The organism is Burkholderia sp. BC1, from assembly GCF_052683555.1.
The window spans coordinates 1-40757 of sequence record NZ_JBQYLP010000201.1 but is presented as its reverse complement, the minus strand read 5'-3'; the positions used below and the strand labels follow the sequence as shown (position 1 = coordinate 40757).

38 protein-coding genes and 1 pseudogene are annotated in these 40757 nt (G+C 68.2%); 22 read left to right on the top strand and 17 right to left on the bottom strand.

What is annotated here, in order from left to right:
- Window positions 1-92 precede the first annotated feature (92 nt).
- Complete coding sequence (locus ACSHSS_RS31065; RefSeq protein ID WP_006399953.1) at window positions 93-1274, top strand: cystathionine beta-lyase; 1182 nt, start codon at window positions 93-95, stop codon at window positions 1272-1274.
- A 96-nt stretch (window positions 1275-1370) separates the two neighbouring features.
- On the opposite strand, the gene serB is transcribed toward ACSHSS_RS31065, so the two are convergent.
- Both serB and ACSHSS_RS31055 read right to left on the bottom strand, forming a co-directional pair.
- Entirely contained in the window at window positions 1371-2216 is an 846-nt protein-coding gene (serB, locus tag ACSHSS_RS31060) for a phosphoserine phosphatase SerB (protein WP_445546048.1), read from the bottom strand.
- 133 nt (window positions 2217-2349) lie between these two features.
- Window positions 2350-3291 (bottom strand): LysR family transcriptional regulator, encoded by a 942-nt coding sequence (locus tag ACSHSS_RS31055; protein ID WP_445546047.1) that lies wholly within the window; start codon window positions 3289-3291, stop codon window positions 2350-2352.
- Between the two features lie 118 nt (window positions 3292-3409).
- Between ACSHSS_RS31055 and ACSHSS_RS31050 the strand changes: the two genes are divergently transcribed.
- From ACSHSS_RS31050 to ACSHSS_RS31040, 3 genes are all read left to right on the top strand, one after another.
- A complete protein-coding gene (locus ACSHSS_RS31050) occupies window positions 3410-4426 on the top strand; it encodes a zinc-binding alcohol dehydrogenase family protein (RefSeq protein WP_012213275.1) in 1017 nt (338 codons plus the stop codon).
- A 164-nt stretch (window positions 4427-4590) separates the two neighbouring features.
- Window positions 4591-5142 (top strand): DUF6013 family protein, encoded by a 552-nt coding sequence (locus tag ACSHSS_RS31045; RefSeq protein WP_445546046.1) that lies wholly within the window; start codon window positions 4591-4593, stop codon window positions 5140-5142.
- A 253-nt stretch (window positions 5143-5395) separates the two neighbouring features.
- A complete protein-coding gene (locus ACSHSS_RS31040) occupies window positions 5396-5872 on the top strand; it encodes a PliI family lysozyme inhibitor of I-type lysozyme (protein WP_217262728.1) in 477 nt (158 codons plus the stop codon).
- A gap of 27 nt (window positions 5873-5899) precedes the next feature.
- Here the strand turns inward: ACSHSS_RS31040 and ACSHSS_RS31035 are convergent, their stop codons facing one another.
- Together ACSHSS_RS31035 and ACSHSS_RS31030 are read right to left on the bottom strand one after the other, a co-directional pair.
- Window positions 5900-6703, bottom strand: coding sequence for an ABC transporter permease (locus ACSHSS_RS31035; RefSeq protein ID WP_006399960.1), 804 nt, complete (start codon window positions 6701-6703; stop codon window positions 5900-5902).
- Window positions 6700-7401: an ABC transporter ATP-binding protein gene (locus tag ACSHSS_RS31030; RefSeq protein ID WP_105842220.1), complete on the bottom strand. Its 702-nt coding sequence runs from the start codon at window positions 7399-7401 to the stop codon at window positions 6700-6702. The genes ACSHSS_RS31035 and ACSHSS_RS31030 overlap by 4 nt, the downstream gene beginning before the upstream one ends.
- A 144-nt stretch (window positions 7402-7545) precedes the next feature.
- On the opposite strand from ACSHSS_RS31030, the gene ACSHSS_RS31025 reads away from it, so the two are divergent.
- Together ACSHSS_RS31025 and ACSHSS_RS31020 are read left to right on the top strand one after the other, a co-directional pair.
- Window positions 7546-9825 (top strand): AsmA family protein, encoded by a 2280-nt coding sequence (locus ACSHSS_RS31025; RefSeq protein WP_445546045.1) that lies wholly within the window; start codon window positions 7546-7548, stop codon window positions 9823-9825.
- 132 nt (window positions 9826-9957) lie between these two features.
- Window positions 9958-11550, top strand: a complete 1593-nt coding sequence (locus tag ACSHSS_RS31020) for an ABC-F family ATPase (protein ID WP_006404738.1) — start codon at window positions 9958-9960, stop codon at window positions 11548-11550.
- Between the two features lie 211 nt (window positions 11551-11761).
- Here ACSHSS_RS31020 and ACSHSS_RS31015 read toward each other — a convergent pair whose 3' ends face one another.
- From ACSHSS_RS31015 to ACSHSS_RS31000, 4 genes are read right to left on the bottom strand one after another with little or no spacing between them, the layout of a single operon-like run.
- Entirely contained in the window at window positions 11762-12571 is an 810-nt protein-coding gene (locus tag ACSHSS_RS31015) for an ABC transporter ATP-binding protein (RefSeq protein ID WP_445546044.1), read from the bottom strand.
- Entirely contained in the window at window positions 12564-13625 is a 1062-nt protein-coding gene (locus ACSHSS_RS31010; protein WP_445546043.1) for a FecCD family ABC transporter permease, read from the bottom strand. The genes ACSHSS_RS31015 and ACSHSS_RS31010 overlap by 8 nt, the downstream gene beginning before the upstream one ends.
- Window positions 13622-14557, bottom strand: a complete 936-nt coding sequence (locus ACSHSS_RS31005; RefSeq protein ID WP_445546042.1) for an alpha/beta hydrolase — start codon at window positions 14555-14557, stop codon at window positions 13622-13624. The genes ACSHSS_RS31010 and ACSHSS_RS31005 overlap by 4 nt, the downstream gene beginning before the upstream one ends.
- Before the next feature lie 7 nt (window positions 14558-14564).
- Entirely contained in the window at window positions 14565-15683 is a 1119-nt protein-coding gene (locus ACSHSS_RS31000) for an ABC transporter substrate-binding protein (protein WP_445546041.1), read from the bottom strand.
- Between the two features lie 103 nt (window positions 15684-15786).
- On the opposite strand from ACSHSS_RS31000, the gene ACSHSS_RS30995 reads away from it, so the two are divergent.
- From ACSHSS_RS30995 to ACSHSS_RS30980, 4 genes and pseudogenes are all read left to right on the top strand, one after another.
- Entirely contained in the window at window positions 15787-16209 is a 423-nt protein-coding gene (locus ACSHSS_RS30995) for a hypothetical protein (protein WP_445546040.1), read from the top strand.
- The gene (locus ACSHSS_RS30990) at window positions 16128-16817 is read left to right on the top strand and encodes a helix-turn-helix transcriptional regulator (RefSeq protein WP_445546039.1); all 690 of its coding nucleotides are present in this window, start codon (window positions 16128-16130) and stop codon (window positions 16815-16817) included. Before ACSHSS_RS30995 ends, ACSHSS_RS30990 begins: the two co-directional genes overlap by 82 nt.
- A gap of 117 nt (window positions 16818-16934) precedes the next feature.
- A complete protein-coding gene (locus ACSHSS_RS30985; protein ID WP_445546038.1) occupies window positions 16935-19139 on the top strand; it encodes a TonB-dependent receptor domain-containing protein in 2205 nt (734 codons plus the stop codon).
- Between the two features lie 15 nt (window positions 19140-19154).
- Window positions 19155-19292 (top strand): annotated as a pseudogene (locus ACSHSS_RS30980) (DUF2501 domain-containing protein); the annotation flags it as partial.
- Window positions 19293-19403: 111 nt separating this feature from the next.
- Here ACSHSS_RS30980 and ACSHSS_RS30975 read toward each other — a convergent pair.
- Entirely contained in the window at window positions 19404-20450 is a 1047-nt protein-coding gene (locus tag ACSHSS_RS30975) for a zinc-dependent alcohol dehydrogenase family protein (protein WP_445546037.1), read from the bottom strand.
- A gap of 133 nt (window positions 20451-20583) precedes the next feature.
- Between ACSHSS_RS30975 and ACSHSS_RS30970 the strand changes: the two genes are divergently transcribed.
- Window positions 20584-21048, top strand: a complete 465-nt coding sequence (locus ACSHSS_RS30970) for an Lrp/AsnC family transcriptional regulator (RefSeq protein ID WP_217262716.1) — start codon at window positions 20584-20586, stop codon at window positions 21046-21048.
- 12 nt (window positions 21049-21060) lie between these two features.
- Here ACSHSS_RS30970 and ACSHSS_RS30965 read toward each other — a convergent pair whose 3' ends face one another.
- A complete protein-coding gene (locus ACSHSS_RS30965) occupies window positions 21061-21426 on the bottom strand; it encodes a hypothetical protein (RefSeq protein ID WP_006399981.1) in 366 nt (121 codons plus the stop codon).
- A 221-nt stretch (window positions 21427-21647) separates the two neighbouring features.
- On the opposite strand from ACSHSS_RS30965, the gene ACSHSS_RS30960 reads away from it, so the two are divergent.
- From ACSHSS_RS30960 to ACSHSS_RS30950, 3 genes are all read left to right on the top strand, one after another.
- Window positions 21648-23084 (top strand): aldehyde dehydrogenase family protein, encoded by a 1437-nt coding sequence (locus ACSHSS_RS30960; RefSeq protein WP_445546036.1) that lies wholly within the window; start codon window positions 21648-21650, stop codon window positions 23082-23084.
- Window positions 23085-23200: 116 nt separating this feature from the next.
- Entirely contained in the window at window positions 23201-24391 is a 1191-nt protein-coding gene (locus ACSHSS_RS30955) for an NAD(P)H-dependent flavin oxidoreductase (RefSeq protein WP_105855418.1), read from the top strand.
- A gap of 65 nt (window positions 24392-24456) precedes the next feature.
- Entirely contained in the window at window positions 24457-25107 is a 651-nt protein-coding gene (locus ACSHSS_RS30950) for an OmpW/AlkL family protein (protein ID WP_006399987.1), read from the top strand.
- A gap of 85 nt (window positions 25108-25192) precedes the next feature.
- On the opposite strand, the gene ACSHSS_RS30945 is transcribed toward ACSHSS_RS30950, so the two are convergent.
- Window positions 25193-25396, bottom strand: coding sequence for a DUF1289 domain-containing protein (locus tag ACSHSS_RS30945; protein WP_006404745.1), 204 nt, complete (start codon window positions 25394-25396; stop codon window positions 25193-25195).
- Window positions 25397-25738: 342 nt separating this feature from the next.
- Between ACSHSS_RS30945 and ACSHSS_RS30940 the strand changes: the two genes are divergently transcribed.
- From ACSHSS_RS30940 to ACSHSS_RS30925, 4 genes are all read left to right on the top strand, one after another.
- Window positions 25739-26833, top strand: coding sequence for a polyamine ABC transporter substrate-binding protein (locus ACSHSS_RS30940; protein ID WP_445546035.1), 1095 nt, complete (start codon window positions 25739-25741; stop codon window positions 26831-26833).
- A gap of 88 nt (window positions 26834-26921) precedes the next feature.
- Complete coding sequence (locus ACSHSS_RS30935) at window positions 26922-28094, top strand: ABC transporter ATP-binding protein (protein WP_445546034.1); 1173 nt, start codon at window positions 26922-26924, stop codon at window positions 28092-28094.
- The gene (locus ACSHSS_RS30930; protein WP_006399994.1) at window positions 28091-29020 is read left to right on the top strand and encodes an ABC transporter permease subunit; all 930 of its coding nucleotides are present in this window, start codon (window positions 28091-28093) and stop codon (window positions 29018-29020) included. Before ACSHSS_RS30935 ends, ACSHSS_RS30930 begins: the two co-directional genes overlap by 4 nt.
- The gene (locus ACSHSS_RS30925; protein ID WP_261540802.1) at window positions 29017-29841 is read left to right on the top strand and encodes an ABC transporter permease subunit; all 825 of its coding nucleotides are present in this window, start codon (window positions 29017-29019) and stop codon (window positions 29839-29841) included. The genes ACSHSS_RS30930 and ACSHSS_RS30925 overlap by 4 nt, the downstream gene beginning before the upstream one ends.
- A gap of 85 nt (window positions 29842-29926) precedes the next feature.
- Here the strand turns inward: ACSHSS_RS30925 and ACSHSS_RS30920 are convergent, their stop codons facing one another.
- From ACSHSS_RS30920 to ACSHSS_RS30910, 3 genes are read right to left on the bottom strand one after another with little or no spacing between them, the layout of a single operon-like run.
- Window positions 29927-30733: a sulfite exporter TauE/SafE family protein gene (locus ACSHSS_RS30920; RefSeq protein WP_445546033.1), complete on the bottom strand. Its 807-nt coding sequence runs from the start codon at window positions 30731-30733 to the stop codon at window positions 29927-29929.
- Window positions 30734-30760: 27 nt separating this feature from the next.
- On the bottom strand, window positions 30761-32428 hold the full coding sequence (locus ACSHSS_RS30915; RefSeq protein ID WP_445546032.1) for a TIGR01244 family sulfur transferase: 1668 nt from the start codon (window positions 32426-32428) through the stop codon (window positions 30761-30763).
- Between the two features lie 33 nt (window positions 32429-32461).
- Entirely contained in the window at window positions 32462-33346 is an 885-nt protein-coding gene (locus ACSHSS_RS30910) for an MBL fold metallo-hydrolase (protein WP_006399998.1), read from the bottom strand.
- Between the two features lie 279 nt (window positions 33347-33625).
- Between ACSHSS_RS30910 and ACSHSS_RS30905 the strand changes: the two genes are divergently transcribed.
- From ACSHSS_RS30905 to ACSHSS_RS30890, 4 genes are all read left to right on the top strand, one after another.
- On the top strand, window positions 33626-35038 hold the full coding sequence (locus tag ACSHSS_RS30905) for a sigma-54 interaction domain-containing protein (RefSeq protein WP_175794592.1): 1413 nt from the start codon (window positions 33626-33628) through the stop codon (window positions 35036-35038).
- Window positions 35039-35102: 64 nt separating this feature from the next.
- Window positions 35103-35666: a DUF2975 domain-containing protein gene (locus ACSHSS_RS30900; RefSeq protein ID WP_175794594.1), complete on the top strand. Its 564-nt coding sequence runs from the start codon at window positions 35103-35105 to the stop codon at window positions 35664-35666.
- Window positions 35667-35674: 8 nt separating this feature from the next.
- Window positions 35675-35896 (top strand): helix-turn-helix domain-containing protein, encoded by a 222-nt coding sequence (locus ACSHSS_RS30895; protein WP_035972324.1) that lies wholly within the window; start codon window positions 35675-35677, stop codon window positions 35894-35896.
- Window positions 35874-36575: a hypothetical protein gene (locus ACSHSS_RS30890; protein ID WP_105840476.1), complete on the top strand. Its 702-nt coding sequence runs from the start codon at window positions 35874-35876 to the stop codon at window positions 36573-36575. The genes ACSHSS_RS30895 and ACSHSS_RS30890 overlap by 23 nt, the downstream gene beginning before the upstream one ends.
- A 201-nt stretch (window positions 36576-36776) precedes the next feature.
- On the opposite strand, the gene ACSHSS_RS30885 is transcribed toward ACSHSS_RS30890, so the two are convergent.
- The 3 genes from ACSHSS_RS30885 to ACSHSS_RS30875 form a co-directional block, all read right to left on the bottom strand.
- The gene (locus tag ACSHSS_RS30885; protein ID WP_445546031.1) at window positions 36777-37805 is read right to left on the bottom strand and encodes a MerR family transcriptional regulator; all 1029 of its coding nucleotides are present in this window, start codon (window positions 37803-37805) and stop codon (window positions 36777-36779) included.
- 119 nt (window positions 37806-37924) lie between these two features.
- Window positions 37925-39460, bottom strand: coding sequence for an efflux transporter outer membrane subunit (locus tag ACSHSS_RS30880; protein ID WP_445546030.1), 1536 nt, complete (start codon window positions 39458-39460; stop codon window positions 37925-37927).
- Between the two features lie 2 nt (window positions 39461-39462).
- Window positions 39463-40757, bottom strand: a 1295-nt coding sequence (locus ACSHSS_RS30875) for an efflux RND transporter permease subunit (RefSeq protein WP_445546029.1), incomplete at its 5' end; no start/stop codon positions are given.

Sequence of the window (40757 nt, the reverse complement as noted above, 5' to 3'; positions counted from 1 at the left end):
GGCTACGTCTGCGATGACCGCCGAGCCGAATAAATCAGCGTTTCCCTAGCGACATATCCGCAACCGTAGGCCGCCTGTCCGGCTTCCTTGTCATGACTGAATCCACCTCGAAGCGCGCACTGCAGACCCGTATCGTTCAACCCGACGACGTCATTCCGGAGGGCTTCCGCTCGTTCGTGCCGCCGGTCGCACGCGCGTCGACGGTCGTGTTTCCCGATCTCGCGACGATGCGCCAGCTCGACTGGCGCAAGGACGGCCAGTGGCGCTACGGGCTGCATGCGACGCCGACGTCGCTCGCGCTCGCGCAGCGGCTCGCCGAGATCGAGGGCGGCACGCACGCGCTGCTGCAGCCGTCGGGGCTCGCGGCGATCATGAACGTGTATTTCGCCGTCGTGAAAGCGGGCGACGACGTGCTGATTCCGCACAACGTGTACGGCCCGAACGCCGATTTCGGCAACTGGCTCGCGAAGGATTTCGGCATTTCCGCGCGCTTCTACGACCCGCTGATCGGTGCCGGCATCGCCGAGCTGATCCAGCCGAACACGCGGCTGATCTGGCTCGAGGCGCCCGGCTCGGTGACGATGGAAGTGCCGGACGTGGGCGCGATCACGGCGGCCGCCCGTGCGCGCGGCGTCGTCACCGCAATCGACAACACGTATTCGGCGGGCCTCGCGTTCAAGCCGTTCGAGCACGGCGTCGACATCTCGGTGCAGGCGCTGACCAAATACCAGTCCGGCGGCAGCGATCTGCTGATGGGCGCGACGATCACCGCGAACGCGGAACTGCATGCGCAGCTGAAGCTCGCACGGATGCGCTGCGGCGTCGGCGTGTCGGTCGACGACTGCTCGCTCGTGTTGCGCAGCCTGCCGAGCATGCAGCTGCGCTTCGACGCGCACAGCAAGAGCGCGCTGTCGCTCGCGAAGTGGCTGAAGACGCGGTCCGAGATCGCTACCGTGCTGCATCCGCAACTGCCCGACTGTCCCGGCCATGAGTCGTTCGTTCGCGACTTCACGGGCGCGGGCGGGCTGTTCTCGGTGGTGTTCGACGAGCGGTACAGCGCCGCGCAGGTCGATCGTTTCGTCGAGTCGCTCCAGCTGTTCGCGATCGGCTGGAGCTGGGGCGGCGCATGCAGCCTCGCGGTGCCGTACGACGTCGCGTCGATGCGGCCCGAGTGGCCGCATCGCGGCACGCTGGTGCGTTTCTACATCGGTCTCGAAGACGAAGCCGATCTGCGCGCGGACATCGAACGCGCGCTGCACGCGGCGCTCGGCTGAGTCCCGCGTACGCGTAGCACGCTGCGGCAAAAAGAAACGCCGGCGCGAAGCGATTCGCGCCGGCGTTGTCGTCTCTACGGTGCGCGGCGTTGCGCGTCAGAACAGCCGCAGCAGCCCGTCGAGGCCGACGTGATCGAACGCGACCGTCGCCGCGTCGCGCACGACCGGCTTCGCGTGGAACGCGACCGACAGCCCGGCCTCCGCCATCATCTTCAGGTCGTTCGAGCCGTCGCCCATCGCGATCGCGCGGCTCGGCGCGATGCCGAGCGACGCACACGTGTCGCGCAGCAGGCGCGCCTTGACGTCGGCGTTGACGATTTCGCCGAGTACCTTGCCGGTCAGCTTGCCGTCGACGATCTCGAGCGTGTTCGCATGCGCGTAGTCGAGACCGAGCCGCGCCTTCAGCCGTTGGGTGAAGAACGTGAAGCCGCCCGATACGAGCAGCGTCTTCAGGCCGGCTGCCTTCACGCCGGCGAGCATCGTCTCGGCGCCCGGCGACAGCTGCAGCCGTTCTTCATAGACGCGTTCCAGCGCGTGCGCGTCGAGGCCCGCGAGCAGCGCGACGCGCCGCGTGAGGCTTTCGTTGAAGTCGCGGATCTCGCCGCGCATCGACGCTTCCGTGATGGCCGCGACCTGCTCCTTCAGCCCGCAGAAATCGGCGATCTCGTCGATGCATTCGATCGTGATCAGCGTCGAATCCATGTCCATCACGACGAGGCCGAAGTCGCGCAGCGTGCGGCCTGCGTCGACGAACGCGAAGTCGAGCGCATGCGTGCCGCAGTACACGGCAAGATCGCCGCGCTGCGCGGGATCGGCGCCTTCGACGCGCAGCGCGCAATCGTCGGTCTGCACGATGCGGGTGCCGCGCGACAGCGCGAGCAGCGGTTTGTGGTGCGCGTTCGACAGCGGCGCGACGCTCTGGATGACGAGGTTCTGGCTCATGACGGGATGGTTGGGAAGCGAATGAAACGCGTGCGCGGCCGGCATGCGGCCGCCTGCGGACGCGCGCTCCGGTCGGCTACCGGGCCGGCGCGTCGCGAACGCGACATTGTAGCCGGTCGGCCGCAGGCGGCGGCTAGCGGGCGTCGATGCGGTCCCAGTACGGCGGATCGCCGAAATGCTCGGCGAGGAACGCGATGAACGCGAGCGTCTTCAGCGGCACGTGCGCACGGCTCGGATAGACGGCCCAGACGGCGATGTCCTCGGCGAACGGATAGTCGTCGAGCACGGTGACGAGCGCGCCGCTCGTGAGCAGCGGGCCGACGTCCCAGGTCGACTTGATCGCGATCCCGAAGCCGTCGACCAGCGCTTCGCGGATCGCCTCGCCGTTGCTCGCGACGAGCCGGCCGCCGACGCGCACCGTGAACGGCCCCTGCGGCGTCGCGAACGACCAGTCGCGCTGGTCGCCGAGGATCACGCACTCGTGCTGCGCGAGATCGGCCGGATGGCGCGGCGTGCCGCGCTCGGCGAGATAGGCGGGCGAGCAGCACAGCACGCGGCGGTTGGTCGCGAGCTTGCGCGCGACGAGCGTCGAATCCTTCAGTGCGCCGAGACGGATCGCGACGTCGTAGCCTTCGTCGACCAGATCGACGATTTCGTCGGACAGCCGCAGGTCGAGCGATACCGACGGATAGCGGCGCAGGAACGCCGGAATCACCGGCGCCACATGCTGGCGGCCGAACGACGACGACATCGACACCTTCAGCCGCCCGTAAGGCTCGGTGCGGCCGCGGCCGACCGATGCGCGCGCGGCGTCGGCAGCCGAGAGCAGCGCTTCGGCGCGCGCCATGAAGATTTCGCCGTCCTGCGTCAGGCTGATCCGGCGCGTGGTGCGGTGCAGCAGCCGCGCGCCGAGCTGGCGTTCGAGCTGCGCGATGCGCGCGCTCGCGACCGCGGCCGACACGCCGAATTCGCGCCCGGCGGCCGTCACGTTTGCGAGCAGCGCGGCGCGCACGAACAGCCCGACGTCGAGCAGATCGAGCGGCTTGTCGGGCGCCGGAATCGGGTCGGCCTTCATTGTTCGGAAATTCCTGAAAATGTTTCAGGAAATATAGCGGTTTTTTCTAAGGATCGCGCGGCCTACGATGACGTTCATGGGGCCGCGTCGCGGCCCGCTGCTGACAAGGAGTGTCGACATGAAAGCCGTTGGACTGACCCGTTATTTGCCGATCGACGACCCGCAGGCGTTGCTCGACGTGGAACTGCCGCAGCCCGTGCCCGGTGCGCGCGACGTACTCGTGAAGGTCGAAGCGATTTCCGTGAACCCGGTCGATACGAAGGTGCGTGCACCGAAGCCGCAGGTCGAGGACACGCCGCGCGTGCTCGGCTGGGACGCGGCCGGGACGGTCGTCGCGGTCGGCGCCGACGTGACGCTGTTCAAGCCGGGCGACGAGGTGTTCTATGCAGGCAGCATCACGCGGCCCGGCGCGAACAGCGAGTTCCACGCAGTCGACGAGCGAATCGTCGCACTGAAGCCGCGCACGCTCGACTTCGCGGCGTCGGCCGCGCTGCCGCTGACGGCGCTGACCGCCTGGGAAGCGCTGTTCGACCGGCTCAACGTGTCGCCGCAGGGCGCGGACGCCGGCAAGACGGTGCTGATCATCGGCGGCGCGGGCGGTGTCGGTTCGATCGCGATCCAGCTCGCGAAGACGCTCGGCAAGCTGCACGTGATCGCGACCGCGTCGCGGCCTGCGTCGTCCGAATGGGTGCGCTCGCTCGGCGCCGACGAAGTCGTCGATCATTTCGGCGATCTGCCGGCACAGCTGCGCGACGCGGGGCACGCGAACGTCGACTACGTGTTGATCTTCAACGACACGGACCACCATTTCCCGGCGGCTGCCGAAGTCATTCGGCCGCAAGGCGGCATCTGCACGATCGTCGAGAACGCGAAGCCGGTGCCGGTCGAGCTGCTGAAGGCGAAGAGCGCGGCGTTTCACTGGGAGTTCATGTTCACGCGCGCGATGTTCGAGACGCCCGACATGATCGAGCAGCACCGCATTCTCAGCGAAGTCGCACGGCTCATCGACGACGGCACGCTGCGCACGACGGTCGGCGAGCATCTCGGCACGATCAATGCGGCCAACGTGCGGCGCGCGCATCAACTGCTCGAAGGCGGCCGCGCGATCGGCAAGCTGGTGCTGAGCGGCTTCTGAGCACGCAGCGTCCCTAAGCGGCGCGATGCGGCGAGCGCAAGCGGGGTAACACCCGATGCGTTCGCAACGCATCGCGCCGCGCTTGGCGGTAGACTGGCAGCGCATCATGCATGCATCGAAAACCGCACGGCACGCGCGTGCCGTCGCAAGACAAGGAGGTCAGCATGAGCCAACGCAGCTTGTCGGTCGCCGCAGCGTGGTCCGTCGCCATCGCGGCGGCGTGCGTGAGCGCGAGCGCAGTCGCGGCTCCGCCCGTCAAGGGCAGCCTGAAGGGCGGCGGCACGGGGCAGCTCGAATACACGGTGAAGGTCGACTCGAAGACCTTCGGCAGCATGCAGGAGACGCGCAAGATCCGCTCGGGCGAGACCGACGACTTCAACTGGAAATCGGTGCCGCCGAGCGGCGCGGTCGCGATGCCGGACGGCTGTCCGAACGCGCAGAACCTGCCGCGCGACGCGAACGGCGCGATGGTGCGCCAGACGCAGGTGCGGCTCGCGCCGTCGGTCGACGCGAAGGGCATCGCCAACGTCCAGATGAGCTTTCAGGCGGCCGCGCCGAAGGGCACGCGCAGCGTGAAGGCCGGCGGCAAGTCGCTGCAATGCCCGGACGTCGTCGCGGTGAGCCAGGTGAAGTGGGTGTCGCTGTCGACGAACGGCGGCTCGAAGTCCATCACGATGAACGACGGCACGAAAGTGACCGTGTCGATCAAGCGCTGAGCCGGCGCGCGGCCGGCATCGTCCGGTGCGCGCGCAACGAGCGGGCGGCCTGCGTTCGTACGCGTGGCGCCAGGCCGTATCCGCAGCCGGAGGCCATCGATACGAGCGCCACGCGCGCTCGCTGCGGCCTCGCTTCACGCCGTTTCGCGCTGCATCGATCCGCTGCGCCGCTCCATGGTTCGCGCGCCGCGTGACGCGATGCCGATGTCGCGCTATGCTCGCCGGCATCGTCCCTCTCTGCCAACGACCTCCGATGAAACATCGAATGCGCGTGCTGCTGTCGGCCGTCGCGTTCGTCGCGGCCCATCATGCGCAGGCCGCCGACGACTGCAGCTTCGTGAAGAAAGTCGCGCTGCCGGCGCGGCAGCAGACGATCGTCGTGTCGAGCGGCGCGCTCGAGCCGTGCTCGACCGGCAGCTATGCGGTGCGCGTCTATTCGACCGCGAACACGGCGCCCGGCTTCGATACCGACGACTACGTGAGCGGCGCGCTGCATGCGCGCGACGGCACCGTCACCGATGCGTTCGTCGCCGATCTCGGCGCGCGTGCGCCTCATGCGCTGATCGTGACGACGCGTTCGGCCGGCAGCGGCGGCTACGTCGGCGCCCAGGCCTATCTGACGACGTCGCGCGCTGTGACGCTCGTCGCGTCGGTCGACGGGCTCGCGCCCGGTGCCGATGTCGCGGCGGCGCTGCGTCGCGCGCTCGGCGCACGTCGCGGCACGCACTGAGCGCCCCGCGATGCGTTCACGACGCGCTCACGACGTGCGCTCTTCGAGCCGCGACGCGAGAAAGCGATGGTCGGCCGAGAACAGCCGGCGATACGTGAGCAGCACGGCCCCGACGGTACCGAGCGCGGACGCCGCCGCGATCAGGAACATGATCACGATCTGATAGCGCACCGCCTGCAGCGGCGACTGGCCGGCAAGCACCTGGCCCGTCATCATGCCGGGCAGGCTGACGACGCCGACCACGGCCATCTGGTTCAGCGTCGGCAGCATCCCCGCACGCACGGCCTGACGCGCGGCGTCCTGCGCGGCTTCCCAGCGCGTCGCGCCGAGCGCGAGCGCCGTTTCGACGCGATCGCGGCGCGCCGTCAGCTCCTCCATCATCCGCTCGACGCCGAGTGCGACGCCCGTCAGCGTGTTGCCGAGGATCATCCCGAGTATCGGGACCGTATATTGCGGCGCGTACCACGGATGCACGCGAATCACGACGAACAGCCCGATCGCCGCGACGAGCCAGCTGCTGAACCAGATCGACGCGATGCTGTCGATGCGCTGCCCGCGATACGTGCGCTTGCTGCGCCCGGCGCCCGCGAATCCGGCCACGGCCGTCATCAGCGCGGTGAGCGGCAGCACGACGTACCAGTGCGGATGGCCGAATACCCAGCCGAGCACGTAGCCGATCGCGAGCAGCTGCACGACGGTGCGCACGGCGGCGAGCGCGAGCTTGCGGCCGAGGCCGAGCGACAGCGCCGCCGAAATCGCGCCGTTCACGGCGACGAGCGCCGCCGCGATGCCGACGTCGACGAGGCTCAGATCCTGCAGGGCGGGGCTCATTGCGCGGCCTCCGGTGCGTCGGCGGCGCGCAGCACGCCGGCCTGCATGCGCAGGTGCTTGGTCGCGATCCGCGCTGCCTGCGCCGGATCGTGCGAAATCCACATGTAGGCGCGCGCATCGGGCGCGGCGTCGAACCATGCGCCGACCAGCGCCTCGATCGCGCGCGTCGAGTCCGGGTCGAGCGCGGAGGTCGGTTCGTCGAGCAGCAGCACGTCGGGGTCGAGCTGCAGCACGCGCAGCAATGCCGCGATCTGCGCTTCGCCGCCCGACAGCTCGCTCGCGCGCTTCGCGAGGAAGTCGGCGCCGCGGCCCGCACGCGCGGCCAGCGCTTGGACGCGTGCGCGATCGAACGCGATGTCGTGGTAGATCGCGAGCGAATACGGATAGCGCAGTTGCGATTCGACGGTGCCGTCCATCGGCGCGGGCCGCTGGCGCACGTACGCGACGCTGCGCCGATAGCGCGGAATCGCGCTGCGCCGGATGCGTGCGCCGCGCCACAGGATCTGGCCGCCGTCGAGCGGGTCGAGCAGCGCGAGCGCGCGCAGCAGCACGCTCTTGCCCGAGCCCGACGGGCCCGTGACGGCCATACTCGAGCCGGCGGCGAGACTGAAGTCGGTCGGCTCGAGCAGCGTCTTGCCGGAGGCTGCGTCGCGACGTGTGATCTGGTGCGCGTCGATGAGGCCGGTGGGGGCGGTCATGTCGTAAATGAAAAAAAGCGTTAATGGCGCCGAGGTCGTGCGACGGCGTGCGCCATAATACCTATTGCAAATTCCGCGCGGGTGCGTGCGCCGTTCACGGTGCGGCACGGCGCGACGCCTGCGCAGAACAACAACGGAACAGCCATGACGCTTACCCGAGTCATCGGAAAGACGGCTGCATGGATCGTCGGCATCGTCGCGATCTTGATCGCGGCCACCGTCGTCTTCATCGTCACCTTCGACTGGAACCGCGCGAAGCCGTGGATCAACGAGCACGTCAGCGACGCGCTCGGCCGCCCGTTCGCGATCAACGGCGACATCAAGGTCAACTGGCGCCGGCCCGACGGCGAAACCGGCTGGCGCGCGTGGGTGCCGTGGCCGAGCTTCTCCGCGACGCAGATCGAGATCGGCAACCCGGACTGGGCCAAGTCGCCGCGGTTCGCGACGCTCGACGCCGCGCATTTCGATCTTGCGCTCCTGCCGCTGCTTGCCCATCGGATCGTCATTCCGTCGATCGACGTCGTCAATCCCGCGATCGATCTCGAACGGCTCGCGGACGGCCGCAACACCTGGACTTTTCAGTTCAAGCAATCGTCGCAGCCGTCGCGCTGGGACGTGCGGCTCGACAACTTCGGATTCGCGAAGGGCACCGTCACGTATCGCGACGCGATCACGAAGGCCGATCTGACGATCGCGATCGATACGCTCGGGCAGCCGATTCCGCTCGGCGACGTGCTCAAGGAGCAGGAGCGCACGTCGCGCGCGGCGTCCGCGCAGCGCGTCGGCAAGCGCGGCGCCGCGCAGCTCGGCGCACGAGCCGATGCGCAGGCGGCGTCCGAGGCGTCCGCGGCGTCCGCGCCGGAAGCCGCGAGCGGTGCGTCGGCGACGGTTGCGTCTTCAACGTCGGCGGCCTCGGCGGCCTCGGCATCGGGTGCGTCCGCCGCGGCGCCCGCGTCCGGCGCGAGCGGTGCGGCCGCGCCCGCGCGACCGACCGGCCCGACTTACGCGTTCGGGCTGAAGGTCGACGGGCGCTACAGGAACGTGCCGATCAGCGGCACCGGCAAGATCGGCGGCGTGCTCGCGGTGCAGGATGCGACGCGGCCGTTTCCGCTGCAGGCCGACGTGAAGGCCGGCGACACGCGGCTCGCGATCGTCGGCACGCTGACCGATCCGATGCATCTCGCGGCGCTCGACCTGCGGCTGTGGCTGCAGGGCACCTCGATGTCGCATCTGTATCCGCTGACGGGCATCACGCTGCCCGACACGCCGCCGTATGCGACCGAAGGGCGGCTGATCGGCAACTTCAAGCGCAACGCGAGCACGTTCCGCTACGAGCACTTCAACGGCCGCGTCGGCGGCAGCGATCTCGGCGGCACGCTCACCTACGCGCAGCGCGATCCGCGTCCGAAGCTGTCCGGCGAGCTCGTGTCGAACCTGCTGCAGTTCTCCGATCTCGCGCCCGTGATCGGCGCCGATACGGCCGCGAGCAAGGCGCAGCGCGGCGATACGACACGCCAGCCGCCGGGACGCGTGCTGCCGGTCGAGACGTTCCGCACCGATCGCTGGCGCGCGCTCGACGCCGACGTGAAGTTCACCGGCCGCAAGCTGATCAAGAGCGCGAAGCTGCCGATCACGAATCTCTATACGCACATCGTGCTGACCGACGGCGTGCTGTCGCTGCAGCCGCTGCAGTTCGGCGTCGCGGGCGGCACGCTGGCGACCACCGCGCACCTCGACGGCAGCAGCACGCCGCTGAAGGGGCGCTTCACGGTCGCGGCACGGCATCTGAAGCTCAGGCAGCTGTTCCCGACGCAGCAGGTGATGCAGTCGGCGCTCGGCGAAATCAACGGCGACGCGTCGCTGTCGGCGCGCGGCAATTCGCCGGCCGCGCTCGCGGCCACTTCGACCGGCGAAGTGAAGGCGCTCGTGACGGACGGCCGCATCAGCCGGCTGCTGATGGAGGCGGCCGGGCTGAACGTCGCGAACGTCGTCTACGAAAAGCTGTTCGGCAATCGCGACGTGAAGATCAACTGCGCGGCGATCGATTTCGTCGCGACCGACGGGATGCTCGATCCGAAGGTGTTCGCGCTCGATACCGACGACGCGCTGATCAACGTCGACGGCAGGATCAACCTGCGCGACGAATCGCTCGACCTGAAGATCCATCCGCACACGAAGGGCTTCCGGATCTTCTCGCTGCGCTCGCCGCTGTATGCGAAGGGGACGTTCAAGAATCCGAACGTCGGCGTCGACGCGGGCGCACTCGCGCTGCGCGCCGGCGCGATGGTCGGCCTCGGGCTCCTCAATCCGTTCGCGGCGCTGATTCCGCTGATCGCGCCGAGCAACAACAAGGACGTGCCGTGCTCGCAGCTGTTCGCGCAGATGAAGGCGCCGGCGAAGGGCGCGGCGAAGGCGTCGAAATGACGCGCACGGCGGGCGGTACGGCCCGCCGCGCGCGGCGCCCTTGACGGGGACGGAACGGCGCCGTCTGCAGTTTCTTCGACACCTGCTAAAATACACGGTTTTCCGTCGATTTCTCTCTTAACGGGACCTGCCGTGCTTTCTACTGCCAACATCACGATGCAATTCGGGCCGAAGCCCTTGTTCGAGAATATCTCGGTCAAATTCGGCGAGGGCAACCGCTATGGTCTGATCGGCGCGAACGGCTGCGGCAAGTCGACGTTCATGAAGATTCTGGGCGGCGATCTCGAGCCGAGCGGCGGCAACGTCGCGCTCGAGCCGAACGTGCGTCTCGGCAAGCTGCGCCAGGATCAGTTCGCGTACGAAGACGTGCGCGTGCTCGACGTCGTGATGATGGGCCACACCGAGATGTGGGCCGCGATGACCGAGCGCGATGCGATCTACGCGAACCCGGACGCGACCGACGACGACTACATGCACGCGGCCGAACTCGAAGGCAAGTTCGCCGAATACGGCGGCTACGACGCCGAGGCGCGCGCGGGCGCGCTGCTGCTCGGCATCGGCATCGAGGAGAAGTTCCACAACGGTCCGATGCGCGACGTCGCGCCGGGCTGGAAGCTGCGCGTGCTGCTCGCGCAGGCGCTGTTCTCGAAGCCGGACGTGCTGCTGCTCGACGAACCGACCAACAACCTCGACATCAACTCGATCCGTTGGCTCGAGCACACGCTGAACGAGTACAACTCGACGATGATCATCATTTCGCACGATCGTCACTTCCTGAACTCGGTGTGCACGCACATGGCCGACATGGACTACGGCACGCTGAAGGTCTGGCCGGGCAACTACGACGACTACATGCTCGCGTCCGCGCAGGCGCGCGAGCGCCAGGCGGCCGCGAACGCACGTGCGAAGGAGCGCGTGGCCGAACTGCAGGACTTCGTGCGCCGCTTCTCGGCGAACAAGTCGAAGGCGCGTCAGGCGACGAGCCGTGCGAAGCAGATCGACAAGATCAAGATCGAGGAATTCAAGCCGTCCTCGCGACAGAACCCGTTCATCCGTTTCGAGTTCGAGAAGAAGCTGCACAACATCGCGGTGGTCGCCGAAGGCATCACGAAGAAGTACGACCGCACGATCTTCGAGAACTTCAACCTGTCGGTGCAGCCGGGCGAGCGGATCGCGATCATCGGCGAGAACGGCGCGGGCAAGACGACGTTGCTGCGTGCGCTGTACGGCAATCTGACGCTTGATCACGGCTCGGTGAAGTGGGCCGAGAACGCGAACGTCGGCTACATGCCGCAGGACACGTACGAGGAGTTCCCGGACGACATCACGCTGATGGACTGGATCGACCAGTACCGCAAGGACGGCGACGACGAGACGATGGTGCGCGGCACGCTCGGCCGCCTGCTGTTCTCGGCCGACGACATCAAGAAGTCGGTGAAGGTGCTGTCGGGCGGCGAGAAGGGCCGCATGATCTGGGGCAAGCTGATGCTTGGCCGCCACAACGTGCTGCTGATGGACGAGCCGACGAACCACATGGACATGGAATCGATCGAGTCGCTGCAGATCGCGCTCGAGAAGTTCGAAGGGACGCTGATTTTCGTGTCGCACGACCGCGAGTTCGTGAGCGGGCTGGCGAACCGGATCATCGAAGTGAAGACGGATGGCACGCTCGTCGACTTCGGTGGGAATTACGAGGACTTCCTCGCGAGCCAGGGGCAGGATTGATTCGCTGATTTGCCGTAAAAAACTGCACCCCAAAGGTCGGATGTCAAGCCAACCTTTGGGGTGTTTTTCATGGTGAAGCAGGGCGAGGTGCAGACCGGGGTTTCAAGCGACCGGCAATCTCGCGCGTGCGTGGAAATGCAACGGCACGCACCGCTCACGAACGCCGCCTGGCCGGACACCGCAGCACTCGACCGTTCAACCGGTCAGGCTCTCAATCGCCACACGCCGGCACCCGTTCGTCCGGAATCGCGCGTTCCGCCAGCGCGACGTAGTCGCCCGACGCCGTACGTTCGACCCGCGCATCGACGTGGTACGCCAGGCGCAGGTTCGGCGGCGTCAGCGCGTCGGCCGGCGCCCCGTCGGCGACGAGCCCGTCGCGACTCAACAGCACGAGCCGATCACAGAAACGCGACGCCAGATTCAGGTCATGCATCGCAACGAGCACGATCGCGCCGCGCTGGCGGGCCGCATCGCCGACAGCCTCCAGTGCGAGCAATTGCCAGCGCAGGTCGAGCGCGCTGGTCGGCTCGTCGAGCAGCAGCAGCGGTGTGTCACGCACCAGTACCTGTGCGAGGCCGACCATCTGCCGTTGGCCGCCCGACAATTGGTCGAGCGGCGACATCGCCAGCGGGTGCAGCCGCAGTTGGGAAAACACCTGCTGCAGGCGCCGGTCGCGCGTCGCGTCGGACATGCCGCCGCAGGTCGCGCGCAGTGCGCTGCACACGGCTTCGTACACGAGCAGCGACGAGGGCTGCGGCAAGGTTTGTGGCAGATAGCCGACCTGGCGCATGTGTTCGCGGCGCGACCCGCCCAGCAGATCGAAGCCGCCGAACGTCGCGCGACCGCTCGACGACGCGAGCCGCGCCAGTGCGCGCAGCATCGTCGACTTGCCGACGCCGTTCGGTCCGAGCAGCCCGATCATCGTGCCCGGTCGAACCGGTGCGAGCGACAAATCCTCGAGCACGACCCGCGCGCCGTAGCGGACGCACAGGGCGTCGATGTTCAGCGTCGGCTCAGCCATCGAGCCTCCTGCGGCGACTGACCAGCAGCATGAACAGCGGGACGCCGACCAGCGCGGTGATGATGCCGATCGGCAATGTCACGCCGGGGACCAACGCCTTGCTGAGCACCGACGCGCCGGCCAGCATGATCGCGCCCGCGAGTGCTGCGCCCGGCAGGTAGTAGCGATGCTCGTCGCCGACCAGCAGGCGTGCGACGTGCGGCCCGACGAGGCCGACGAAACCGATCGTGCCGACGAACGACAGCGCCGTGGCGGAGAGCAGGCTGATGCGCGCGAGCGCGACGAGCCGCAGTCGTTCGACCGCGATGCCCATGCTGCGCGCCTGCGCGTCGCCTGCGCGCAGCGCTGTCAACGATGCGACGTCGGCGCTCGACCACAGCGTGCAGGCAACGAACACGCAGCTCAGCAGCGCGATGTTTCCCCATGTTGCGCGCGCGAGGCTGCCCATGCTCCAGAACACGATCTGTTGCAGCGCATTGGCGTCGGCGACGAACTGCAATAGCCACAGCAGCGCCTCGAAGCTGAACATGAGGCCGATGCCGAACAGCACGACGGTTTCTGTCGTTGCGCCGTGGCGCCAAGCGAGCCAGACGATCAGCAGCGTCGCGAGGCTCGCGCATGCGAATGCGCCGAGCGACAGGGCGACGTTCTCGTTCCACAGCACGAGGTGCCATCCGGAGAGCACGACGAGCGACGCGCCGACGCTCGCGGCGGCCGACATGCCGAGCGTGAACGGGCTCGCCAGCGGGTTGTTCAGCACGGTCTGCATTTCGGCGCCGGCCAATCCCAATGATGCGCCGACGAGCACGGCCATCAGTGCGTAGGGCAGGCGCACGTCCCACAGGATCACGCGCTGTTCGAGCGGCAGTCCGTCGGGGCGAAGCAGCCCTCCGACAAGGTCGGCGAGCGGAAACGAAGACGGACCGGTCGAGATGTCGATGAGCAGCAACGTGACGAGCACGCACGCGAGCGCGGCGAGTGCGCCGATGCGCCGCGCGGCGATCGCGCGGTAGCGCAGCCGCAGTGACGGCGAAGAAACAGGCGTCGAACTCATGCGGCTGCTCCGGGGGCGCGGTCGTCGGCCATGCGCGATGCGAGCGCGAGACTCGGCAGCACGACACCACCGTGATCTTCGCCGTCGATCAGGCGAAAGGCGGCGTCGAGCCCTGGGCGGCCGCCGACCCGCGCGACAAAGTCTCGGGCAGAGCTGACCTGCTTGCGCGCCTGCTGGCGGCGCATCCGCTCGACATCGCGGTTCGGCGCGCCTTCCTCGAGACTGCCGGCGGTTACGAGCAGGCGCAGCGGCGGCGCGAGCGGAGCCGTTTGCGCGACGAAGCGGTCGGCATGGGGCAGCAGCGCGCGATCGCCCCACCAGATGGACGGGCTCGCGGCTACGTAGCGCCGGAACAGATGCGGGCGCGTGAGCAGCGCGTACAGCGTCAACAGTCCGCCGTACGAGTGGCCGAACAGCGTTTGCCGTTCGCGATCGACGGGCAACTGACGGGCGAGCCATGGTTGCACGTCATGCTCGATGAAGTCCAGAAAGCGGTCCGCGACGACGCCGCGGCCGTCCGGCAGCGGCGCGAGCGTGTAGTCGTTCGCGCGTGCCGCCATGTCGTAGGGGCCGTCGACGGGATAGCCGATGCCGATCACGACGGTTTCGGCATCGCGCGTGCCGTCCGGCCGCGCGTGGCGATTGCGGGCCAGTTGCGCGGCGAGCGGGAACAGCGCATTGCCGTCGAGCACGGTGAGCACGGGATGAGGCGCAGTGCCGGACCGTTCGGCGGGCAGAGCGACGAACAGGCGCCGCGAGCGACCGCCAACGGTCACGTCGAACTGACAACTGTTTGCCACGACGATCGGCGGTGCGGTGTCGACCGCGGGCCATGCCGGGGTGCCGGTAGCGCGCGCGGCCGCGAAATGGCCGCCGAGCGGACCGGCAAGCCCGGCGACGAGCAGGGAGCGACGCATGGAGGAAGCTGGCATCCGCATCTCAGGACCCTTCCTGCACCCAGTATTCGCCTTGCAGCGGAACGGGCTGGAAGCGTTGCACCATCGTGTCGAAGGTGGCGCGCGGATCGAGATCGGCGAACAGCGTCGGGTGCAGCCACTTGGCCATCGCCTGAACGGCCACGACGTTGAACGGTGAATTGTAGAAGTGATGCCAGATGGCGTACGCGCGTCGTTCGCGAACCGCACGCAGCGGTGCGATCTGCGGTCGTTTCAAGGAGCGGTCGAGCGAGCGCACGGCGTCGTCGTGCCGCACGCCGGGGCCGAGCGCGATGCGCTGCGGCGCACTCTGCAGCGTCTGCCGCGAGCCGATCGCGGTGCCGATATAGAAATCGGGCTGTCGGCTCAGGAGGTATTCCGGATTTAGCGTGCCGTGCTCGCCCGGCACGGGACCTTTCGCAACGTTGTTGCCGCCGGCGGCGTCGAGCAGATGGCCCATCATTCCGGTCATCGTGTCGCAGCAGTCGTTCGACAGGCCGACGCGGCTCTCGAGGAAAACGCTCGGCGCGACGGGACGTGCAGCTGCGAGCCGCGTGCGGACCAGATCGAGCTGTTGCTGCCAATACGCGTTGAATGCCGTCGCGCGCTGCGGCGAGCCAAGCACCTGGCCGAGCAGCGCGATGCTGCGCGGCGTGTTGGCGAGCGGATCGTGGCGGAAGTCGACGAACACGATCGCGACACCGGCCGCTTCAAGCCGCGCTAGCGTCTCGCGATCGCGCTCGCCGGGACCGTGGCCGCCGCCGAGCCCGAAGATCGCGACCTGCGGGCGTAATGCGAGTGCGCGCTCGTCGCTGAAGCTGCCGGACTGCGAGCGCCCGATGCGCGGCACGTCCTTCAGGCGCGGGAAGCGCGCGAGCCATTGTGCGTAGCTCGCCGGATCGAGCTGTTCGAAATCGCCCATCATGCCGACGAGCCGGCGCGCCGGGTCGTTGTCGACCACCGCGAGCGCCGGCAGCAGGCGGCCTTCGCCGAGCAGCACGCGCTCGACATGCCGAGGAATTCGGACCTGCCGCCCGGCCAGGTCGGTGATGGTGGTCGTGCCTGCCTGCGCGGCCTGCACCACGAGCCAGCTGCACAGCCAGACGGCCAGTGCAGCCCACATTCCGCTTGTCTTTCTCACGCGACTCCCGATACGATGTTAATGAGAACGATTCGCATTTAATTGTAGTCGAGCCGGGGCCGCGGCAGGGCCGTCGGCTGTTTGATTGAACGCCAAAATGATTTGCGCGGGCGCCGAAGGGGCTCGCGTACGGGGGTATGACGACATGACATCGCCGACGCCAGCCGCTTTCCATTCCGATCGCTATCGACATGACGCGCACGTCGCACGAATCCGCGAGGTGCGGCCCGGCCTGCGTATCCATGCGGACGATGCAACGGACGAATTCGATGCCGTCATGTCGGGACAGTGTTCGCCGGGCCTGCATCTCGTGTTGTTGCTGGAAGGGGCGCTCGACGTGTCGTACGGCGAGCGGCGCGTGGTGCTGACGACCGAGGGGCGACGGGCAGTCCGCACGCGCAGTGAAATCGCGCGGCCGGCCGGCGCATGCAGTCGTTTTTGCTCAACGCGGTCGAGCCGGATACGTTCCGCCGGCGGCTCAGCAAGGGTGGTTATGCGCGGCGGCTGAGTCTCGCGATGTCGGGGGAATGGCTCGGACATCTGCAGGCGGCCAGTTGCGGCGCATTGCCGAAGCAGCTCGACGCGATGCTGTCCGCGCATCTCGCGATCCGTTTCTGGCAACCGACGCCGCGCGCGACGGCGCTCGCCGAGCAGATCGTACGGCCGCCAGCCTATCAGCCGATGCTGCAGGCCATCTATCTGGAAAGCCGCGTGCTCGAACTGCTTGCGGAGGCGTTTGCGCCGCTCGAGACCGACGCGGTGCAGACCGTGGATGCGCCGCTCGGATCGCGCGACTATCGCCGGATGGCCGAATTGCGCGCTTTCCTCGCAAGCGACGCAGCGCAGGAACTGTCGATCGACGACATCGCCCGGCACGCGGGAATGAGCGCGAACGCGATGCAGCGTCAGTTCCGGGCCGCCTACGGTACGACCGTGTTCGACTTCGTTCGTGAACAGCGTCTGCAGCGCGCGCGGCTCGCGCTCGAGCGCGACGCGGTGAGCGTCAAGCAAGCCGCAGCGCTGGCCGGCTACACGAGCGCGGCGAATTTTGCGACGGCCTACAAACGCCGCTTCGGCGTCACCCCGACGCTCGCGCGGCGCAGCGACCACCGTTGACGGGAGAGGGTGACGGCGCTCAAACGAGTTCGATGCTTACACAAAGGTTTCGGTCACTTTCATGTTTCATAATGAAAATGAGAATCAATTGCATTATGAAACTTCGGAAGTGCCACCATGTCGAGTCAAGTCGCAAGCTTTACGTTGAAACCGGTTGTCGTCGCCGGCCTGTATCTGATGGGGGCGTCGTGCGCGTGGGCGCAGACGTCCGAGCGGGCGGCGACACCCGCCGCTGCATCGTCGGTTACCGCGCGGGCCGCGGTCGTTGAGCCGACCAAAGCCGCGTCGCCCGATGCCGCGTCACCCGATGCCGCCGCCGATGCGGCCGCGCTGAAGGAAATCGTCGTCACGGCGAGCCGGCGCGAGCAGGCGATCCGCGAGGCGCCCGCGAGCATTTCGGTGATCAGCCGGGAGGACATCGAAGCGAAGCCCTATACCTCGGTCGCCGAGATCGTCTCGAATGTGGAAGGCGTGAGCGTCGTCGGCGCCTCGCCGAACGACCAGGACATCTCGATTCGCGGGATGCCGGGGGAATACACGCTGATCCTCGTCGACGGCCGTCGGCAGAACACGCGCGAAACGATGAACCGCGGCACGGCCGGCGTGCAGTCGAATCTGCTGCCGCCGCTGTCCGCGATCGAGCGCATCGAGATCGTGCGCGGCCCGATGTCGTCACTGTACGGCGCCGACGCAATGGGTGGCGTGATCAATGTGATCACGCGCAAGGTGCCGAAGCGCTGGGGCGGCACGGTGACGGCCGGCAGCGTGTGGCAGCTCGAATCGGACCAGGGCGACACGCAGAGTGTCGACTTCTGGCTGGGCGGGCCGCTCAAATCCGACGTGCTCGGGTTGCAGGCGTCGGGGCGTCTCCTGCATCGCGGCGAAGACGACATCTACTATCCGAACAGCGGCGCGAGCGGGGCGAACGGGCAGCGGATCGGCAGCTTCGACGTGAAGTTGTCGGCGAAACCCGCGAGCAACCAGGATGTGAGCGTCAACGTCGGGCGCGAGCAGCTCACCTATCTCAGCACGCCGGGCAAGAGCGCCGCGCCGCTCACGCCGCGTACGTCCGCGTCGGCACTCACCGAGACGCGTCACGTTCGCGACTACTGGGGCATCACGCACGACGGTCGCTGGGGTTTCGGCGACACGACGGTGTCGCTGTACGGGGAGCGCGGTGTGCAGGATCAGTGGACGCCGATCGGACGGTCGCCGGTGAAGCCGGCCTTGACCGACACGATTCTCGAGGCCAAGGCTGCGGTGCCGTGGTGGAGCGAGCGCAACATGCTGACGGTCGGCGGCCAGCACATCTGGTCGCGGCTCTCGGGCGTCGGCATGCAGGACGCCGTCCCCAAGGGCAGGGATGCCAACGCGAATCGCATCACGCGCAACGCGTGGGCGCTGTTCGGCGAGAACGACTATTTCTTCAACGACCGTTTCACGCTGACGACGGGCCTGCGGCTCGATCACGACGATCGCTACGGCAGCCACGTGAGCCCGCGGATTTACGGCGTGTACCAGCTCGGCAAGGCGTGGACAGTGCGCGGCGGCGTATCGACCGGTTTCCGTCCGCCGTCGTTGCGCCAGAGCACGGGCGGTTACTGCATGACGTCGGGCGGTGCGGCGGGCGCGATGCCCGGCACGCTGTGCGGCAACCCCGATCTCAAGCCCGAGACGAGCCTGACCGAGGAACTCGGTGTGCGCTACGACGTGGGCGACACGTATGCAGGGCTGACGCTGTTCAATAACCTGTTCAAGAACAAGGTGGCGAGCTACGACACCGGCAAGCCCGATCGGCGCTCGCCGGGTCGCAACATCTACGTCTACGACAACATCGATCGGGTCAAGCTCTATGGACTCGAGATCGGCGCCGGTACGCGCCTGTCGCGCACGCTGAAAGTGTCGGGTGCGTATACGTTGACCGAATCGCGTCGCGAAGGCAGCGGCGAAAAGGCGTTCAACGGCAGCTCGCTCGACGGCTACCCGCTCGACAAGACGCCGAAGCACAAATTCAACGTGCAGGTCGACTGGACGCCGACGGCCAAGCTCGACCTTTACGCGGCGGCGAACTACATCGGCAGCGAATACTGGGCCGCGTTCCGCAACGGTGCGCAGGGCGTGCGTGAACGCCCGTCGACGACGACCTTCGATCTCGGCGGCCGCTATCGGATCGATAAACGCTTCTCCGTCAATTTCGCGCTGCTGAACCTGACCAACAAGATGGTGCCGATCGACGATCGGACCCGCACGACCGGGCTCGGCGGCAACTGGCTGGTCGATCAAGGGCGCCGTGTTGCGGTGAGTTTGACCGCCGAAATGTGACGGCATGGCCGGCGCGGCTACACGAGCGGCGCCAGCGGAATTCTGGACGCCGGCAACGGCAACAAGCTCGATCTGAGCGGTGGCGGCCTGAAGCAGCAGGTCACGAAGCAGATCTGCGACAAGGTGTTGTCGCAGGCGAAATCGCTGCTGTAAGCCGCAGCGCGCACCGTTCGCGTGCGTCGAACCGTCGCGCGCGAACGGAGAGCGCGAACCGAGAGCGCAACGCGATGCCGGACGACGCGATCGCGCGCCCGGCATCCGCTTTCAGTGCGAAAAATCCGTTACGACCGTCACACCGGCGCCTTCGAACCGGTTCATGTTCATCAGCGCCTCGACCGACTCGCCGAGGCTGATTTCCTTGCCGATCAACCGGCTCGGCGCCAGCTTGCCGGCGCGCACCATTTCGAGCATGGCATCGTAGCGATGCGCCTGCATTCCGTGGCTGCCGAGAATTTCGAGCTCGTGGGCGATCACCTTGCTCATCGGCACCGCCGGCGTCGCATGCTCGCCGAGCATCAGCCCGACCTGCACGTGCCGGCCGCGGCGACGCAGGTTCGCAATCGAGTTGAAGCAGGTGCTCGGGTGGCCCAGCGCGTCGAGCGACACGTGCGCGCCGCCGCCGGTAATGTCCTTCACCGCATCGACGACGTCGGCGACCTGCGACGCATCGACGGTCGCCGCCGCGCCCACCGCGCGCGCGAGCGCAAGCGCGGCCGCCGAAATGTCGACTGCGACGACATTCGCACCGATCGCGTTCGCGATCATGATCGCCGACAACCCGACGCCGCCGCAGCCGTGCACCGCGACCCATTCGCCGGCCGACGTGCGCCCCTGATCGACGACCGCGCGAAACGACGTGACGAACCGGCAGCCGAGGCTCGCCGCGGTCGGAAAATCGAGCGAATCGGGCAGCCGCACGAGGCTCAGGTCCGCATGATGGATGCCGACGAATTCGGCGAACGAACCCCAGTGCGTGAAGCCCGGCTGAAATTGCCGCTCGCATACTTGCTGGTTGCCGGAATGACACTCGGGGCAGCGGCCGCAGCCGGCGACGAACGGCACGGTCACGCGGTCGCCGGCCTTCCAGCGCGTGACGTCCGCACCGGTCGCGACGATCACGCCCGCCAGTTCGTGTCCCGGCACGTGCGGCAGCACGATGTCCGGATCGTGCCCCATCCAGCCGTGCCAGTCGCTGCGGCAGACGCCGGTCGCCTTCACCTCGATCACGACGCCGTCCGGCGCGGGCGTCGGGTCCGCGACCTGCATCACGCGCGGCGCGGCGCCGAACGCTTCGTAAACGACTGCTTTCACCATTTCCTCCTGTTGCGAATGACTCTTTCACTATAACCGCGCAATATCGGATTTATCTTTCGTTTTTCGATTGAGGCGCAGGCTCTTTTGGGCTAGCCTTGCGACCGATGCGCCATCGCTGCAAGGAGCTTTCATGGAACAACTGGACAAGATCGATCGCGGGATGCTCGACATGCTGCAGCGGGACGGGCGCGTCTCGAATGCGCGGCTCGCGGAAGCGTTCTCGCTGAGCGAGACGTCGTGCTGGCGCCGGCTCAGGCGCCTCGAGGACGCGGGGCTGATCGAGGGCTATCACGCGCGGCTCGACCGCCGCAAGCTCGGGCTCGGCGTGATGGCGTTCGTGCAGATCGTCTGCACCCAGCACAGCGAGGAGGTGACGGCCGAATTCGAACGGCTGATCGCCGCGAGCCCGAACGTGCTCGCGTGCGACAACACGACCGGCGAAGCGGATTTCCTGCTGCAGGTGGTCGCGGCCGATCTCGACGACTACAGCCATTTCGTCGAGAAGGTGCTGCGCAAGCTGCCGGGCGTGCTGAGCATCCGCTCCAATCTGTCGCTGCGCCAGCTCAAGTCGACGCACCGGCTGCCGATCGTCTGACGCGGGCGGCGGTTAATCGGCCAGCCGTTTGTCGGCGAGCGCCTTGCAGCAGTCGTCGTACACCCACTGCACGAGCTTCGCGCGATAGTCGAGATCGTCGGTGTCGACGATTTCCTCGACGGCATCGCGTGCCCACGTGGCGTCGACGAAACTCGCGTGGCGCTTCGCGATGTCCTGCGCGAGCGCCGCGAGCTTCGCGATTGCCAGCCAGTCGGCTTGCCGTTGATGACGATCGAGCCAGCGGTGCGCGGCCTTCACCTGAAAGGCGGCGTCGGGCCAGGATTCGTTCAGGTAAAACGCGCCGAGATTGCCGCAGGTGAGCCAGCAAAGTAGCTCGAGGCGGTCGTGCGAGCCGAGGGTGTGGGATGCGTCGGTCATGGCAGCGCTCACGAAAGGCATCGGTTCCGGGTGGCGCGGCCGTGCGGGCCGGCGCCGATATTAAAAACATAGCACGATGCAGGCCATGCCGCGCATCCGTCGTCGTGCCGGTGTTGCGCCGATGTTGCGTCGCCGGAACGGCGCGCACGCGCGCGCGGCGGGCGTCGTCGGCGCGTGCGGCGGTCGCTAGAATGACCGCTTTCCGGGAGACAGGAACGACGATGAAAATCTACGACCAGTTCTATATCGACGGCGCATGGTGCAAGCCGGCCGGCAGCGGCACGATCGACGTGATCGACTCCGGCACCGAGGCTGTGATGGGCCGGATTCCGGAGGGGCTGCCTGCCGACGCGCAGCATGCGATCCGCGCGGCGCGCGCCGCGTTCGACGGCTGGGCGGCGACGCCGGCCGCCACGCGCGCGGGCTATCTGCGCCGGATCGCCGAGCGTCTGCAGGCGCGCCACGAGGAACTGGCGCAGTCGATCGTCGGCGAGGTCGGGATGCCGATCAAGCTGTCGCGCGCGATCCAGGTCGGCGGCCCGATCTACAACTGGAACGCGTACGCGAAGCTCGCCGAATCGTTCGCATTCGAAGCGCAGGTCGGCCATTCGCTCGTCGTGCGCGAGCCGGTCGGTGTCGTTGCGGCGATCACGCCGTGGAATTACCCGCTGAACCAGATCACGCTGAAAGTCGCGCCGGCGCTCGCGGCCGGCTGCACGGTCGTGCTGAAGCCGACCGAAATCGCGCCGCTCAACGCGTTCATGCTGGCCGAAGCGATCCACGAAGCGGGGCTGCCGGCCGGCGTGTTCAACCTCGTGTGCGGCTACGGCCCCGTCGTCGGCGAGGTGCTCGCGACCGATCCCGACGTCGACATGGTGTCGTTTACGGGCTCGACGCGTGCCGGCAAGCGCGTGGCCGAACTCGCGTCGGCGAGCGTGAAACGCGTCGCGCTCGAACTGGGCGGCAAGTCGGCGTCGATCGTTCTCGACGACGCCGATTTCCCGGCAGCCGTGAAGGGCACCGTCAACGCCTGTTATCTGAACGCCGGCCAGACCTGTTCCGCGCACACGCGGATGCTCGTGCCGCAAGCGCGCTACGAAGAGGCGCGCGCGCTCGCGAAGGCGGCGGCCGAAGCCTACGTCGCCGGCGATCCGCGCCTCGACACGACGCGCCTCGGCGCGCTCGCGTCGGCGGCGCAACAGCAACGCGTGCTCGCGTACATCCAGCGCGGGATCGACGACGGCGCGGAGCTCGTGACGGGCGGCACCGGCCTGCCGAACGGCATCGACAAGGGCTTCTTCGTGAAGCCGACCGTGTTCGGCCGCGTCGACCCGAAATCGACGATCGCACAGGAGGAGATCTTCGGGCCCGTGCTGTCGATCATCACGTACCGCGACGAGGACGACGCGGTGCGCATCGCGAACGACTCGCCGTACGGTCTCGGCGGCGCGGTATGGGCCGGCAGCGACGAGCGCGCGCTGCGCGTCGCACGCCGGCTGCGCACGGGCCAGGTCGACATCAACGGCGGCGCGTGGAATCCGGCCGCGCCGTTCGGCGGCTTCAAGCAGTCGGGGTACGGCCGCGAGAACGGCGTGTACGGTCTCGACGAATATCTCGAGTACAAGTCGCTGCAACTGCCCGCGCGCAAGCCGGCCTGAGCGCGGCGCGACGACGGCGCGCACGCGTGCCGTCGTCGTTCGTTGACGGCCGTCAACGTGCGCGGCGGCCGATCGTCGATCATCGCGTTTCCGACGATGTTTCGACGAGGCTTCAGATGACCGTCCGCAGTTCCTTTCCGCCGCTCACGATCCGCGGCCGTCCCTTGCTGCCGATCGTGCAGGGCGGCATGGGCGTCGGCATCTCCGCGCACCGGCTGGCCGGCAGCGTCGCGCACGAGGGCGCGCTCGGCACGATCGCGAGCATCGACCTGCGGCACCATCATGCGGATCTGCTCGCGCGCTGTCGCGCGCAGCCCGACCGTGCGACGCTCGAAGCGGCGAACCTCGAGGCGCTCGCGCGCGAGATCCGGCTGGCGAAGACGTACGCGCAAGGGCGTGGGATGATCGCGGTCAACGTGATGAAGGCGGTGAGCGCGCATGCGGACTACGTCCGCGTGGCCTGCGACGAGGGTGCCGACGCGATCGTGATGGGCGCCGGCCTGCCGCTCGACTTGCCCGATCTCGTGCAGGGCCGCGACATTGCGCTGATTCCGATCCTGTCGGACGGCCGCGGGATCGCGCTGGTGCTCAGGAAGTGGATGAAGAAGGGCCGGCTGCCCGACGCAATCGTGATCGAGCATCCCGCGCATGCGGGCGGCCACCTCGGCGTCACGCAGCTCGCCGACATGCACGATCCGCGTTTCGACTTCGCACGCGTGCTCGACGACGCCGCGCAGGCGATCGCGTCGCTCGGCATCGCCCGCGACGCGATTCCGCTGATCGTCGCGGGCGGCATCAACAGCCACGACGCGGTGCGCGCGGCGCTCGAGGCCGGCGCGCACGGCGTCCAGGTCGGCACGCCGTTCGCGGTGACCGAGGAGGGCGACGCGCATCCGAACTTCAAGCGCGTGCTCGCCGATGCGACGCCGGACGACATCGTCGAATTCGTCAGCGTGACGGGCCTGCCCGCGCGCGCGGTCAGAACGCCGTGGCTCGACCGCTATCTGCGCAACGAGGCGCGCATCCGCGCGAAACTCGGTGCGCTGAAGCAGCGCTGCCCGACCGCGCTCGAATGCCTGAGCGTATGCGGGCTGCGCGACGGCATCGAGCGGTTCGGGCATTTCTGTATCGATACGCGGCTCGCCGCCGCGCTGCGCGGCGACGTCGCCAACGGCCTGTTCTTCCGCGGCCGCGAAGCGCTGCCGTTCGGCCGTGCGATCCGCAGCGTGCGCGATCTGCTCGACCTGCTGCTGACCGGCCGCGCGGCAGAGCCTGCGACAAACCGTCCCACGTTTACGCTGGCTTGACGGACATCAAGATGCGCGAAAGACCCTACACGGAAAATGGAGATCATTATTCGGGGGTCCGTACCATGCATCAAACCATTGACACGATTCGAACACGTTTCATTGCCGCGGCCGTGGTGGCCGCGAGCGTCGCGCTGCCGTCGCTCGCGCAGGCGGCGTCGCCCGGCGACGGCATTCATCAGGGCGACGTCCTCGTGCGGCTGCGCGCAATCAGCATCCAGCCGAACGAGCGCGGCAGCGACACGCTCGGCGCGCTGAACGTCGGCGTGAACAACGCGATCGTGCCGGAGCTCGATTTCACGTACATGATCCGCGACTACCTGGGCGTCGAGCTGATCCTCGGCACGTCGCGGCATCAGGTGACGTCGAGCGCCGGCCATCTCGGCGGCGTGAACGTGCTGCCGCCGACGCTGCTGCTGCAGTACCACTTCAACCATGCGGGCAAGGTGCGGCCGTACGTCGGCGCGGGGCTGAACTACACGTACTTCTACAACAACGGGCTCAACGTCGGCGGCGAGGGCGTGTCGATCGGCAAGAGCAGCTTCGGGCCGGCGCTGCAGTTCGGCGTGGACGTGCAGATGACGAAGCGCGTGTTCCTGAACGTCGACGTGAAGAAGATCTGGATGAGCACGGACGCGACGCTCGGCGACCGCGGCATCGGCACGCTGCATATCGATCCGCTGATCGTCGGCGTGGGTGTCGGGATGAAGTTCTAGCGCCGCACGCGGCACGAAACGAACGGAGTTGGGGTTCGCGGCATGGCAGTCGGCATGCCGCGTTTTTTATTCGTGCGGCGCGCGCTTACAGCTTGTCGTTGCGGAACCGCATCGCGGTGCCTTCGCGCGTGATGCGCGTCCACACGGCGCGCTTTTCGTCGTCGCTCATGAACACCCAGTTCGAGACCTCGGTGGCCGTGCGGCCGCAGCCCTTGCAGACTTCGTCGAAGAGGGTCGAGCAGACGCCGATGCAGGGGCTGTCGGGCAGGTCGTGGAGATTGGAGGCCATCGGGACGGTTCGCGCGGAGGAAATCGTGAGCGCGCCATTTTAAAGCATCGCGCCGGACGGCTGCCGCGGCGCGGTCGCACGGCACCACGACCGGCGTTCTTTTTCCGATGGACAGCCGCGGATTACCCGATAGAATTTCCCCCGGAATGCCCCGTCGCACGGGCGGCCGAGCCGGCCGGCGGCGGGAATCTGTTCCGTTTGCGCGACACCGGCATGATTTTTTTGTGACGGGGCGCGAATGATGGTAGCGTTCGGGGTTTTCTAGGGGCGGCGCGACGGAATGCGGCGCCATCACGAGGCAGACGGCAGCCGGGCAAGCGGTCCGGCCGAAGGGAGAACGGGATGAAAGCAAAGGTGGCGGGCCGGTTCGCGGCGCTCGCGCTCTGTGTGGGCGCATCGGCGGCAGCAGCGAAGGATACGCAGCTCAATGTCTATAACTGGTCGGACTACATTGCGAAGGACACGATCCCGAACTTCGAGAAGCAGACCGGCGTCAAGGTCCGCTACGACAACTACGACAGCGACGACACGCTGCAGGCGAAACTGCTGACCGGCAGCTCGGGCTACGACATCGTCGTGCCGACCAGCAACTACGCGGGCAAGCAGATCGCGGCCGGCATCTTCACGCCGCTCGACAAGTCGAAGCTGCCGAACCTCAAGTATCTCGATCCGCAGCTAATGGCGCTCGTCGCCGGCGCGGATCCGGGCAACAAGTACGTGGTGCCCTGGGCCTACGGCACGACGGGCCTCGCGTACAACGTCAACAAGGCGCAGCAGGTGCTCGGCAAGGTCGCGCTCGACAACTGGGACATCCTGTTCAAGCCCGAGAACATCTCGAAGCTGAAGACCTGCGGCGTGTCGGTGCTCGACGCGCCCGACCAGATGTTCGCGGCGACGCTGCACTACATCGGCAAGGATCCGATGAGCACGAACCCGGCCGACTACAAGGCCGCGATGGAAGTGCTGAAGAAGATCCGTCCGTACATCACGCAATTCAACTCGTCGGGCTACATCAACGACATGGTCGGCGGCGACATCTGCTTCGCGTTCGGCTGGTCGGGCGACGTCGTGATCGCGAAGCACCGCGCGCTCGAGGCGAAGAAGCCGTACAAGATCGAGTACTACATTCCGAAGGGCGGCGCGCCGGTCTGGTTCGACGTGATGGCGATTCCGAAGGACGCGAAGAACAAGGAAGCCGCGCTGCAGTGGATCAACTACATCGAGGATCCGAAGGTGCATGCGGCGATCACCAACGCCGTGTACTACCCGAGCGCGAACGCCGAAGCCCGCAAGTACGTGCGGCCCGACGTCGCGAACGACCCGGCCGTGTACCCGCCGGCCGACGTCGTGAAGACGCTGTTCCTGCTCAAGCCGCTGCCGGCCGACGTTCAGCGCCTGCAGACGCGTCTGTGGACCGAGCTGAAGTCGGGACGCTGATACGCGCCGCAGTGAAGCCAGCAGTCATCAAGCCCCTGGTGTCCCCGGGGGCTTTGTTCGTTCAAACGCAGGAGAGAAGCAGCAGATCATGAAGAGCCAGTCGAGTCCGCCGGCCACGGGCGCGCCGTCTTTCGTTTCTCCGTCGGGCTCCCCGTCGGGCGCGGACGCACGCGCGGAGAACTTTGTCCAGATCATCGACGTCGTGAAGAAGTTCGGCGACACCGAAGCCGTGCGTAGCGTCAACCTGAGCGTACGCCAGGGCGAACTGTTCGCGCTGCTCGGCAGCTCGGGCTGCGGCAAGTCGACGCTGCTGCGCATGCTTGCCGGCCTCGAGACGGTCACGTCCGGCAAGATCCTGATCGACGGCGAGGACCTCGCGCAGATGCCGCCGTACCGGCGACCCGTGAACATGATGTTCCAGTCGTATGCGCTGTTTCCGCACATGTCGGTCGAGTCGAACGTCGCGTTCGGGCTGAAGCAGGAAGGCACGCCGAAGGCCGAGCTGAAGGAGCGCGTCGCCGCGGCGCTCGATCTCGTGCAGATGGGCAAGTACGCGAAGCGCAAGCCGCACCAGCTGTCGGGCGGCCAGCAGCAGCGCGTCGCGCTCGCGCGCTCGCTGGTCAAGCGCCCGAAGCTGCTGCTGCTCGACGAGCCGATGTCGGCGCTCGACAAGCAGATCCGCCAGCGCACGCAGATCGAGCTCGTCAACATCCTGCACAAGGTCGGCGTGACCTGCATCATGGTCACGCACGACCAGGAAGAGGCGATGACGATGGCGAACCGCCTCGCCGTGATGAGCGAAGGCCAGATCGTGCAGATCGGCTCGCCGAACGAAGTCTACGAATATCCGAACAGCCGCTTCTCGGCGGAATTCATCGGGTCGACGAACCTGTTCGACGGCGTGACGGTCGAGGACGAGCCCGACCACGCGTATATCGAATCGCCGGAGCTGCCGAGCCGGCTGTACGTGAGCCACGGGATCACGGGCCCGCTCGGGATGCCGGTGACGGTATCGGTGCGCCCCGAGCGGATCGCGCTCACGCGCAAGCCGCCCGAGGGCGCGTTCAACTGGGCGCGCGGCGCGATCACGAACGTCGCGTACATGGGCGGCTATTCGCTGTATCACGTGAAGCTCGATGGCGGCAAGACGGTGATCGCGAACGTGTCGAGCCTCGCGATTTCGGAACTCGACACGCCGGCGCTCGGCGACGAGATCTACGTGCGCTGGAGCGCGACGGCAGGGGTGGTGCTGACGTCATGAACGCGCTCAAGTCCCTGCTCGCGTGGCCGGTGCGGCGCTTCAACCTGACGGGCGGCACCGCGGTGGTGGCCGGCCCGTTCACGTGGCTCGTGCTGTTCTTCCTCGTGCCGTTCGTGCTGGTCGTGAAGATCAGCTTCGCGGAGCTGCAGCTCGGCATTCCGCCGTATTCGGAGCTCGCGTCGTACGCGGACGGCGTCGTGCACATCGCGCTGAACCTGTCGCACTACGCGTTCCTGTTGTCGGACAGCCTGTATTTCGCGACGTACGTGAACTCGGTGGTCGTCGCCGCGATCACGACGCTGCTCTGCCTGCTGATCGGCTATCCGATGGCGTACTACATCGCGCGCTCGAATCCGGCTACGCGCAATCTGCTGATGATGGGCGTGATGCTGCCGTTCTGGACGTCGTTCCTGATCCGCGTGTATGCGTGGATCGGGATCCTGAAGAACAACGGCCTGCTGAACAACTTCCTGATGTGGATCGGGCTGATCCACACGCCGATCGAACTGTACCGGACCAACTACGCGGTCTATATCGGCATGGTCTATTCGTATCTGCCGTTCCTCGTGATGCCGCTCTATGCGCATCTCGTGAAGATGGACCTGCGTCTGCTCGAAGCCGCGTACGATCTCGGCGCGAAGCCGTGGAAGGCGTTCGTGCAGATCACGCTGCCGCTGTCGAAGAACGGGATCATCGCGGGCTGCCTGCTCGTGTTCATTCCGGCAGTCGGCGAGTACGTGATCCCCGAACTGCTCGGCGGCGCGAACACGCTGATGATCGGCCGCGTCATGTGGAACGAGTTCTTCAACAACGCAGACTGGCCGATGGCGTCGGCCGTGACCTGCGCGATGGTGCTGCTGCTGCTCGTGCCGATGGCGATGTTCCAGCACTTCCAGGCGAAGGAGCAGGAGGGCCGTCGTCGATGAAACCGAATCGTTATCTGCAGTTCGCCGCGCTGTTTGCCGGGTTCGCGTTCCTGTACATCCCGATCATCAGCCTGATCGTCTACTCGTTCAACGAGTCGAAGCTCGTCACCGTCTGGTCGGGCTTCTCGTTCCGCTGGTATGCGGCGCTCGCCGACGACGATGAACTGCTGACGGCCGCGTGGCTGTCGCTGAAGATCGGCGTGCTGACCGCGTTCGCGTCGGTGATCATCGGCACGTGGGCCGGCTTCGTGCTCGCGCGGATGGGGCGCTTTCGCGGCTTCGCGCTGTTCAGCGGGATGATCAACGCGCCGCTCGTGATTCCCGAAGTGATTCAGGGGATCTCGCTGCTGCTGCTGTTCATCGAACTCGCGAAATGGATCGGCTGGCCGGCCGAGCGCGGCATCTTCACGATCTGGCTCGGCCACGTGATGCTGTGCATCTCGTACGTCGCGATCATCGTGCAGTCGCGCGTGCGCGAGCTGAATCCGTCGCTGGAAGAGGCCGCGCTCGATCTCGGCGCGACGCCGCTGAAGGTGTTCTTCACGATCACGCTGCCGCTGATCTCGCAGGCGCTGATCGCGGGCTGGCTGCTGTCGTTCACGCTGTCGATCGACGATCTGGTGCTGTCGGCGTTCCTCTCGGGCCCCGGCTCGACGACGCTGCCGCTCGTCGTGTTCTCGCGCGTGCGCCTCGGCCTGAATCCGGAGATGAACGCGCTCGCGACGCTGTTCATCATCGCGGTGACGATCGGTGTCGTCGTTGCGAACTTCGTGATGCTGCGGCAGGAGCGCAAGCGGATGGCGGCGTTCGCGACGGCCTGATCCGAACGTTGCGATCGCAACGAACCACGCCCGGTGCCGATATCGATCGGCCCGGGCGTTGTCTTTTATTGCGTGCGGCCGCGGCTCACGCGCCGAACGTGGCCTTGGCGAGCAGCCCGAGCGCGACGCAGACGAGCACCGCCGCGAAGCCCGCCTGCACATGCCGCGCGGACAGGTGCCGCGACGCGCCGCGGCCGGCCGCCATCCCGAGCGCGGTCGCGACCGTAAACCACAGCATCACGTCGAGCGCGGCGTGCGTGCCGGCCGCGAGCGTCGCGAACACGCCGCCCGTGCCGACGAGCGCGATTACCATCAGCGACGTCGCGACGATGCCGTGCATCGACACGTTGGTGAACTTGCGCAGCATCGGCACGATCACGAAGCCGCCGCCGACGCCGAGCAGGCCCGTCATCAGCCCCGTCACCGCGCCCGTCGATGCGAGCGCGAGGCCGACGGGCCAGGACCACACGAGACGGCCCGTGTCGGGATTCACGCGGCCGACGCAGAGCGGCGAAAGCTGCGCGTCGGCCGCCGGCTGCCGCAGCGCCTGGCGCAGCAGGCGCGCGGCGACGGCCAGCATCGTCAGCGCGAACAGCGCGAGCAGCACGCGTTGCGGCAACACATGCGCGAGGCGGGCGCCGAGCGTCGTCAGCGGCACGCCGGCCACGGCCATCAAGAGCGCCGCCCGATAGCGGACGAGCCCGCGGCGAAAGCCTTCGAGCGCGCCGAGCGCGGCGCTGCCGGCCACCGCGACGAGCGCGACGGGCGTCGCCTGCTGCATCGGCCAGCCCATGCCGACGACGAGCGCGGGCACCGCGAGAATGCCGCCGCCGGCGCCGGTCAGACCGAGCACCGCGCCGACGCAGCCGCCGAGTAGGAGAGAAACCAGCATGATCGGATTCCGTCGAACGCGCGGCGCTTAGCGCACGATCGCGGGCTGCGCGAGCCATTCGCGGCCCTTCAGCATCGCGTCCCAGTACAGCGGCGGCAGCACGCGCGCCTTCAGCAGCCAGGCGAGCCGCGACGGGCGCCGGCCGTCGAGCAGCCAGGCAGGGAAGGTCGGCGCGACCTTGCCGCCGTACAGGAATTCGGCGAGCACGATCTTGCCGCGTTCGACCGTCAGCGGGCACGAGCCGTAGCCGTCGTAGGCCGCTTCGCCGGCCGCGCGGCCGAGCGATGCGAGCACGTTGTGCGCGACGACGGGCGCCTGCTTGCGCGCGGCCGCCGCGGTCTTCGCGTTCGTCGTGTTGGTCACGTCGCCGAGCGCGAAGATGTCCGCGTAGCGGCGGTGGCGCAGCGTCGCCGGATCGACGTCGACCCAGCCGGCGGCGTCCGCCAGCGCGCTCGTGCGCACGAAATCGGGTGCCTTCTGCGGCGGCACGACGTGGATCATGTCGAACGCGCGGACGACCGCTTCGGTGCCGCCGTCGGGCAGTGTGCGCACGAACGTCGCGCGGCGCGCGGGGCCGTCGATCGCGACGAGGTTGTGGCCGAACGACAGCGCGATCCCGTAGCGCTTCACGTACGCCATCAGCGCGGGCACGTAGTCGGCAACGCCGAACAGCGCGTTGCCGGCATTGAGGAACTCGACGTGAGCGGCGCCCAGTCGTCCCGTGCGCAGCCAGTGATCACAGGACAGATACATGGCCTTCTGCGGCGCGCCCGCGCACTTGATCGGCATCGGCGGCTGCGTGAACAGCGCGTTGCCGCCGCGAAATGCCTGCACGAGCTGCCACGTGTACGGCGCGAGGTCGTAGCGGTAATTCGACGTGACGCCGTTGCGGCCGAGCGTGTCGGCGAGACCGTCGATCGCCTGCCAGTCGAGCTTGAGCCCCGCACAGACGATGAGTTTGCCGTAGCCGATGCGCCGGCCGTCGTCGAGCACGACCGCATGCGCGTCGGGTTCGAACGCGGCGACCGCCGCACGGATGCGCTGCACGCCGCGCGGCAGCACGTCGGCGATCGCGCGCGCAGTCGTGCCGGCCTCGAAAACGCCCGCGCCGACCATCGTCCAGCCCGGCTGGTAGTAGTGGACGTCGGCCGGATCGACGATCGCGATGTCGAGCGTGCGCTCGCGCGCAAGCAAGCTCGATGCGACCGCGATGCCCGCCGCACCGGCGCCGACGATCACGATCTCGTGGCGCGCGTCGGGCGCGTGCGTCGCGTCGGCGGTCCCGCCTGCAAGCCGCGGCGCGAGCGCGGCGAGGTCGTAGCCCGCCGCGGCGGCCGTCGCGACGATGTCGTCGGCGCGCATGCGGCCTGCCTGCGACAGCGCCCATAGCGTCGCCGAGCGCGTGCCGGTGCGGCAGTACGCGAGCGTCGGGCCGACGGCCGACGCGAGCAGTGCGCGGAACTGCGCGACGTGGTCGTCGGTGATCCTGCCCGGTTCGACCGGCAGATGGTGGACCGCGATGCCGAGCGGCGCGGCGGCCGCGCGGATCTCGGCGAGGTCGGGCTGGTCGGCGCTTTCGCGGTCCGGACGGTTGCAGACGATCGTGCGGATGCCGGCGGCGTGCAGCGCGGGCAGGTCGGCCACGGCAATCTGTGGGGACACGGCGAGCGTGTCGGTCAGCGTGCGAAGAGTCATGTCGGGGTTCTCGTTTGAAGGGCGCGTCGGCTCTCAGATCGCGTCGAGCGGGATCTTCAGATAGCGCACGCCGTTGTTTTCGGGTTCGGGCAGATGGCCGGCGCGCATGTTGACCTGCACGGACGGCAGCATCAGCACCGGCATCTCGAGCGTCGCGTCGCGTGCGGTGCGCATCGCGACGAAGTCGTCCTCGGTCACGCCGTCCTTCACGTGCACGTTCGCGCGGCGCTGCTCGGCGACGGTCGTCACGAACTGCACGTCGCGCCCGCCCGGCTGGTAGTCGTGGCACAGATAGAGCCGCGTGTCGGGCGGCAGCGCGAGCACGCGCGCGATCGAGCGGTACAGCGTGCGCGCGTCGCCGCCCGGAAAATCGCAGCGGGCGGTGCCGTAGTCGGGCATGAAGAGCGTATCGCCGACGAATGCCGCACGCTGCGTCGCGTCGTCGACGCAGTAGGTCATGCAGGCGGGCGTATGGCCGGGCGTATGCAGCGCGCGGATCGTCAGCGTGCCGAGCACGAGCGTGTCGCCGTCGTCGAGCAGCGCGTCGAACTGGCTGCCGTCGCGCGCGAAGCCGGGGCCCGCATTGAAGAGGTCGCCGAACACGTGCTGCACGCGCCGCACCTGCGCGCCGATCGCGATCCGCCCGCCGACGCGCGCCTTCAGGTACGGCGCGGCCGACAGGTGATCGGCATGCACGTGCGTCTCGAGCAGCCAATGGACGGTCGCGCCGAGCTCGGCGACGCGCGCGATCAGCCGATCGGCGCTGTCCGTGCGCGTGCGGCCGGACTTCGGGTCGTAATCGAGCACGCTGTCGATCAGCGCGCAGGCGCGCGTCGCGGTGTCGAGCAGCAGATAGCTGACGGTGTGGGTCGCCGGGTCGAAAAAGCCTTCGACCGCCAGGCCGGCAGAGTGCGTCACGGGAATGTCCTCGAACGGTGGATGGAGCAACGGCGATCCATGGCTCAAGAACCGTGCCAGCGAGCAGGGCGGCGCTCGCCGTCCAAGCAGGTCCTTGATTGCGCACAGGTTTTCGGCGCGCGCGAGGCGGCGCGTGGACGTCGCCGCGCCAGGGCCGGCGCGGCTTGCTGCCACGCGTGGCAGTCGTGTGGCAGAATTGGCAGTCCTTGTGGCAGCTCCGGCCGAGCGCGCTGGCTCGTCGCGGCCGCCGCATCCTCCGATCGATCCCCCGGAATCCCGATGAATCCGCACGACACCATTCCGATCGTTCCCGTGCCGCCGCACGCGCCGGCGCTCGCGCCCGACGTGCGTGCGCTCGTCGCCTATCTCGAACACGATCCGCAGCCGATGATCGTCGTCGATCCCGACTACCGGATCCTCGCGGCGAACGGCGCGTACCGGCGGCAGTTCGGCGTCGCGGGCGTCGAGCACGTCGGCCGGCACTGTTTTCAGGTATCGCACCACTACGACGTGCCGTGCGACCAGGCCGGCGAGCACTGCCCGATGAAGCGCGCGAAGGCGCTGCGCGGCCTCGATCGCGTGCTGCATATTCATCACACGCCGCGCGGGCCCGAGCACGTCGACGTCGAGCTGCGGCCGATCTTCGACGCAGGCGGCGACGTGATCGCATACGTCGAGCGGCTGACGACCGTGCGCAGCGCGTCGGCGCAGCCGAGCGCGGAAGGGCTCGTCGGCAGCGCGGAGTCGTTCAATGCGGCGCTCGGCGCGCTGCAGCGCGTCGCCCCGTCGACGCTGCCGGTGCTGCTGCTCGGCGAATCGGGCACCGGCAAGGAATTGTTCGCGCGTGCGCTGCACGAGGCGAGCGATCGCGCGATGGGGCCGTTCGTCGTCGTCGATTGTTCGGGAATTGCCGAAACGCTGTTCGAGAGCGAACTGTTCGGCTACGAGAAGGGTGCATTTACGGGCGCGAACCAGCGCAAGCCGGGCCTCGTCGAGACGGCGCAGGGCGGCACGCTGTTTCTCGACGAGATCGGCGACGTGCCGCTGCCGATGCAGGTGAAGCTGCTGCGGCTGATCGAGTCGGGCACGTTCCGGCGCGTCGGCGGCGTCGAGACGCTGCGCGCCGATTTCCGGCTCGTCGCGGCCACGCACAAGCCGCTGCGCGAGATGATCGCCGACGGCCGGTTCCGGCAGGATCTGTATTACCGGATCAACGCGTTTCCGATCGCGCTGCCCGCGCTGCGCGAGCGGCGCGGCGACGTCGCGCTGCTCGCCGAATCGATCCTGCGGCGCATCGCGAACGCGCGGGCCGGCGCGGCGACGGACGCCGGCGCGCGGCCGTGCGTGCTGAGCGAACGCGCGCTCGCGTGCCTCGACGCCTATGCGTGGCCCGGCAACATCCGGGAACTGCGCAACGTGCTCGAGCGCGCATGCCTGTTCGCGGACGACGGCACGATCCGCGTCGAGCACTTGCCGCCCGAACTCGTGGCGGCCGCGGATGCACCGCGCGACGGCACGCGCGCGGCCGGCGCGACGACGGACGCCGAACTCGCGCGCATCGCGGCGGAATTCGGCGGCACGCGCAAGGCGCTCGCCGAACGCGTCGGCATCAGCGAGCGGACGCTTTACCGGCGGCTGAAGGCGCTTGGAAGCACGTTCGGCGATAAAAAATCACATTGCGACAACAATTAATTATCGTTTTACGATAATTCTTGGCGTACAATCGGCGCATCTTCCACGCTCGTCGAGGCAAACCATGCACACCGATCGCATCGCCCGCATCAGCCAGCGGATGGCTGCCGTTACGTTGTGGTTCATCGTCGGCATGTTGGCGTTGAACGCCGCATGCTGGGTTTTCCCGTCGCTGAACGCGACGCATGCCGGGCCCGGTTTCGTGTTCGGTCTGACCGACTCGGTGATGTCCGGCCTGCAGGTCGACGTCGCCGCGTTCCCGTGGTGGCAGAAGGCGGTCGGCATCGTGCTGTCGAGCGTGCCGCTCGTCGCGCTCGCGAACGGCCTTCATCATCTGCGCCAGCTGTTTCGCACGTACGCGCGCCGCGACTATTTCTCCGCGCAGGCAGCCGGCCATCTCGGCAAGACCGGGCGCGCGATCGGGATGTGGGTATTGCTCAGCGTGCTGTGCGAACCGCTGCTGACCGTGTGGGCGACGATGCGCGAGCCGGCCGGGCATCGCGTCGTCAGCGTCGGCTTTACGCTGCCGTACGTCGTCGCGCTGTTTACCGCCGCGTGCATCGCGGTCATCGCGCACATCCTGCGGCAGGCGAGCGAACTCGACGCCGAACATCGGCAATTCGTCTGAGGCGCGCGATGACGATCGTGGTCAAGCTCGACGTGATGCTCGCGACCCGCAAGGTTCGCTCGAAGGACCTCGCGGCGGCCGTCGGCATCACCGAACAGAATCTGTCGCTGCTCAAGCAGGGGAAGGTCAAGGGCATCCGCTTCGCGACGCTCGAGGCGATCTGCCGCTATCTCGACTGCCAGCCGGGCGACCTGCTGGCGTTCACCGATGACGGCGGCGAGCCGGATTGACGCGTCGTCGCTGCGAGCGGGGGAAGCGCGGCGGCTGCGGCGGCCGCACGTCGTCGCGCTGGCCTGTGTCGCGGCTCTGTCGCTGCACGTGCTCGGATGGTTCGTGCTGCAATGGACGTCGAGCGCGGCCGGCACGGCTCGACCGAAAGTCGATGCGTCCGCACGGATCGCGCTGAGCGTCAGGTTGATTCCTGAGATGCCGCCGGCGCCGCGTTCGCCGCCGTTACCGCATGCGGCCGCGCGTATCGCGCCCGACGCCGGCACGCGCGGCACCGCTCGATCGGCACGACGTTCTGCGGTCGCACCGAACGCGCGTAACACGACGCGTTCGCTTGCCAATGATGCGACGGGCGCGCATGTCGCCACGAACGCCGCGCTGGAGCGACCCGAGCAACGCGCCGACGCTCGCGCTGCGCCCGATGTCGACTGGTCGCGCGATCTGGCGACGATCGGTAGCGCGGGTGCGGTCGGTCGCAGCGCGGCGCAGGCGACGGTGAACGCACTGGGCGCCTCGGCGGCAAGCGCGGCACCGCGTCGTCCTACCGTCGATGCGACGCTGGCGTCCGGCATGTCGAACGCGCGGCGCGCCGATTGCCGGAACGCGTATGCGGGCGCCGGGCTGCTCGCGCTGCCGATGCTCGCGCTCGACGCGGTGCGCGATACGGGCTGCAAGTGGTGAAGCGCGTGGCCCGCTTGCGCGTTCTTGCAAGCGGGCCGCGCGACGAATGCCGGCCGATGCGCCGTACCGCGCCGCCCGTCACATGCCGGCCGCAACGGCGATGCGTCGCCGCCGGCACGGACGTCACGGCAACACGCACGGCACGCAACTCAGGCACGGCACGCACGTCACGACGCGCACACCGCCGTCGGCGCCGACCGCTCAGCGCACCGGCGCGAGCTGCGCGATCGCCGCGCGCATGAAGCCGAGCAGCGTGTCGTCGACCCACGCGTCCTTCATCAGCGCCGGCTCATTCGCCATCGCGTCGCGGAATTTCGCGTGCGTGGCCGGATCGTTGCCCGCGTAGCTGCGGAACAGGTCGAGCCAGCGTTGCGCGAGCGCGCGGCCCTCCGGCGAGTCGGGCTGCTTGCCGGCCTCGAGCGCATCGCGCACGTCGGCCACCAGCTGCGGCCATTCCATCGCGCGTTGCCCGTAGTGCGCACGCATGAAGCGGATCTCGTCCGGATTCAGATACTTCTCGAAGATCCGCATCTTCGTTTCGGCCACGGCCTTCAGCACGTAGTCGCGCAATTCGGTCGAAATGCCGATCTTCGACTGCATCGACGGCTCGCGCTCGTGCATCACGTTCAGCTTCGCGAGCAGCCGCGGGTCGCCGGCGGTGTCGCGCACGAGCTGCGTCATCCAGCGATCGGCGAGCGCGCGCACGCGGTCGTCCTCCGGCGGCACGCCCGCATCGTGCAGCGCGCGCACGTCGGCGACGAGCGCGATCCACTCCGCATCGCCGGTCTGGCTCTTGCGGTACATCGGCATGCGCGCGAGTTCTTCATCGGAAAAATATTTGTCGTACACGGTCATCAACTCCAGTGTGGTGAGCCAATCGGACAGCTCCGGCTCCGTGCCCGCGGCGAGCTGCGCATGCAGACTCACGAGCCGCTCGCGCAACTGCGACGCTTGCGCGAGCTGACGGTCGAGCGACGCGATCTGCTTCGCGACGAGATCGACGAGCGGGGTGCCGGGCTGGTTCAGGTAATCGCCGATTTCGGCCAGCGACAGTCCGAAGCGACGCAGCGCCTGGATCTGGTGGAGCCGCGCGACGTCGTCGCGGTCGTACAGCCGGTAGCCGTTGTCGGCGCGCGCCGAAGGCGTCAGCAGGCCGATCGCGTGATAGTGATGAAGCGTGCGGACGGTCAGCCCGCTGCGTTTCGCCAGTTCTCCCACTTTCAGCCGCATGTTTCCCTCCGTTCGATGCGCACACTGGAGTGTCGAACGTTACGCTACGTGAGGGTCAAGCGGAAGTTCGAACGTCGGGCGCACCGGATGAGGCCGCGTGCGCCCGACGCAAGCCCGCGTCATTGCGCGGACGCAGCGACGCCGTTCGCGGCAGCGCGCGCTTGCGGGCTGCCGGCGGTGTCGGCGGCCTTGTCGAGCGGCGGCGTGCCCATCGCCTGATAGAGCCGCGCGGTGTCCGCGAGCCGCGCGCCGGTCGCGCGGATTTCGTCGAGCCGCGCATTCCGGTACTGCAGCTCGCTCGCGCGCGCCGCGGACGGCGGCAGCGCGCCGAGCCGCACGCGGGCGGCCGCGTCGTCGTACGCGCCGCGCGCGGCCAGCGCCGCCCGCGACGACGCGTCGAGCGCTTCGGCATCGTGCTCGATCGCGGCGAGCGAGTCGGCGACGTTCTGGAACGCGGCGAGCACCGTCTGCCGGTACTGGTCGACCGCGGCTTCGTAGCTCGCCTTCGCCGCGCGGCGCTGCGCGAGCAGCGCGCCGCCGTGGAAGATCGGCTGGCTCAGCGACGCGCCGACGTTCCAGATCGCGCCGGCGCCCGACAGCATCGTCGGCCAGCTGAATCCGCCTTTGCCCATCGCGGCGGACAGCGACAGCTGCGGGAACAGCTGCGCGGTCGCGACGCCGACTTCGGCTGCGGCCGCTTTCAGCCCCGCGTCGGCCGCCTGGATGTCGGGGCGGCTTTGCAGCAGATCGGACGGCACGACGACAGGCACCTGCTCGGGCAGGTGCAGATCGGCGAGTGCGAGATCGGCCGGCGGCCGGTCCGGCGTGCGGCCGATCAGCACCGCGAGCGCGTGGCGCGCGGAGTCGCGCTGCTGGCGCAGCGCGGGCAGGCTCGCGGCGAACGTGTCGGCGCTTTGCCGTGCGTTCAGCGCGTCGCCGCGCGACGCCGCGCCGAGCGCGTGGCGGCGTTCGGCATCGCGCGCCTGGTCGTTCGCGAGCGCGACGAGCCGCTCGGTCGTGTCGATCTGCGCATTGAGCACCGACACCGTGATCGACGCGGTCACGATGTTTGCGGCGAGCGCGCGGCGCGCGGATTCGAGCTGGAACGCGCTGACGTCGACGCGCTTTCCGAGCGCGCGATTCGCGAAGCGTGCGGCGCCGAACAGGTCGACCGTGTAGCTCGCCTGCAGCTGCCCGACGAACGTGTCGTACAGCAGCGTCGGCGCGCCGAGCGCCGGAATCGGCACGCCGAGCGCGCGCTGGCGCGTCGCCTGGCCGCCCGCGTCGATCGACGGCAGCAGCGAGCTGCCGATCTGCGCACGCAGCTGCTCGCGCGCGGCGTCCAGCGAATGCGCGGCCGCCGCGAGCGTCGGGCTGTTGCGCAACCCTTCGTCGACGAGCGCGTTCAGCGCATCGGAACGGTACTGTTTCCACCAGTCGGGCACCGGCTGCGCGCCGACCTCGAATCGTTGCGCGACGCCGTGCGCGGCAACGGTCTGCTCAGCCTGCGGCGCGGCGCCGTAATGCGCGGGCGACGGCATCGCGGGCGGCGCGCCGCTCGGCGCGAACGCGCTGCAGCCGGCAAGCGGGCCGGCGACACTCGCGACGGCGAGCGCGCGCACGACTTTCGTTTTCAGGTTCATCGACGATTCCATGGTCAAGCTCCCGACGGCGCGCCATGCGGCGGGCCGTCCTGCGGATCGCGTTCGTCGCGCTTCACGCGGAACCAGGTCGCGTACAGCGCGGGCAGGTAGAACAGCGTCAGCACGGTTGCGCTCGTGATGCCGCCCATCAGCGCGGTGGCCATCGGCCCGAAGAAGTTCGAGCGCAGCAGCGGAATCAGCGCGAGCACGGCCGCCGCGGCGGTCAGCGTGATCGGCCGGAAGCGCCGCACGGTCGCGCCGACGATCGCATCGAAGCGGCCGTGACCGGCCGCGATGTCCTGCTCGATCTGGTCGACGAGAATCACCGAGTTGCGCATGATGATCCCGAACATCGCGATCACGCCGAGCATCGCGACGAAGCCGAACGGCTGGCCGAACAGCAGCAGCGTGCCCACCACGCCGATCAGCCCGAGCGGCGCGGTCAGCACGACCATCAGCACGCGCGAGAAGCTTTGCAGCTGGATCATCAGCAGCGTGAACACGGCGATCGCCATCAGCGGCATCTGCGCATTGATCGAGGCCTGAGCCTTCGCGCTTTCCTCGACCGAGCCGCCGATCTCGATTCGGTAGCCGACCGGCAGCTGCGCGCGCAGCGCGTTCAGCTTGCCGTCGATCGCGTGCGTGACGTCGATGCCTTGTGCGCCCGCGCGCACGTCCGACTGCACGGTAATCGTCGGCTGGCGGTCGCGCTCCCAGATCACGCCGTATTCGAGCGTCGGCGTGAAGCGGCCGAGCGAGCCGAGCGGCACCGCGCCGTTCGGCGTCGGCATCGCGAGGCCGGCGAGCTTCGCGGGATCGACGCGGTCGGGCTGCGCCGCGCGCAGGTCGACGGCGATCAGCTTGTCGCGTTCGCGATACTGCGTGACGGTCGTGCCGGACAGCGTCATCGCGAGGAAGCTCGACACGTCCTGCGACGTGACGTTCAGCTCGCGCGCCTTCTTCTGGTCGAGCTCGAAGCGCACCGAGCGCTCGGCCGGCTCGTCCCAGTCGAACTGCACGTTGACCGTGCGCGCATCGCCGCGCATCGTCGCCGCGACCTTGTCGGCGATCGAGCGGACCGTCGCGATGTCGTCGCCGCTCACGCGGAACTGCACGGGGTAGCCGACGGGCGGCCCGTTCTCGAGCCGCGACAGCCGCCAGCGCACGGCCGGGAAACGGTCGCGCAGCGTCGTTTCGAGCCAACTCGCGAGTTTTTCGCGATCCTCGACCGATTTCGCGGTGATCACGAACTGCGCGAAGTTCGGCAGTTGCAGCTGCTGATCGAGCGGCAGATAGAAACGCGGCGCGC

Bases quoted from the DNA above. Each gene is read 5' to 3' on its own strand.
- ACSHSS_RS31045 (WP_445546046.1), top strand. From the start codon at position 4,591: ATGAGCCAACGCAGCTTGTCGGTCGCCGCAGCGTGGTCCGTCGCCATC.
- ACSHSS_RS31015 (WP_445546044.1), bottom strand. From the start codon at position 12,571: ATGGCTGAGCCGACGCTGAACATCGACGCCCTGTGCGTCCGCTACGGC.
- ACSHSS_RS30985 (WP_445546038.1), top strand. From the start codon at position 16,935: ATGTCGAGTCAAGTCGCAAGCTTTACGTTGAAACCGGTTGTCGTCGCC.
- ACSHSS_RS30915 (WP_445546032.1), bottom strand. From the start codon at position 32,428: ATGACTCTTCGCACGCTGACCGACACGCTCGCCGTGTCCCCACAGATT.
- ACSHSS_RS30895 (WP_035972324.1), top strand. From the start codon at position 35,675: ATGACGATCGTGGTCAAGCTCGACGTGATGCTCGCGACCCGCAAGGTT.
- ACSHSS_RS31055 (WP_445546047.1), bottom strand. From the start codon at position 3,291: ATGAAGGCCGACCCGATTCCGGCGCCCGACAAGCCGCTCGATCTGCTC.
- ACSHSS_RS31010 (WP_445546043.1), bottom strand. From the start codon at position 13,625: ATGAGTTCGACGCCTGTTTCTTCGCCGTCACTGCGGCTGCGCTACCGC.
- ACSHSS_RS30940 (WP_445546035.1), top strand. From the start codon at position 25,739: ATGAAAGCAAAGGTGGCGGGCCGGTTCGCGGCGCTCGCGCTCTGTGTG.
- ACSHSS_RS30970 (WP_217262716.1), top strand. From the start codon at position 20,584: ATGGAACAACTGGACAAGATCGATCGCGGGATGCTCGACATGCTGCAG.
- ACSHSS_RS30930 (WP_006399994.1), top strand. From the start codon at position 28,091: ATGAACGCGCTCAAGTCCCTGCTCGCGTGGCCGGTGCGGCGCTTCAAC.
- ACSHSS_RS31050 (WP_012213275.1), top strand. From the start codon at position 3,410: ATGAAAGCCGTTGGACTGACCCGTTATTTGCCGATCGACGACCCGCAG.
- ACSHSS_RS31000 (WP_445546041.1), bottom strand. From the start codon at position 15,683: ATGTGGGCTGCACTGGCCGTCTGGCTGTGCAGCTGGCTCGTGGTGCAG.
- ACSHSS_RS30920 (WP_445546033.1), bottom strand. From the start codon at position 30,733: ATGCTGGTTTCTCTCCTACTCGGCGGCTGCGTCGGCGCGGTGCTCGGT.
- ACSHSS_RS31025 (WP_445546045.1), top strand. From the start codon at position 7,546: ATGACGCTTACCCGAGTCATCGGAAAGACGGCTGCATGGATCGTCGGC.
- ACSHSS_RS30960 (WP_445546036.1), top strand. From the start codon at position 21,648: ATGAAAATCTACGACCAGTTCTATATCGACGGCGCATGGTGCAAGCCG.
- ACSHSS_RS31030 (WP_105842220.1), bottom strand. From the start codon at position 7,401: ATGACCGCCCCCACCGGCCTCATCGACGCGCACCAGATCACACGTCGC.
- ACSHSS_RS30880 (WP_445546030.1), bottom strand. From the start codon at position 39,460: ATGGAATCGTCGATGAACCTGAAAACGAAAGTCGTGCGCGCGCTCGCC.
- ACSHSS_RS31065 (WP_006399953.1), top strand. From the start codon at position 93: ATGACTGAATCCACCTCGAAGCGCGCACTGCAGACCCGTATCGTTCAA.
- ACSHSS_RS30990 (WP_445546039.1), top strand. From the start codon at position 16,128: ATGCAGTCGTTTTTGCTCAACGCGGTCGAGCCGGATACGTTCCGCCGG.
- ACSHSS_RS30945 (WP_006404745.1), bottom strand. From the start codon at position 25,396: ATGGCCTCCAATCTCCACGACCTGCCCGACAGCCCCTGCATCGGCGTC.
- ACSHSS_RS30905 (WP_175794592.1), top strand. From the start codon at position 33,626: ATGAATCCGCACGACACCATTCCGATCGTTCCCGTGCCGCCGCACGCG.
- ACSHSS_RS31040 (WP_217262728.1), top strand. From the start codon at position 5,396: ATGAAACATCGAATGCGCGTGCTGCTGTCGGCCGTCGCGTTCGTCGCG.
- ACSHSS_RS30925 (WP_261540802.1), top strand. From the start codon at position 29,017: ATGAAACCGAATCGTTATCTGCAGTTCGCCGCGCTGTTTGCCGGGTTC.
- ACSHSS_RS30955 (WP_105855418.1), top strand. From the start codon at position 23,201: ATGACCGTCCGCAGTTCCTTTCCGCCGCTCACGATCCGCGGCCGTCCC.
- ACSHSS_RS31005 (WP_445546042.1), bottom strand. From the start codon at position 14,557: ATGCCAGCTTCCTCCATGCGTCGCTCCCTGCTCGTCGCCGGGCTTGCC.
- ACSHSS_RS30900 (WP_175794594.1), top strand. From the start codon at position 35,103: ATGCACACCGATCGCATCGCCCGCATCAGCCAGCGGATGGCTGCCGTT.
- ACSHSS_RS30935 (WP_445546034.1), top strand. From the start codon at position 26,922: ATGAAGAGCCAGTCGAGTCCGCCGGCCACGGGCGCGCCGTCTTTCGTT.
- ACSHSS_RS30890 (WP_105840476.1), top strand. From the start codon at position 35,874: ATGACGGCGGCGAGCCGGATTGACGCGTCGTCGCTGCGAGCGGGGGAA.
- ACSHSS_RS30965 (WP_006399981.1), bottom strand. From the start codon at position 21,426: ATGACCGACGCATCCCACACCCTCGGCTCGCACGACCGCCTCGAGCTA.
- ACSHSS_RS31035 (WP_006399960.1), bottom strand. From the start codon at position 6,703: ATGAGCCCCGCCCTGCAGGATCTGAGCCTCGTCGACGTCGGCATCGCG.
- ACSHSS_RS30885 (WP_445546031.1), bottom strand. From the start codon at position 37,805: ATGCGGCTGAAAGTGGGAGAACTGGCGAAACGCAGCGGGCTGACCGTC.
- serB (WP_445546048.1), bottom strand. From the start codon at position 2,216: ATGAGCCAGAACCTCGTCATCCAGAGCGTCGCGCCGCTGTCGAACGCG.
- ACSHSS_RS30950 (WP_006399987.1), top strand. From the start codon at position 24,457: ATGCATCAAACCATTGACACGATTCGAACACGTTTCATTGCCGCGGCC.